We start from the raw sequence: 43,377 nt of genomic DNA, 5'->3' as shown, positions 1-43,377 counted from the left end.
AGGACTATGGTGACTGAAGGGGCAACCCGCATGAACATTCCTATCCTGGAAAATATATTCATTATGCGCTTAAACCCGCTCCACTTTTGCAGAACGGGTTTCACTTTATTAACTTTTAAGTAGTACTCTAAACTATTTACTTATACTCAGCCAGAATATCTTTTACATCCTCGGGAGCAACGCGTCCGAACACCTTTTCACCCACGGTAACTACCGGAGCCAAACCACAGGCGCCAACACAACGTAAGCTGCTTACAGAGAATTTGCCGTCGGGTGTGGTTTCTCCCACTTTCACATCCAACAGGCGCTTAAATTCGTCCAGTACTTTTTCGGCACCACGAACATAACAAGCCGTTCCCATACATATAGAAATAGGATGCTCTCCCATAGGTATCATGGTAAAGAAAGAGTAAAAAGTAACCACCCCATACACATGCGCGATATTCACTTTCAGTTCATCGGCAACAATCTCCTGCACTTCGGCAGGTAAATACCCAAATATCTCCTGGGCAGCGTGCAGCACATTAATCAATTCGCCTTTATCGTATTCAAACTTTTTGCAAACGTCCTTTAATTCCTGAACTTTGCTATCAGCTAATTTTATTTCTGCCATAATCCCTAACGTTAATCGTTATTAATTTCAACTTTCTTTTTCTTATCAAAATAGTGCGTATGCAGTAACTTATGCGACAATTCGCCACAAGGCTTGCCTAAATATTCATCGTAAAGCTTAACGATAAACGGATTCTCGTGTGATTTACGGATGGCCTTACCTTCATCTTCGCGATAAATAGCAGCAGCTCTTTTCTTTAAGATGCTGGTATCACCGTGGTGATAAGGCTGGCCTCCGCCACCGATACATCCGCCAGGACATGCCATAATTTCAATGGCATGGAATTCTGATTTGCCAGCCTGAACATCTTCCAATAACTTACGAGCATTCCCGAGTCCATGGGCGATTCCAATTTTAATAGTTAGTCCGTCGAAGTCCACCTCAGCGGAACGGATACCATCGAAACCACGCAGGGCATCAAACTCTACTTTCTCCAGTTTCTTTTCGGTATGAACCTCGTAAGCTGTGCGAACAGCAGCTTCGATTACGCCACCTGTGTTGGCAAATATCACCCCCGCTCCTGTTGACTCACCCATTGGATTATCAAACTCTTCATCGCTCAGATCACCGAAATTAAGGTTCGCTCCTTTTATCATCATCGCCAACTCACGTGTTGAGATAGACAGGTCAACATCAGGATTTCCATCAACGGCAAATTCAGGACGGCCCGACTCATATTTCTTGGCCAAACAAGGCATTACGGAAACCACGACCATATCTTCGCGTTTGATGCCCATCTGCTCTGCCAAATAACTTTTGGCAATGGCACCGAACATCTGCTGAGGCGATTTAGCTGTTGAAGGCACATCCAGCATATCGGGGAAATTACTTTCGAAGAAATTAACCCAACCCGGACAACATGAAGTCAGGATAGGAAGTTTTACATCCTTGTCTCCCGCTAAATGCTTTTGCAAACGATCAAGCAACTCTGTACCTTCTTCCATAATGGTAAGATCGGCGGCAAAGTCGGTATCAAATACTTTATCAAAACCTAATTTTTTTAGGGCAGAGGTCATTTTCCCGGTCACCAAAGAACCCGGCTCCATGCCAAATTCTTCGCCCAACGCAGCCCGAACAGCAGGTGCAGTTTGAACCACCACTGTTTTTGCCGGGTTCACCAACGCAGCAATCACCTTGCGTGTGTTATCCACCTCGGAAAGCGCCCCGGTAGGACACACAGCAACACACTGTCCACAGTACGTGCAGGTCGATTTCTCCAGATCCATTTCAAAGGCAGGTGCCACAACCGACTCAAACCCGCGGTTAATAGCCGAAAGGCAACCCACGGTTTGTACCTCATTACACATCATTTCGCATCTGCGGCACATTATACATTTGTCCACGTCGCGAATAATGGCGGGTGATTTGTCTTCCTTGTAATGTGATTGCTCTCCTTCAAAAGGAATTTCACGAATACCCAAATCCTGGGCCATGGTTTGCAAATCACACTTACCATTTTTAACACAGGTCAAACACTCTGCAGGGTGATCGGACAGGATCAGCTCCATGACGGTTCGGCGGGCATTTACCACTCTTAACGAGTGCGTATTGATTTTCATGCCTTCGGCACATTCCGTTTTACAAGCTGGCGCCAGGTTTCTTCTTCCTTCAACCTCGACCACACAAATGCGACACCCTCCGGGGTTGTTCTCAACATTTAAATCGTGGAGTTTCATGTGGCATAAAGTAGGAACATCTACCCCTACCGATTTTGCCGCCTCCAACAAAGTTGTACCCTTTTCTACTACTACAGGTTTGTTATCTATATTTAATTTTACAATATCCATTGTTTTATCATCTTTTAGCGTTACTGGATGCTGATCGCATTAAACTTACATTTCTCCATACAGGCACCACACTTGATACAAACTGTCACATCGATAACGTGTGGCTGTTTTTTATCTCCCGTAATTGCGTCCACCGGACATACACGGGAACACAAGGTGCATCCCACGCAAGCGTCGGCACTAATCACATACTCCATTAAGTCTTTACACTGACCGGCAGGGCATTTTCCATCTTTAACATGGGCCAAATACTCATGGCCAAAATTATCCATGGTCGAAAGCACCGGGTTTGGTGAAGTCTGTCCCAATCCACAAAGCGAAGTATCCTTGATGACATTACCTAAGTTTCGCAGCGTTGCCAGATCTTCTTCTGTTGCATTCCCTTTGGTAATTTTATCCAGCATTTCGTACAATCGCTTGTTACCGATTCTGCACGGGGCACATTTACCACACGATTCCTCAACAGTAAAATCAAGATAGAACTTAGCCACAGAAACCATACAATCGTCCTCGTCCATCACAATCATACCCCCAGAACCCATCATAGAACCCGAAGCCAGCAAATTATCGTAATCAATAGGAATATCCAGGTGTTTCTCTGTTAAACATCCTCCGGAAGGTCCTCCTGTTTGTACCGATTTAAATTTCTTACCATCCTTGATACCTCCGCCGATATCAAAAATAACCTCGCGTAAGGTAATGCCCATCGGCACCTCAATCAAACCAACATTGTTGATTTTTCCTGCCAGGGCAAATACTTTGGTTCCTTTACTCTTTTCGGTTCCGATGGATGAAAACCACTCCGCGCCGTTATTGATGATTACAGGGATATTGGCAAAGGTTTCTACATTATTCACATTAGTTGGTTTTCCCTTATAACCACTAACGGATGGGAATGGTGGTTTTACCGTCGGTTCACCTCGTAAACCTTCCATGGAATGAATCAATGAGGTTTCTTCTCCACAAACGAATGCACCTGCACCATAACGAAGCTCAACATCAAAATCGAACCCTGTCCCAAAGATATCTTTACCTAAAACACCCAGGTTACGAGCCTGCTCAATGGCAATTTTTAAACGCTCAATAGCCAACGGATACTCGGCACGAATATATATTAAACCGTTGCTTCCACCGATACAGTATCCGCAAATGGCCATTGCCTCCAATACCGAGTGAGGGTCTCCCTCCAAAATTGAACGATCCATAAACGCACCAGGGTCACCCTCATCGGCATTACAAACCACGTATTTCTCGTCCCCTTCGACATTGTGAGTAATTTCCCACTTTAATCCGGTTGGGAAACCGCCGCCACCGCGACCTCTTAATCCAGCGTCTTTAATTATTTGGATGGCTTCCTGTGGCGTCATTTCTGTTAACACCTTACCCAGTGCCCCATACCCCTCACGAGCAACATACTCATCAATGTTTTCCGGGTTGATAAAACCACAGTTGCGCAGGGCTATACGGATTTGCTTTTTATAGAAATCCATATGCTTGGCATCGGAAACATGCGTTTTCGTTTCCGGGTCTGTGAACAACAACCGTTCGACCTTACGACCTTTCACCAAATGCTCTGAAATTATTTCGCCTGCATCCTCTGGTTTAACTTGAACATAAAAAGTGTTATCGGGAATCATTTTAACGATAGGTCCTTTTTCGCAAAAGCCGAAGCAACCTGTACGTACCACCTGAATTTCGTTTTCCATGCTGTTATCGGCAACAGCTTGCTTAAGATTTTCTACAATCTCTTCACCTTGCGAAGCACGACACCCCGTACCTCCGCAAACTAAAATGTGATTTTTATACTTGGCCATAGCTCAAATTTACTTTACGTTATCTTCTTCGTTCGGAGTGGTATAAGCAGCAGGAATAATGCCATCCACCAACTCTCCACCAATGATATGCTTGGTGATAATTTCTTTTGCTTTTTTTTCATCTACATTTCCGTACACCACTGGTTGGGTACCTGGCACATGCACTTCGATGGTAGGCTCGGAATGACAATATCCCATGCAACCGGTTTGAGTTACTACTGCATCAATAGCACGGTTATCCAACTCTTCGATCAGACAATTCATGGTTTCTTTGGCTCCTGAAGCGATACCACAGGTTGCCATGGAAACCTTGATTTGAACCATTTTTTCGGGACGATCGCTTTTTTCGCGCAAAGTAATCTTCTCCTGAAGATTTTCCCGCATCTTTTTAAGATCGTCTAAGGTTTTTACTTTTGCCATTTTTCTCTTTATTATAGTTTGTATATTGTTTTTTCTTGTCCGCGAATTACGCGAATTTCACTCCTTAGATTATAGACTCAATTCTAACTAAAATATTTCAGGCATTCCACCTGGGTTTCCTACGTACATGATATCCCATATCGTTACCTAAGTTATAATAGTTCAAGCTTCCAGTCTGGTTGTATTTTTCCGGTCTCCCTTCTTCAATCTTCCCATTCAACACCCAATGACTATTGACCACGGACTATTAACTGTTTAAAACTCAACCCCTATTTCGGTAAGGTTTTCTTTAATCATTTCTCTCATAAATTTCACCACATCCGGGTCGGTAACGGGAACTCCTTCCAGTACTTTTTTCACTTCTCTACTATCAAAAATAAAGTCTTCATCATCGCGTTGATGAAAATAAAGAAAATCCACGTTTGGATTTCCGGAAACTATCAGACTTATTGTTCCTGCCAAATCGCCCAATGGTGGTCTATCAATATGGGAATGAACAAAGGATGCCATAATCTGTGTTCCTTTATCAAGCTCCGATTCAATAGTTAAATCACCCTCCGACAGTTGGGCATTTTGCTGTAACAACGGTATTCCCAAACCGACTTTCCGGGTTTTGCGCGATGTAAAAAAAGGATCTAAGGCCTTTTTGATTGTTTTATCATCCATACCGCACCCATCGTCCTTGATCTTCAATATCAGCAGGTCTTCGGCTGAATCCTCCAGAATAGTTAACTCCACCAAAGAAGCGCCGGCTCGTACCGAGTTTCCGATAATATCGAGTATGTGCATAGATATGTCTCGCATATTTTTTCAATATTTAAGCACTGATAAACTATAATTATTGGAATTTACCATGCAATTCCACTTTTTACTTCATCCAAGAATTACGCTAACCAGAGGTATTTAGAACAGCTTTGCTGTTCTAAATTTCCAGAGAAAACCAATCTGCGTTAATTCGTTTAATCTGTGGACAACCTATCGTTTTTAATAATTCCAACTACTTTTCTGCCGGCTTCACCTTTTAAAGCCATTTTAATTTCGCTAAACGATGGTTTTTCCAACAACATGCTAGTATAACTACTTCCTATCTGATTTAGCATATGGGCATCGGAACTACCAATAACAGAATAATTCTTAACCCAGGGATGCTTTAGTTCAAATTCCTTCATCTTCACGTTGGCGCTTACCTCAATTCCCGAGACAGGGATATCAGGCAATAAAAACCCCAACTGACTGGTCACGCTAAACCGGGTTTTATCCGCATGCGCCGGAATAAACAAACCTTCCATCTCGTTTACCTTGGCTGCCACTTCATCCATGGAAACATCCAAAGCGACTATCAGCAATTTTTCTTCCACTCCGAGAATATTATTGTCACGGTCTACCCAAACCTGATCCCCGAATAATTCCGGTTTATTTTTTACCCTGGGTAAATGTTCGTCCAGATATACCTGAAACTCGTTTAGCTTTTCATTATTTTCAAAGAACACAAGGCAATGCACTTCTTCTTTTGTATTTATTTCGGCACCGCACAAAACCGTAATCCCGAATTCGCCTCCTAGCTGTTTGACCACCTCGCTTTGTCGGGTACTGTTATGATCGGCAATGCCTATGACATCCATCTTCTCCTCTTTCGCTCTTTTTATGATGGCATTGGGACTCATCTCCAGTTCCGCACATGGCGAAAGCACAGTATGAATATGTAAATCTACCCGATAGCGATTCATTGTATTGATTTTGAGATAAGAGATTTTGAGATAAGAGACACGATGTAACTTGTCAATTACCTTTAATCTATACTCTATTTCTTCAACAGCTGATAAAGTTCGCCCGACATTTCAAAGGTTTCCAGGTCTGTTCCCAAAATTGGGATCCCTTCTGCGTTGCTTTGATCAATAGCGGCCTTCTCCGGCTTACATCCCTTTACTAAAATTACAGCTGCCACTTCTTTTAAAGAAGCGATGGCCATGATATTTTTATGGGTTTGCAAGGTTATCCACACCTGTTTTTCATCTACATTTCCCATTACGTCACTCAACAAATCGGAAGTATAACCTCCAACTACTTCGTTGTTGATTCCTTGTTCTCCACAAAAAACTTTTAAGTTGAGTTTCTCAACCAAATCACATACCTTCATTTTTTGCTCCTATTTTTTTACAGTCCTTATCTAATCTGTCCTTTCCCCATGTTCTTTCGATGATCCGGATAGCATGTTCGCTACTTAATTTTTTGCTTTTCTCCATCATTCTCTGCAGGAATACACAATTGGAGAGGTTGGCTTTTTTTTGTACAATATCTTCGGCCAATGCCTGACAGCTGGGTGAACCACAAGCTCCACAATCGATTCCGGGCAGATAGCACATTAAGTTTCGGATACGTTCCATCTTCTTCAATGCTTCCTGAAAATCCTGATCTAACGACATGGCAGGAAGTGGGTCTATTTTACTTATAAATAAATCCTTGTCCTGAATAATTTCTTTATGTTCTTTCCAATCTACGTCACCCGAATCACTCTCCAGTTGTTTGGCCCTTCGTTTCATTCTATCAACCGTCATAAACCGGTTTCCATGCAGCAACACCCCCCCTGCACAGCCCTGGTCACAAGCCCTTAGTTCCAGGTAATCAACCGTAGGAATTTCATCGTTCTCCAACCGCTCTAAAAACTCTATTACATTATGAATTTCATCCACTGCCAAACACCTACCCTTCATATTATCAGCCTCACCCCGGGTCAAACTCCACTGTATGGCCTTGCTCGACAAATGCGGAAGCACCGGTAATTCGGGCTCTGTAGCCTTGTTGTTTTTTATTTTTGCGTAAAGTTTATTGTAAAGATATCGCATGTTAATCACGCCGTTGATCATAGCTCCCTGATCGTCCCCAAACCCTTTTATAGCGGCAATCTTGGCTGCACACGGGGTGACATAAAAAATACCAATCTGCTTATCCGGGATGCCTTCGTTTTGTAACATTTTCCGGTAAAAGGAGGCTGAAGCATCTACCGGCGGTTTTACCGAGGCAATATTATCAATAAGAGAAGGAAATTTCACTTGAATTAAACGAACCACTGAAGGGCAAAAAGTTGATATTAAAGGCTTCTCATCATTTACCTTCATTTGGTCGTCCATCAGTTCGTTGAGGACATCTACCATAAATTCAGCCTGAAAGACATGGGTAAAACCAAGTTCTTTCATCACACTAAAAATTTCTTCTTCGGAAATCGAGGTAGGAAACTGACCTGTAAAAACTGCAGGAACCAAAGCTACACGACATTCATAGTCGAAGATATTATCTAAATCATCTTGTTCCACATATATGGCATCCACGGGGCAAGCTCTTAAGCACTCGCCACAGTCGACGCAACGTTTTTTAAGGATTAAAGCTTTTCCGTCGTTTATTCGAATAGCGTCGGTCGGACACACGTTCATGCAATGTGTGCAACCATAACAAATATCTTTGTCAACCTTTAAGGCGTGATATATTTGCAGCTTTTTCATTCCGCTTATAAACGTTTCTACAAATAGGTTTTTATTTCCACTTTAGTTCCTTTTTCAACTTCACTAGTTACATTTAACTCGTCTACGTTTTTCTTTATATTTGGCAATCCCATCCCGGCTCCGAATCCCATCTCTCTTACTTTTGATGACGCTGTGGAATAGCCTTCCTGCATCGCCAACTCAATGTCCGGAATTCCGGGCCCATTGTCGTCAAGCACAATACTTATATGTTCCGAAGTTATATTTACCTTTATCACGCCTTTATAGGCATGGGCTACAATATTCACTTCTGCCTCGTATAAAGCAACCACTGTACGTTTAACCACTTTTGGATTGACATTTAACTGCTTCAGCGTTTTTTTAACCGCACTGGAAGCATTGCCAGCCTTGGTAAAATTACCTCCTTCTACTTCATAAATAAATTCCATGGCTTTTTAATAAACAGGTGACAGTCCGGCAGTAAATAGCTTACCCACCGCGTTATACATGGAATACTTACATTGCAATAAAACTAAGTCCTCCTCTTGAGCCAGCGCCAACATCTCGGGCGACACCTGCTTGTTACGAACAAACACAATACAATTTACATCAGCCATTTCAACGGTTCGGATGGTTTGCATGTTGGCCAAGCCCGTAATCAATACCATTTTATCGGTATCTAAAGTAAGTACATCGCTCATTAGGTCGCTGGCAAAACCGTAATTTATTTCGGTATCTATGTAGCAATCTCCACATACTACCTTCGCGTCCAGAATATCAACAATTTCTTTTATTTTCATTCAGAAGAAACTTAAGTAACACCGGAAATTTCTTTAATTATTTTAATTAAAGAAATATTTCTAGAATTCACTGCAAAATACGATGTATCCACTAAAAAAAAAAAGTAGTTGATCACCAAAACAGCAATACATAATAAGTCTAAATAAGCTGCAGACAGGGAGATACACCTTTATGTAATCCGGACAAAGTCATTAAATCAACATTTAAACCCAACTAAATGCATGCTAACAAAATGGTTTTTTTTACCATTTTGGCACAAGCCATTAACTTGATTAATATCGTTATTCATAATTTTAGACCTAATGGCTTAAATTAAAAGGGTTTGCGGCTAGGTTATCCCTTCGTTTTCTACACCCGCCAAGTTGTTGTATGTGCATGTTATTTTTGAGCATGCTTTTTCCCGGAAGGACCCTACCGTTCTCAGTCCTATTATTCAGCCCTTCGGAGTTGAAACCCGAACCTTTTACTGGTTACATCTTTTATGGCTGTGCGGGTTCTTCAGGCGTATCTGGGGTAATATTCACAATAACCAGGTTAAATATACTCCACCGAAACTTCCTTAAGAAACTTCTCCTCCAACAGTGATGCTATTTGCTTGACAACAGTACGTCTTATTTCCAGCTCAACTGGTAAATTAGGATCCTGATGAGCAACATTGATTCGTGTACCGTTGATAATATGGATCTTATCACTTTCTAAAAACAACTTGACGATTTGGTGGGCCGGGCCCTTACCCGTTGCATCATCTTTCTTTTCGGAATCTTTTAAAATCCTCGCTACTTTTCCCAAGGTCAGGATACCTTCGGTCACCAAATCAATCCCTTCCATTTGGGCCGCCGGGGGAAGATCAGGGTCAGACATTTCGAGGCTGGCAGAAAATTTGAGGCCTAATTCTCGCGCTATGATTTCTGCTGTAGTTCCGCCACTTACTATTTTTTTACCACCAAACTTCTGCACCATCAATGCAAAATCCACATCCTTCTTTTCTTCGAATGGAGGTCCGGTAACAAACAATAGTTTCCTAGGCTCCCGCAGGTAAATAATTCCGCAGGAAGTATCATCCAACGGGCTGCCCCCGTCATTCAGGGAGGCCATGTTAACTATTTTCCGCGATAGCTTGGCCGAAGAAATGTAAGGTGTGTTTTTCACACTCTTCACCACATATTTTTCGGCTTCTTCCCTTCCCCAACCAAAGGGCAAAGTTTTGGTTCCCATGCCGGATTGCACTATTCCATCCGACCAAAAGAAGATTCGATCTTCCTTACGTGCTCTAAAATGGCAGGTATACAGTATTTTTCCTTTGTGTTGCTTACTTTCTAAGGTTATTTCACTCCAACCTGGATCAAAAGGGCGGTGTGTGCGCATGATCAAGCAACGAGGGTTATCATAATCCACAATGGTAGTGCTACCTTCATCATCAATATCGATAATAGTAAAGGTAGAGTAGCTCACTTTTCGAACACTACACACGGGGAGTGTATTCATAATAATTTCTGCAGTTTTTTGAACCTCCTTGTGCTCAACGGTAAAGTTTACCGCCATGGATGCCGTCAAGGTTGCCAAGACATTAGCTTTGACACCACTTCCCATACCATCAGACAATACTACAATAGTTCTGCCATCCTCCTTGATTCTGCGTGAGATAAACACATCGCCACAGATAAACTCTCCATGATGGTTGTTTTGCTTACAATCTATATCTAAAAAAAAATCTGGTTCATTAACTTTCATTGCTCTCACCTACTTTTTGTGCTTCGATAATTGAATTTAACACCTTTTCAGTTTTTGATGCACTCTCGCCCAGCAAAAATGCGATCTGCTGCACGGTTTGCAGGTTATCACGAATGACGGAACGTGCACGATTGATGATTTCTTCTCTGCGAACCTCCGGTGCTGTCAGGTCGCGAATAATACCCCCAACAATTTGGTGCTTCTTGATGGTAAAAACTGAAACGTTCAAGATGGCCTCTTCAACAGTAGTATCCCTGTTAATGATCTCCTGTCCGGTTTGCAGAACCGTATTAAAAAGTTTCCCGAAAGGCAATAAGGTATTTATATCGGCTCCCCTTAACCCCGGAATAACTTCGTTCAGTTGCCTTGCATCCTCGCCCATCATGTTTACAAAACTTGAATTAGCCTCGATGATATTTAGGTTCGTATCCACCATCACAATTCCCGCTCTAATTTTATTAAGCATGGCGGTTATCGTGTCTGCAGCCTGACGCGCTGCCACCTCTTCTTTGCGTGCCTTTTCTTCACTTTCTTTTAAAGCTTCCTTGGTATTCTTCAGGTTTTCGTTGGCAGCATGAACCTTGTTAATATAGGTATGTAACGTTTTAATTGAATAAGAGTAGCACATCTCAAAATTGGTAAGTCCCTGGCAATACGCCACTGCAAACTCTTTACAACTGGGATAACCACATGCGCCACAATTCAACTGTTCCTCGATATTGCTTTTGCCCATATCGTGCAAAACCCGTTGGATTTCATTTTCTGATGGTTGGGGCAGCCTTCTATCCGTAACTTTAAAATTTCTGCTGAGATCCACATCCTTAAACTCGGCTATATCTTTTTCCCACTGATCGCAGTCAATCACTTTCAAGCGTTTTTCGACATAGCCAATGATGTTGGCCTGGCGCATAAACTTTTTCCCGACAGGTGACATCCCGGGTCCCATAGAACAGCCCTCACAATAGTATAAGTCAAGGTTTTGATTTAAACTGTTATCTTCAGAAAACTCTCTTAACGACTGCAGAAAATTGTTTCTGCCATCTGCCGATATCAAACTGCTATTGAGCAAATCTTGCTGCATATCAACCGCTTGCCAAAGACCATGATTTATTGGATACAGTCCGCCTTTTCTACCTACGGGAGGGTCAAAGTCACTGAATTCGACCGAAGCCTCACTTATACCTGAACTCTTAAACATGGCCCTCAGCTCCTGGAAGGTGATCACCGCATCCAGCTTTCCGTCTGTTTTTGCAAATGCCTTAGCATCGTCCTTGGCCGAAACGCAGGCTGTGACGTACACTACATGAATATCATGACCATACCTTTTCCGCATTACCTTGGACATGGCAATAAAAGGAGGCACAACAGGTGCCAGGTTCTCTACCAGGTTGGGGCGATATTTTTCCACAAACGATCTAACCGGAGGGCAATGGGTTGTCAAATAGTATTTACCGTGAAAATCCTGGAGCAATTTCTTGTACTGCTGTGCCACCAGGTCGACACCGAAAGCCACTTCACCAACCAATTGAAATCCCAATTCCCGGATCATGCCCACAAATTTCCTGTAGTCGGAAATATCATTAAACTCGCCCGATATGGCCGGATCGCAAATAGCTGCCACCTTAGCTCCATTGTTAAAAAGGTGGTTTACTTTATCTATCTCATTGCGAAAACTAATGGCATTTTGCGCACATACTGTCACACAATTACCACAACCAATACATTTGTTGACTATAATATTGGCAGAATTATCGGCTATTTTAATCGCCTTGGCCGGGCACGCCCTGATACATGTAAAACTCAAGTTACATTTTTCCTTATCTACTTCGATTAATTGCGACATCTCCGTACTCTTTTAAATATTAAAATACTTCCCCAATATATTGTACACTTTATCTGGATCCATGTTACCATACAACTCGTCATCAATTTTTAAAATAGGCCCTTTTTCACAGTTCCCCGTACACAGCTCTCCCCTAAAAAACACAGACTCTTCGAGTTTATGTTCCGCCAAAAACTTCTTAACTATGGCTAGTATATCCTTATTTCCCCTTGCAAAGCATGAGCTCCCCAGGCATATTGTAATTGAATGTTCGTTTTGCATATATCAAGGATTTTTAAACTCCGACTTTAAATATCGAAATTTATTTTGTGAATACTGCTACTTTTTACAACATACCCCAAGAACGAATCCCCGGGGTATATGATTTAGTTGATTATAAATGTGATAAATACTAATATCTGTTTCGTTGCGTGTAGCTCGTGTGTAACAACTCATGCGATTTATGTCCCAAAGGTTCTTTCAGGAATTCATCATACAACTTGAGCACTTCTGGATTCTCATGGGATTTACGAATAGGCTTACCGGCATCCTCTCTGTAAATGGCTTCACTCCTTTTCTGACGGATTTTCAAATTGGTAGGTATTGGCTGCCCTCCACCTCCCAGGCAGCCTCCAGGACAGGCCATTACCTCAATAAAATGATAATCTGCTTCGCCTTTCACTACTTTATCCATTACTTTTTTAGCATTGGCCAATCCATGCGCCACACAGGTTTTCAATTCTGCACCTTCCAGGAATTTCCACTTGGGCAATGTATCTTCGATTTTAATTGTAGCTTCTTTCACTTCTTCCATTCCCCTGACTGGTGTAATATTTAATCCATCAAATGGCACTTCTCTACCAGTAACCACCTCATAAGCAGTTCGCAATGCGGCTTCCATCACTCCTCCAGAAGCGCCAAAAATGACAGCTGCTCCCGAAGAAGCACCCATAAACGAATCATACTCTTCATTTTCAAGGGCTTCAAAATCTATCCCTGCCTGTTGAATCATCTTGGCCAACTCGCGGGTCGTAAGTACCAAATCGACATCTTTATAACCGCTCGAATGCATTTCAGGGCGGTTGGCTTCATATTTTTTCGCCGTACATGGCATCACCGAAACAGAAACCATATCTTCGGGTTCAATATTCATTTTTTGTGCATAGTAGGTCTTCGCCAATGCACCAAACATTTGTTGTGGTGATTTGGCTGTTGACACGTTAGGCAACATATCCGGATACATATGCTCGATGTATTTTATCCATCCGGGCGAGCAGGAAGTCGTCATAGGCAAATGTACATTCGGATTTTTATCCACCAGCGCACCTTTTAAGCGTTGCAACAACTCATTACCTTCCTCAATAATGGTCAGGTCGGCGGAGAAATCGGTATCCAGAACTGAATCGAAACCTAAACGGCGCAGTGCGGCAACCATCTTACCGGTAACTATGTTACCCGGTTCCATACCTAAGGCTTCGCCCAAAGCAACTCGCACAGCAGGAGCAGTTTGAACCACCAAATGCTTTTTAGGATTATTGATGGCTGTCCACACTTCATCAATATAACTGCGCTCAATCAATGCTCCTGTCGGACAACGGTTTACACATTGACCACAGTTGGTACAAACCACCTCGTACATGGGCCTTTCAAAAAAGGAAGAAACTTTCATATGCTCACCTTTATAGGCAACCGTAAGTGCACCAATATCTTGCAATTGGTCGCAGGTTCTGATACATCGTTGGCAACGAATACATTTAGAGTCATCTTTTGTAATGGAAGGAGAAAAATAGTCAATGGTATGTTCCTTTAATGGAACTAAATCGATTAAACGATCTTCTCCGATAAGATATTCTGACGATAAATGTTGTAGTTCACATACGCCGTTTTTATAACATCGAGTGCATTCTGCTCTATGTTCCGAAACTAATAAGTCAATGACATTCTTTCTGGCATTTCGTACTTTCAGACTATTAGTCAGAATTTCCATCCCTTCCGATACGGGCGTTGCACATGATGGCAACAACCTGTCGGCCCCTACTTGTTCCACTACACATACTCTGCAATTACCAGCCACGCACAAGTCTTCATGATAACAAAGCGTAGGTATTTTAATCTTTAACTCCTTGGCGGCCTCAAGCAAGGTAGTACCTGAATTCACGCTTACCTCGATATGATCTATTGTAAGATTAACTTTGCTCATTCTTTAATATTTTTAATGCTTAGTAAATCATTTCTTCTTTAAAATTCTCCACGATAGAAGCGAAAGAGTTAGCTACGGACTGTCCTAATCCACACTTAGCGGTAACCCTCATATTTTCCGCCAACACCAATAATTTTTCCAGGTAATCCGAAGATCGCTCTCCTTTTTTAACCGCCTCTATTCCCAGTAAAAGTTGTTGTGTTCCTACTCTGCAAGGAGTACATTGCCCACAACTTTCTTCCACAAAAAAATCGAGATAGTTATGCAATACGTTGTACATGCTTCGCGATGAGTTAAATATCATCATTGAACCGCCGGTGGGCAGCGATACTCCGGTAAGCTTACCTTGGTAGCCAATTTTGGTGGTATTGAATTTTTTTCGCGGCACGCAAAAACCGGACGCTCCCCCCACCTGAACCGCTTTGGCATCTCCATCTCCGAAATCTTCCACAAATTTTTGCACGGACATACCAAACTCGAGCTCATAAATCCCCGGGATTGGCGTATCCCCAGACACGGAAAACACTTTAGAGCCCCTGGAATCCTGAACTCCCAGATCCTTAAACTTCTCGGATCCATATTTAAATATGGAATAGGTATGCGCCAGGGTTTCCACATTGTTGATAACGGTAGGCAATTCTCTATATCCCGAATTGGTTGGATAAGGCGGTTTATTTCTGGGTTCACCTCGAAATCCTTCCATGCTTTCAAACAATGCGCTTTCTTCTCCACAGATATAAGCTCCACTGCCTAAAAATATTTTCACTCTAAAATCAAAACCAACCTTATTCATCATCATATTAAATTCGTCAATGACTTCATTTAACGAATCCACTAAAAATTTATACTCGCCCCGCAGGTATATAAATCCTTGGTGTGCACCAATAATTTTGGCACAAACCGCCATTCCAATCAATACTTTGTCGGGTACTTGCGTCAAAATTTCTCTGTCCTTGAAAGTCCCGGGCTCTCCTTCGTCCGCATTGCAAATTACGTATTTCATGTCACCTTTAGCTTCGGAAGCAAGCTTCCATTTTAAGCCTGTAGGATATCCTGCTCCCCCTCTTCCTTTAAGTCCGGAAATAATTAAATCGTTTATTATGTCTTGTGTTGGTCTTGCCAATGTTTTCTTAAGAATTTGCTCTCCGTCTTGTTCATCCTTAAAAATAAGGTCCAACCTTTTTAAATTTTTCTCTGCCATAGCTCGTTAATTTACCTGAATTGAAGAACTCTCTATTAAATCATCCTGCTTTAAGGATAGTATTATATCCCTTACCTTATCGGGTGTGAGGTCGGTATAAGGCGTATCGTTAATAAGCATGGCCGGCCCCTTATGGCATTGCCCCAAACAATTGGTTTCTAAAAGCGTAAACTTACCGTCATGCGTCGTCTCTCCCAACTTTATTTTTAGTTGCTTCTCCAATTCTTGTATTATGAGGTTTTTTCCGTGCATCATACAAGTAATAGTTTTGCAGATGCGGATAACATATTCCCCCATAGGTTTCGTGTTCAGGAAAGAATAAAACGAGGCGGTTCCAAACACTCGCGCTGCGGATATGTCCAACTCCCTGGCCACTTCTACCATAGCCTCTTCCGACAGGAATTTTTTCTTTTCGACCACTCCTTGCAGAATGGGTAATAAACTTTCGTGATATCGGCCGTACTTGTCAGCCAGACTTTTCACAAGATTTGTCATTTCGGTCATAAGCTGTTTATTTAAGGGTATTATAAAAAGTCATTAGGGAAATTTTTCTTTATTAAGGTACTAACAATACCTATGCTTTTAACTGACATATATCATGTTTTACACCTGTCAAGCATCATTAAAGCCTGATTATCAATGCATATTTAATCTAAATAAATGAAATTGGCAATCTGTTATAATTTGCTTGTTGTAAATGTTTAAATGCCTTATTTTTGCGATAAAGAACTAGGGCATGATGAACAAGCAGCTTCAACGGAAAATAGCTGAAGGGGAACACCAACAACAGGATTTTAAATATGCTATCAACGATTCCAAAAAGATAGCACGTTCCTTAGCTGCCTTTGCCAACACCGATGGAGGAAGTCTTCTTTTGGGCGTTAAGGATAACGGGAAGGTAATTGGTGTTTCGTCAGAAGAAGAGTTTTATATGATTGAAGCCGCAGCTCAGATGTACTGCAAACCACCAGTGGATTTCGAAACCATAGAATGGAAAAGTGAAGGTAAAACCGTGCTGGAAATTAAGATTCCAAAAAGCGGCAACAAACCCCACAAAGCACCCAGCAAGGAAGGCAAATACATGGTTTACGTGAGGGTTGATGACCAAAATCTGTTGGCCAATAAAATACTTTTGGAATATTGGAAAGCGCAACAAAAGAACAGCAATCAATTGCTCCGATTCAATAAGCCCGAAAAATTCTTGTTAGAATATCTTTCAAATCACGATTCAATAACCTTTACCCGATTCTATAAACTGGCCAATATACCCAGGTTTAAAGCTGAAAGAATATTGGTGAGCCTCTTATGTATGAATATTATTGATATCCATATTACAGAGAAACAAGTATTTTATACACTATCGGAGAATCCGGATGTGCATCACACTCTTGGGAATTTAGGGTAAAAAGTATACCGCGAATTAAACGCGTTGAACTAATTATTTTCTATCCCGTACAACAGGTACTTCTCCCGTAGTTTAGAATACTCTTCCAAGTCCGGTTTCCAACTACGTTTAATCTCTTCCTCCGATAAACCTGCCCGAATATCTTTGATTAACTGATCATCTCCTGCCAATAAATTAAACCAGCGCTTATTCAATCCAAAACGCTCATCTTGCCCAAATTGTTTGTAGAAAGAGATAAAATAGGACAAGGTAAAGCGATGTGTTAGAGGTTCCCGCCTAAGGTCAATTCCATAACACTTTTTATCCTGTTGTTTGGGATGTTTCGACATACCATCGATACTTCTAGGTGTGAAAGTGAATTCGCCTGCAGTACTATCCGGATAACCGATCACCTGAAACGGGAAATAAGTGCCTCTTCCTACGCTGACATTACTGGCTTCAAAAAAACACAGTGAAGGGTATAAGCGAATTGATGTGTAATTGGGCAAGTTAGGTGAAGGCTTCACGGGTAAATCGTAAGGAGTAGAATGATTCCAGTTTTTCACTTTAACAACATGTAAGTCACACTTTAGACCCTCCGTTAACCAGCCCTCTCCATTAATCATTTGTGCCAACTCTCCTACTGTTAAACCATGAACCACAGGTAAGGGATGCATTCCGACAAAAGATTTATAATCCGGTTTAAGAATAGGCCCATCAAAATAATCGCCATTTGGGTTCGGCCGGTCCAGTACCAGTATTTTGGTTGCTGTTTCTGCACATGCCTCCATCATATAATGCATGGAGCTGATATAGGTATAAAATCTGACACCTACATCCTGGATATCAAAAACAATAATATCCACATCCGCCAGGTGTTCCTTGCCAGGTTTTTTATTTTTTCCGTACAAAGAAACAATGGGAAGACCCGTTTTTGAATCGGTATCGCTTTTTACACGTTCGCCAGCATCGTGCTTCCCTCTAAAACCATGTTCCGGTGCAAAAATTTTAATCACATTGATCCGTTTGCTTAGCAGCGTATCTAATAAATGCGTTCCTTCCACCAAAGAGGAATGGTTTACCAATAGTCCTACCTTTTTATCCATTAGCAAAGGGAGATATTCATCGAAACAGTTGGCAGCAGGAATTATTACACGTTGCGTGGAATTATAACCTTGTGAGGAACAGGAAAAGCAAGTGGAGAAAATCAAAAAATATATTACAATTCGGATAGCAAACATGGGTATTACAATTAGATGAATGAAGCGTGAACGATTGGAAGCTAAAAGACCCCCCTCCCCCACGTCTCCGACGCTGTATTCCATTTAACTACAGGGCCAATGGGAAGAACTATTTTCAGCGCACTTACAATTGACCCGTATAAAACGATATTGACTTTTGACACAATCCCTACTTTTCGTCGATAGTCAAACGCAGCCCTTCGATTATCCCCAGGAACAAAGGTTTGTCTGTTGACAACCAAGAATGGGGCTAACACATTTTTTGTCTTGTCATTCGTTACGAAAAATCTGTGTTAGCCTGTTAAATCGGCGGACCAAAACTACGCCTGTGGTGTAGAGCCAAAGTTCATTGGAATGTTACCACCGGGATGCCCTTCGTCAATATTCTTGATGGGTCCGTGCATGGCTTCATACCGTTTGATATTATCTTGCAAAGCCATCATTAACCTTTTGGCGTGTTCCGGTGTTACCACTACTCTCGACTTCACTTGTGCCTTTGGTAAACCTGGCATAACCCGAATAAAATCCATCACAAATTCCGAAGGTGAATGAGTTATTACTGCCAGGTTTGAATAAATACCTTGACCCACCTCTTCGTTTAATTCAATATTAAGCTGATTCTTGTTTTTTTTATCTTCCATCTTAATTTTATTATAAATCGACCTTAAACCCGCAATATGCATTAGAAAATCTATTACACATTGAAATTGTTTCAAAACATGACACTCCGCTGCTTCACTTCAACTCACCATAACGATGCTACGCCTCGTTTCAGTAAAGCCTTGTTTTATTGCACTTTCAATGTTCACGACGAAGTTCTAATGCATAATCCCGGTTAAATTATATAATTTATTTACAACGGCATAAAAAAAGGGAAGCATTAAAATACTTCCCCTTTATTTATATGTAGTACATTAAACTATTCTTGCTCTTCCTCCACAACCTGATTTTCTACCAAACGATCATACTCATCTTTAGAACCCACTACCAGGTTCTTAAGCGCTCTTTGACCTGTTCCTGCAGGAATTAGGTGACCACAGATTACATTCTCCTTCAATCCTTCTAATTGATCAACCTTACCAGAGATAGCAGCTTCGTTAAGAACCTTGGTTGTTTCCTGGAAGGAAGCAGCCGACATAAAGCTCTTAGTTTGAAGTGCAGCTCTCGTGATACCTTGAAGAATCTGACTAGAAGTTGCAGGAATTGCATCTCTCGATTCAACCAACTTAAGGTCTTTACGTTTCAACTGGGAATTTTCGTCCCTTAAACGACGAGCAGTAACGATTTGTCCGGAACGTAAACTTTCAGAATCACCTGCTTCAACGACAACTTTCTTGGCAAAAATACTGTCGTTCTCGTGCATAAACTCTAATTTGTCCACGATCTGTTTCTCCAGGAATTTAGTATCACCCGGATCATCGATGTTTACCTTACGCATCATCTGACGAACGATAATTTCAAAGTGCTTATCGTTAATCTTCACACCCTGTAGTCGGTACACATCCTGAACCTCGTTTACAATATACTCCTGAACCGCTGTTGGTCCCATAATATGAAGAATATCGGAAGGTGTGGTTGCGCCATCCGACAATGGGATACCTGCACGTACATAATCGTTTTCCTGTACCAGGATCTGCTTAGAAAGCGGCACCAAATATTTCTTTACCTGACCGTTTTTAGAAGTAACCGTAATCTCGCGATTACCACGCTTAATCTTTCCGAATGTTACCTCACCGTCAATCTCGGAAACAACAGCAGGGTTAGATGGGTTACGCGCTTCGAAAAGCTCTGTTACCCTTGGTAGACCCCCTGTAATATCACCTGCTTTACCAACCGCTCTAGGTATCTTCGAAACAATCTCTCCAACCTTAACCTTTTGCCCTTCTTCAACAGAAATGTGAGCCCCTACCGGAAGGTTAAATGTTTTAAGAATTTCACCAGAATCGTCAACGATCTTTAAGGCAGGGTTTTTGGTCTTATCTCTGGTTTCAATGATTACCTTTTCCTTAAACCCTGTTTGCTCATCCGACTCTTCCTTGTAAGTTATACCGTCAAGCATGTTGTCGAAGCTCACCGAACCGGACTTTTCAGATATGATAACCGCATTATATGGGTCCCATTCACAAATCAGATCACCAGACTTAACTTCTGTTCCGTTCTTGATAAATAATTTAGAACCATAAGAAATTGGCTGGTTTGCCAATGCAATACCGGTATTTTTATCAATGATACGCAATTCGGCGAGTCGGCCGATTACTATATCCACATGTTTTCCTTCTTCGTCTTTTGTAGGTACGGTACGCAATTCTTCAATCTCTACTATACCATCATACTTGGCAACAATTCTGCTTTCGGTAGAAATATTACCTGCGGTACCCCCTACGTGGAACGTACGCAATGTAAGCTGTGTACCCGGCTCACCGATCGACTGTGCCGCAATAACCCCAACAGCTTCCCCGATATGAACAAAGTTACCGGTAGCCAGGTTACGTCCGTAACACTTAGCGCATACCCCAACTTTAGATTCACAAGTAAGTACCGAGCGTATTTCAACTCTCTCCAGTGGAGAATCGTTTAAGATTTTAGCTTTTACTTCGTCAATCTCCTCACCTGACTTAACAATCAACTCACCTGTTGTAGGGTGGTAAACATCATGCACGGAAATACGACCTAAGATACGCTCATAAAGCGTTGCCACAATATCCTCATTGTTCTTCACATCAGTAGCGGAAAGACCTCTCAGCGTTCCACAATCATCTTCGGTGATAATAACATCTTGCGATACATCCACCAAACGACGTGTCAAATAACCTGCATCGGCTGTTTTAAGTGCCGTATCCGCAAGACCTTTACGGGCACCGTGCGTAGAGATAAAGTACTCAAGTACCGATAGACCTTCTTTAAAGTTCGAAAGAATCGGGTTTTCAATGATCTGACCACCCGTAGCCCCGGATTTTTGAGGCTTGGCCATCAGTCCCCTCATTCCGGATAGCTGACGAATCTGCTCTTTAGAACCCCTCGCACCGGAATCAAGCATCATATAAACCGAGTTGAACCCCTGTTGGTCGGAACTCAATTGTTTCATTAAAGTGTTGGTCAAACGGGCATTTACGTGTGTCCAGATATCAATAATCTGATTGTAACGTTCGTTATTGGTGATGAAACCCATGTTATAGTTATTCAACACTTCCTCTACTTCTGCATAACCCTCCTTCACCATTTTATTTTTGGCTTCAGGTATGATTACATCGCCAAGGTTAAACGACAATCCGCCTTCGAATGCCATTCTATAACCTAAATTTTTGATATCGTCCAGGAACGCTGCCGTACGGGGAGTACCACAAACTTTCTGCACTTTGCCGATGATATCGCGTAATGCTTTTTTAGTCAATACATCATTAATGAAACCGGCTTCTCTCGGAGCAAATTCATTAAATAAAATACGACCCACCGTAGATTCTATAATTTTTTGTTCAGGTACACCATCTTTGTTCAGATCGTAACCTTTCACTTTAACAATCGCGTGTAAGTCAACCTTTCCTTCGTTATAGGCGATTTTAACTTCTTCTAAATCATAAAAAGTTAAGCCTTCTCCTTTAGCTCCCTCACGAGCTTTGGTCATATAGTACAGACCCAAAACCATATCCTGAGAAGGTACGGTAACAGGTGCACCGTTAGCAGGGTTAAGAATATTCTGCGAACCCAACATCAACATTTGTGCTTCCAGTATAGCAGCATTACCCAGTGGTAAGTGAACCGCCATCTGGTCACCATCAAAGTCGGCGTTAAATGCCGAACATGCCAATGGATGTAATTGGATGGCTTTACCTTCGATCAACTTAGGTTGGAATGCCTGGATACCCAATCGGTGAAGCGTAGGGGCACGGTTTAGCATTACCGGATGTCCTTTTAACACGTTCTCCAGAATATCCCAGACTACCGGGTCTTTTCTATCAACGATTTTTTTAGCGGACTTCACCGTTTTAACTATACCCCGCTCAATTAATTTTCTAATGACGAAAGGCTTATATAGCTCTGCGGCCATTCCTTTGGGAATACCACATTCGTGCATCTTCAATTCAGGGCCAACAACAATAACCGAACGAGCCGAATAATCTACCCTCTTTCCTAACAGGTTTTGACGGAAACGCCCCTGCTTACCTTTTAAACTGTCGCTTAAAGATTTTAATGGACGGTTAGCATCTGTTTTAACCGCATTGGCTTTACGCGAGTTATCGAATAAGGAATCAACAGACTCTTGAAGCATACGTTTTTCATTACGCAAAATTACTTCCGGAGCTTTGATTTCGATCAATCTCTTTAACCGGTTATTTCTGATAATAACCCTACGATAAAGGTCATTAAGATCAGAAGTAGCAAATCTACCACCGTCTAGTGGCACCAAAGGCCGCAGTTCCGGCGGGATAACAGGCACAACCTTTACGATCATCCACTCCGGGCGGTTTCTGCCAACAGACTCGCGGAACGACTCCACCACCTGAAGACGCTTTAACGCCTCGTTTTTACGTTGCTGCGAAGTTTCCGTGTTTGCTTTGTGTCTTAAATCGTATGACAGACTATCTAAATCAAGTCGGGCTAAAATCATGTGAAGCGCATCTGCCCCCATCTTAGCAATAAACTTATTAGGATCGTCATCCTCCAGATATTGGTTTTCCTTAGGTAGTGTATCCAGAATATCCAGATACTCTTCTTCCGTTAAGAAATCCATATACTTAATTCCATCCTCTTCCTTAATACCGGCTTGTATTACTACATAGCGCTCGTAGTAAACGATAGAATCTAATTTTTTTGTTGGTAATCCTAATAAGTAACCTATTTTATTAGGTAGTGATTTAAAGTACCAGATATGTGCCACAGGAACAACCAATGAGATATGTCCCATTCTCTCGCGACGCACTTTTTTTTCTGTAACCTCTACACCACAGCGGTCACAGACGATACCCCGGTACCTGATTCTTTTATACTTACCACAGTGACACTCATAATCCTTCACAGGGCCGAAAATCCTTTCGCAGAATAATCCGTCACGTTCCGGTTTATAAGTTCTATAGTTGATGGTCTCCGGTTTAAGAACCTCACCGCTTGATCTTTCTAAGATTTCTTCCGGTGAAGCTAACCCGATAGAGATTTTTGTAAAACTGCTCTTTACTTTCTGATCTCTTCTGAATGCCATATGTCGACTTCTATTAAATTTAAAACAAATAAGGCAATCATTGAATAATGCCAGGCACTACCCAATGATAAAAAAGGCTTTAATCTAGATTTACACTTAAACCAAGACCTCTAAGCTCATGTAACAACACATTAAGTGATTCCGGAATGCCGGGTTGTGGAAGGGCATCTCCTTTAACGATAGATTCATATGCTTTAGCACGTCCCATCACGTCATCCGACTTAACAGTCAGGATTTCTTGCAGGATATTGGCCGCACCAAAGGCCTCCAATGCCCAAACCTCCATCTCTCCAAAGCGCTGCCCTCCAAACTGGGCCTTACCTCCTAATGGTTGCTGTGTAATCAGCGAGTAAGGACCTATTGAACGTGCATGCATCTTATCTTCTACCATGTGGCCTAACTTCAGCATGTAAATCACACCTACCGTTGCCGGTTGGTGGAATCTGTTACCGGTACCTCCATCGTATAGATAACTCTTACCATACGCCGGCACATTAGCTTTATTAGTCCACTCATCCATATCCTCGAACTTAGCTCCATCGAAAATCGGTGTGGCAAACTTAACACCTAATTCTTTTCCGGCCCAACCAAGCACCGTTTCGTAAATCTGTCCCAGGTTCATCCTTGATGGTACACCAAGCGGGTTAAGCACAATATCTACCGGTGTTCCGTCTTCAAGGAAAGGCATATCCTCCACACGTACAATCCTGGATACAATACCTTTGTTACCGTGACGACCTGCCATCTTATCACCTACTGTGATTTTACGCTTTTTGGCGATATATACTTTGGCCAATTGAACAATTCCTGCAGGGAGCTCGTCGCCGATAGTCAAGTTATATTTCTGACGTTTCTCTTTGGCTTCGTATTCCTGGAACTTCAACAGATAATTATGAATTAATTTTTGGATGACTTCATTCTTATCCTTATCTGTGGTCCATTTGTTAGGGTCGATGTTATGGTAATCGATATCGCTTAAAATCTTTTGGGTAAACTTAGTACCCTTAGATACGATATCAACACCAAAGTAATCCTGAACACCTTGCGAAGTTTTTCCGTTCACCACAGAGAATAGCTTGTCCACCAAGCGGTTTCTCAAATCAGCTACTGAACGGTCGAATTCTTCATCAATCTTAGCGATCAAAGGTTTATCCGATGATCTGGCTTTTCTATCCTTAATGATACGGGAGAAAAGTTTTTTGTTGATAACCACACCTTTTAATGAAGGAGAAGCTTTTAATGATGCATCTTTAACATCGCCTGCTTTCTCCCCAAAGATAGCACGCAATAACTTTTCCTCCGGTGTTGGGTCACTTTCACCTTTAGGCGTAATCTTACCAATCAAGATATCACCAGGCTCAACATGTGCGCCAACCCTAATCAATCCGTTTTCATCCAGATCCTTAGTAGCCTCTTCACTTACGTTCGGAATATCGGAAGTTAATTCTTCCAATCCACGTTTCGTGTCACGAACTTCTAAGGAATACTCATCAATATGTACGGAGGTAAATACGTCTTCACGTACCACACGCTCAGAGATTACAATAGCATCCTCAAAATTATAACCTTTCCAAGGCATAAACGCCACTTTAAGGTTACGACCAAGCGCCAGCTCCCCTTTTTCCGTGGAATATCCCTGCGTCAAAATCTGACCTGCAGTTACGCGTTGTCCCGTAACCACCATTGGTTTCAGATCGATACAAGTATTTTGGTTTGTTTTCTGGAACTTAGGTATCTTATAACGTTTCGTTTCAGAATCAAAACTTACAAATTTTTCGCTCTCGGTAAGATCGTAACGGATCACAATTTCCTCGGCATCGCAGAACTCGATAACACCATCTTTTTCTGCCACTATATTAGTTCTGGAATCACTAATAAGTTTACCTTCCAACCCGGTACCTACAATAGGCGCTTCCGGACGCAATAACGGTACGGCCTGACGCATCATGTTAGATCCCATCAATGCACGGTTCGCATCATCGTGTTCCAAGAAAGGAATTAACGAAGCCGCCACTGAAGCAATCTGGTTAGGGGCCACGTCCATTAGGTGAATTTCCTCCGGTGTTGACAGTGGATAATCCGCTTCTAAACGCGCCTTAATCTTATTGTTCACAAAATTACCTGTTTCATCCAAAGGCGCATTGGCTTGCGCAATTATCAACTCTTCTTCTTCTTCGGCACTTAGGTATTGAACACCGTTGGCAGACAAATCAACCTGACCATCTTTAACCTTACGGTAAGGTGTCTCGATAAATCCTAAATCGTTGATTTTTGCGAATACACACAATGAAGAAATCAAACCAATGTTTGGTCCTTCCGGAGTTTCAATCGGACATAAACGGCCATAGTGCGTATAGTGAACGTCACGAACCTCGAAACCTGCTCTTTCACGCGACAGACCGCCTGGCCCTAAGGCCGACATCCGGCGTTTATGCGTAATCTCGGCCAACGGATTGGTTTGATCCATAAACTGAGACAAAGCATTTGTACCAAAGAAACTATTAATAACCGAAGATAATGTTTTACTGTTGATCAGTTCAATCGGTGTAAAAACTTCATTATCCCTTACGTTCATTCTTTCACGAATGGTACGGGCCATACGTGCCAACCCAACACCAAACTGGTTGGCTAACTGCTCACCTACAGTCCGTACACGACGGTTACTTAGGTGGTCAATATCATCAACTTCGGTTTTGGAGTTAATAAGTTCAATCAAATATTTGATGATTTGAATAATATCAGGCTTGGTCAATACCTTTGTATCCATATCGGTATCCTGTCCCAGCTTTTTATTCAAACGGTAACGTCCTACTTCCCCTAAATCGTATCGTTTATCGGAAAAGAACAGCTTATCAATTACGTCGCGGGCTGTAGCCTCATCTGGCGGCTCGGCGTTACGTAACTGGCGATAGATGTGCAACACAGCTTCTTTTTCGGAGTTACAAGGATCCTTTTGAAGTGTGTTATATATAATGGCGAAGTCAGAAAGGTTCTGATTTTCTTTATGTAGCAATATTGTTTTGGCACCTGAATCAACAATTTCTTCAATGTGCTCATTCTCGATGATTGTTTCGCGATCGATGATAACCTCATTACGTTCGATTGAAACCACCTCACCTGTATCCTCGTCCACGAAATCTTCGATCCATGTTTTAAGGACACGAGCAGCAAGCTTACGCCCTACTACTTTTTTCAATCCTGATTTTGAAACCTTTACTTCGTCGGCAAGATCGAAAATCTCTAATATTTCTTTATCACTTTCGTAACCGATTGCCCGAAGCAAGGTGGTTACCGGTAATTTTTTCTTCCTGTCGATGTACGCATACATCACACTGTTGATATCCGTGGCAAATTCTATCCACGAACCTTTAAAAGGAATAATTCGTGCAGAATATAACTTCGTACCATTAGCATGCGTACTCTGACCGAAGAATACACCCGGAGAACGGTGCAGCTGCGAAACAACAACCCTCTCCGCACCATTGATAATAAAGCTGCCCTTATCTGTCATATATGGCACAGTGCCCAGGTAAACATCTTGTACAACCGTATCAAAATCCTCGTGTTCAGGGTCGGTACAATATAATTTTAGTTTAGCCTTTAAAGGTACACTATAGGTAAGTCCGCGCTCGGTACACTCTTGAATCGAGTATCTGGCCGGATCTATACCGAAATCAAGAAACTCTAGTACAAAATTGTTTCTTGTGTCCGTGATAGGGAAGTTTTCTTCAAAAACATGAAATAAACCTTCTGTTTTTCTTTCTTCAGGAGTTGCTCCCTGTTGAAAGAACTCACGGAACGATTTTAATTGTACTTCTAAAAAATCGGGATACTGCAGTTGATTTTTAATAGAAGCAAAGCTAATCCTTTCGCTTGTGGTATTTGGAGTCATCTATCAACAAAAATTAATTGAACTTATAACATAAATGCATAAAAAGGCCTAGGAACTTATCACCGATAAGTCCCTAAACCGTTCCCTGTAAAAGGTAGTAATAATTACTTAAGTTCAACTTCTGCTCCAGCCTCTGTTAATTGAGTTTTAAGTGCTTCAGCTTCTTCTTTAGTTACTTTTTCTTTCAATGGTGCAGGAGCTTTGTCAACTAATTCTTTAGCTTCTTTAAGACCAACGCCAGTCATCTCTTTCACTAACTTAACGATGGCTAGTTTAGATCCACCAGCTGCTTTAAGAATTACGTCAAATTCTGTTTGCTCTTCAGCTGCGGCCTCTTCGCCACCAGCTGCAGGTCCAGCAACAGCAACAGCTGCAGCAGCAGGCTCAATACCATATTCTTCTTTAAGGATCTCTGCAAGTTCGTTAACGTCTTTCACTGTTAGGTTAACCAATTCCTCTGCAAGCTTCTTTAAATCTGCCATTTTTTCTATTATTAAAATATTGTTTTTTACTTTTTAATTACTCTCTTTCTGCTAGTGTCTGTAGAACACCGTGTATTGTAGAACCCCCTGACTGTAGCGCAGAAATAACATTCTTAGCAGGTGATTGTAATAATGCAATGATATCGCCGATAAGTTCGTCCTTAGACTTAATGCTAACCAGAGCGTCCAGCTGATTTTCACCAACATAAACCGACTCCTCTACATAAGCACTTTTTAATACAGGCTTTTTGTTCTTTTTGCTAAACTCTTTTATTAATTTAGCCGGCACATTACCCGTATTAGAAAAGAATACCGCAGTAGATCCTTTCAACGTTTCATATAGTTCGTCATACTCACCTTCCGACTCCTTAAGCGCTTTCATGAATAAGGTGTTTTTCACCATCATCATTTTCACTTCTTTGCTATAACAAAGTCTACGAAGGTCGCTTGTTTTACCCGAATTCAGATTGCCGGCATCCACCACATAAAAATGACTGTAGTCGGCAATATTTTGTGCGAGTTCTTTAACAAGTAAGCTTTTATCTTCCTTTTTCATGATTCCTTTCTTTTCTGTTAATTAAACATTTAGGCTTCAACCGTTTTGGCTTCAATCCTAATACCCGGACTCATGGTACTTGAAAGACTAATGCTTTTAATATAAGTACCTTTTGCTGAAGAAGGCTTAAGTTTATTAATTACGTTAATAAATTCTCTTGCGTTTTCAACAATTTTGCTCTCATCAAAGGATACTTTACCGATTGAAGCGTGAATGATACCGTATTTATCTACTTTAAAGTCGATTTTACCGGCTTTCACTTCATTTACCGCTTTCCCGATTTCCATTGTAACCGTACCACTTTTAGGGTTTGGCATAAGACCGCGAGGACCTAAAACACGTCCTAATTGTCCTACTTTCGCCATCACACTAGGCATAGTAATAATTACATCAATATCGGTCCATCCGCCTTTGATTTTTTCCACGTATTCATCCAATCCGACGTAATCGGCTCCTGCACTTTTCGCTTCCTCCTCTTTATCAGGGGTACACAAAACAAGTACACGAACTTCTTTACCAGTACCGTGTGGCAGAGTACAAATACCTCTCACCATCTGGTTCGCCTTTCTAGGATCAACACCTAACCGTACGTCAACATCTACCGAAGCATCAAATTTTGTGTTAGTAACTTCTTTCACCAATTTGGCTGCATCCTCAAGCGAATATTGCTTTCCGGCTTCGATTTTATCTAACGCTAACTTTTTATTTTTTGTTAGTTTTGTCATATCTCCAAAATGGTATTAATTAGTTATCACCAGGGAATTCACCGCTAACGGTAATACCCATACTTCTGGCAGTTCCGGCCACCATCTTCATGCCGGAGCTCACTGTAAAACAATTCAAATCAGCCATTTTATCTTCAGCGATCGCTTTAACCTGGTCCCACGATACTGAACCTACCTTTTTACGGTTTGGCTCAGCAGAACCACTTTTAAGCTTAGCAGCATCTAAAAGTTGAACAGCTGCCGGTGGTGTTTTGATCACAAAGTCGAAAGACTTATCTGAGTACACCGATATAACAACTGGTAAAACTTTACCTGCTTTTTCCTGAGTTCTGGCGTTGAATTGCTTACAAAACTCCATAATATTCACACCTTTAGCACCCAATGCAGGCCCCACAGGTGGTGAAGGGTTTGCCGCTCCACCTTTTATCTGTAATTTGATAAAAGTTTCTACTTCTTTAGCCATGTAGCAATTCGTATTAAAATTAATATATATAAGAAATCGGTCTCTTTGTTCTTGCAGTGATAAAAGACGAGTCTTTTATGGAAGCTTAAACATACAAGGGAAAGTGACCTATTGTTCTTTTTCTACTTGAAGGAAACTCAACTCCAAAGGTGTCTTTCTACCAAAGATCTTTACCATCACCTGAAGTTTTCTTTTCTCTTCGTTCACTTCTTCTATAACACCGTTAAATCCGTTAAACGGCCCGTCAATTACTTTAACTGTTTCACCTACAAAGTACGGTACGTTGAGTTCCTCATTTTCCGCATCGGACAGCTCGTCCACCTTACCTAAAATTCGATTTACTTCTGAAGTACGTAAAGGTACTGCACTGTTATCCCTGTCGCCTAAAAATCCGATGACATTGGGGATACTTTTTAAAATGTGCGGCACTTCTCCAACAAGAGCTGCTTCTATCATCACATATCCCGGAAAATAATTCCGTTCCTTGCTGATTTTTTTCCCGTTACGTATTTGATAAACCTTTTCTTGCGGTATCAGAACCTGGGCGATATAATCTTGTAAATTCAGACGTTCAATTTCGCTTTCAACGTACTCTTTTACCTTTTTCTCCTTACCACCGATGGCTCTAAGCACATACCATTTTTTTTCTAGGTTACTCATCTGCACAAAATCTTAGTATAGTTGCTTGTAAATCCAATCTAGTGTCTTCTCAAATGAAAAATCCATTCCATAAACAATTGTGGCAATAATTGCAGTTGCAACCATTACTACCAAAGCACTATTTTGCAATTCGGACCAAGTAGGCCATGACGTTTTATTTACTAATTCGTTTTGAACGTCTTTAAAGTAATTAACAATCTTGCTCACTAGTTTATCTCTTTAATATCTATCAAAGTTTTAAATCTCCGACAGGTTCCTGTGTACACTGATGTTTGAAACACCTTGATTCTTTTCACTAATTTGCCGGATAACCACCGATTTAACGATTTTCATCCGGCTTTGCACGGGATAAGAGACTCGAACTCCTGACACCTGGTTTTGGAGACCAGTGCTCTACCAACTGAGCTAATCCCGTGTTTAAAAATGGAAGGGAAAAACCCTTCCATTGAACTTTATGCTGTTTGTTGATTACTCAACAATTTCAGTTACCTGACCTGCACCTACTGTTCTACCACCTTCTCGGATAGCAAAACGTAGACCTTGATCGATAGCTACCGGGTAAATCAGCTCAACGTTAATAGTTACGTTATCGCCAGGCATTACCATTTCGGTACCTTCCGGAAGTGTAATCTCACCGGTTACATCAAGCGTACGAAGGTAGAACTGAGGACGGTATTTGTTGTGGAAAGGAGTGTGACGACCACCTTCTTCTTTCTTCAATACATAAACCTCGGCTTTAAATTTGGTATGTGGTGTAATTAGTCCCGGAGCACCAAGAACCATACCTCTTTTTACTTCGTTTTTGTCGATACCACGTAACAACAAACCTACGTTATCACCAGCTTGTCCGTCGTCAAGAATCTTACGGAACATCTCAACTCCTGTACATACAGTTTTCTTACCTGCAGCACCAAGACCTATAATTTGCATTTCGTCACCGGTATGGATTGTACCTGTTTCGATACGACCTGTAGCAACAGTACCACGACCTGTAATAGAAAATACGTCTTCGATAGGCATCAAGAAAGGCTTATCAACATCACGCGGAGGAATTGGAATCCAAGTATCCACGGCATCCATAAGCTCCATGATTTTTTCAACCCACTGTGGTTCTCCGTTCAATGCTCCAAGAGCAGATCCCTGAATAACCGGCGTGTTGTCACCATCAAACTCATAGAAGTCTAACAGTTCACGGATTTCCATCTCAACAAGCTCTAAAAGCTCCTCGTCGTCAACCATATCCACTTTGTTCATGAAAACTACCAATTTTGGTACGTTTACCTGACGTGCTAATAGGATATGCTCGCGAGTTTGAGGCATAGGACCATCCGTAGAAGCTACTACGATGATGGCACCATCCATCTGTGCAGCACCTGTTACCATGTTTTTCACGTAATCGGCGTGACCCGGACAGTCAACGTGTGCATAGTGACGATTTGCCGTTGCATACTCAACGTGCGCACTGTTAATTGTAATACCCCTTTCTTTCTCTTCAGGAGCATTGTCAATTTGATCAAAATCCTTTGCTTCAGAAAAACCTTTATCTGCCAATACTTTTGTGATTGCAGCAGTTAAAGTAGTTTTACCGTGGTCAACGTGACCAATTGTACCGATGTTCACGTGAGGCTTTGACCTGTCATAATGTTCTTTAGCCATAACTCGAATAATTAGACAATTAGATATTAACTTATAATTTTTTAAAATTCCGAACCAGAATAGAGCCAATGATGGGATTTGAACCCATGACCTCTTCCTTACCAAGGAAACGCTCTACCCCTGAGCTACATCGGCAAATGAGCGGGAGACGGGATTCAAACCCGCGACCCTTAGCTTGGAAGGCTAATGCTCTATCAGCTGAGCTACTCCCGCTTTTTTTGATTCGGGGCTACAAAGGTAATGATTTATTAATCAAAAACTTCGCAAAACCCCGGATAATTTTCAATATTTTCCGGTTCTTGTGGGGAGAGCAGGATTCGAACCTACGAAGACGAAAGTCAGCGGAGTTACAGTCCGCCCCAGTTGGCCACTTTGGTATCTCCCCAAATAACCTTTTCTTTAAAAGGTCGTATATTTACATTCAATAGGCTGATCACTTTTCAACAACCAGCCTATCTTTAGCTTATTTAGGTATTTTATTTACGTTCTTAAAACGGTGTGCAAATGTATAATATATTTTTCAAACACCACAGAAATATTTGTTTTTTTTTACACTCTCCACAACAAATATTCACCCACTCTTATTAACACACTGTTCAACAATTGCTTAAGTCAGTAAAAAAACTTGCAACTGTTGGATCACATACCTTTATTTCACTTTCTCTTTTTTCTTTATCAATTGCTTTCGAAGCGCTTCGCAGCAAAGATCAATTGCTTCTTCAAAAGTCTTTGTTTGTTTTTTGGCAAACAACTCTGTACCGGGCACCTTCAAGCCAATTTCTGCCACCTTGTTTTCAGTTGTTTCTGATTTGTCGAGCTTCAATATCACTTCTGCATCGATTATCCTATCGAAAAATACATCCAACTTGTTTACCTTTTGCTCGATAAATCCCTTCAACTTATCAGCAGCATCAAATTTTACTGATTGAATTGTTACGTTCATATGAAATCCTCCTTTTATTAAGACCGCGGATGGGCCTGATTATATATATCGGTTATTTTCTCGAAACTGTTGTGCGTGTATACTTCCGTCGCATTCAAGTTCGAGTGTCCTAAAAGTTCCTTTATGGCATTTAAATCCGCTCCGGCATTCAGCAATGAAGTTGCAAAAGAATGCCGTAAAACGTGTGGACTTTTTTTATGGAGTGTAGTGACCAAGCTCAAATATTTATTCACAACCCGATAGACTAATTTATGGTATACTTTTTCACCTTTTCCTGTAAGGAAAAAAGCACCTGCTTTGTTCATTCCAAATTCCCGGTTCCTCACTTCAACATATTCGCTAACCAAAACAACAAGCTCTTTATACATGGGGATTAATCGATCTTTATTGAATTTTCCGTTCACGCGAACAACGCCTTCCTTCAAATCAAAATTACGATCGCTTAAATTCACCAGTTCAGACAAACGCATACCCGAACCATAAAACAATTCTAGAATCATTTTATCGCGCACGCCTTCATAGTCATTTGCAAAGGGAATATCATCCAACAAATGATTCATTTCAGAATCACGAACAAAAACCGGTAATCGCTTGGGAATTTTCGGAGTGACTACTCCATCAACGGGGCTGGCCTCAACAAGTCCCTCTCTCATTTGAAATTTGAAAAAGGACTTTAAGGCCGTAACTTTTCTGCTTACACTCTTGGGGGCCATTCCGTCTTTTACCAACTTCACCACCCAACTGCGCACGAACTTAGTAGATATCCCACTTAATTCGTGCCTGTTATTATCTTTGCAGAAAGACAAAAACTGTTCGAGATCGCAGCGATAAGACTTAAGCGTATACTGCGAACTGCGCTTCTCGAACTCTAAATATTTTAAAAACGATTGAATTGAAATCATCCAAGGTCACATCTAACTTTACCGTTAAAACGAATATACAAAAATTACCGTAAAATGACCTAATTATTTTACTATTCCTCGTTTTGTTGCAATTGCTGAACGTAAATTGCTTTTTTCACTTCCTCTCTTCTCTCAACTGAAGGTTTTGTAAAAGCCTGACGCGAACGCAACTCGCGCATAGCACCGGTCTTTTCGAATTTTCTTTTGAATTTCTTCAATGCTCTCTCGATATTCTCACCTTCTTTAATTGGAATAACAATCATAATTTTCTCCTTTTATTTTTTACTTGCGTACAAATTCATTTACTAACCCTCAAACAATCAATCGATTCCAAAGACTTTTTTGGCAATACCTCAATTATTTGCGGGTACAAAGAAACTAAAGTTTATTCATTGCAGCAAATAATTGGATAATATTTTTGTATGTCACCCAAAATAAGTCCACAGTTTGCAATCAGCTTTCTGCAGTCATTAGACATAATCGTACACAGCGTATTACAATCCGATTGCTAGTAGCTTGACAAGAAAAAAAAAAGGACAGCACCCTTAGGCTCTATTTTTTCCATACCAGGTAATGTTTTATCCTTTCCCAATCTTTTTGATTGATCGATTTAAGTTTTAGAATATCTTCTTCATTGGGCAGTTTCTTTTTACGATATAAATTCTTCAGATCTTTTGCCTGTTGATAGCTGAAATAACCGTGCTTACTAATTTCCTCTACTTTTAGCCCGTGAGGATTTATTTTCTTTATCAATCCGGTATCCACAGAAACATTTTCCTTTAAGCTACAATACAGCTCATCTGAAATTCCATATACATCATTTAATTGCGACTTTTGATAAAACCCTCCCAGTGAATTACGGAAATTAACAATTCGTGCCGATAATTTGCTTCCTATTCCCCTCATCAGTTTCAACCGGGTTGTGTCGGCCGAATTTAGCTCGATGTACAATTTTACATGCTCCTCTGACTCCAAGGTTGTCACCGGCGTTGGCTCACTATTTTTTTTCAACCAGCGCAACAGGTATTCTTCGGGATACTTTTCGACTTTATCCAATGGAAGGGATTTTGTGATTCTATTGTTTTGCAGATGATCGAGAATTTCTTTCCTGATTATATCAGAGTCAATCATCCTTTCCCAAAAAATCTCATCTTGATTGTTGAAATTGATCCATGCCATTTTTTCCGATGCGTCTACCCGCTCCTTTTCAACCGCATCATTCCGAACAATTTCTACCTCATCGGGTAATAATATAAATTCCCATAACTTGAAATAAGTGGAGGAATCCATCCCGTAAACTTTCAATAAGTCGTTCTTACTTGTGAAATTTCCCACTTTATTCCTAAAACCAATAACCGATTTGCTTTGGTAGCTGCTTAAACCCAGCGCCAACAATTCTTCCGTAGATACCAAATTAGGGTTAAACAGGAAAAGCGAATCTGATTTTTCGGCATACTTACCGGCCACTAGTTCATTATTTAGTGCCTTTACCTGTTCCACAAAATCTTTATCAAATTCCTTGGAAACAAAATACCAGGCCCAATATGGCATCGTAAAACGTATGATAAGAACGATCAGAATTAAGGAGAGCAGGACAATGATGCCCCTTTGTTCGCTACGAGTATATAAAAAGAAGCCCTCCCACATAAGAATAAACGTTAAGTTCGATAGATCAATTTAACGTTTTTCTTAGCAAAAGAAAAATATTTATTCAATAATATTATTTATACCAATAGTAAAGCACTAAATTTCAGCGCCATGAATAATAAGTTGCCCAATATCACCTTAACAATCCAAGATTGTTCATAAACACCAAAGCGACAGCAACAGGAGCCAACACTTTAACAATAATCATAAATACATTCAACACTGCTACTTTTCCGCCATGCGCCTCAAGCTCTTCCTTCACTTGATCTTTCCCTAAGAACCATCCTATAAATATGGATATTAATATTCCCCCAAGCGGTAAGAGAAGATTCGAGGAGGTCCACTCAAAAGCATTGAACAATTTGGGATAGATCACGCAGAAAACCCCCAGGATTATCATTAAGAAAGCGCCCAGAATAGTCGCCGGTTTTCGGGACAACCTCAGTTCATCGGTAAAATAAGCCACTACAACTTCGAGTAAGGAAACGGATGAAGTAAGGGCTGCAATCAACAACAGCACAAAAAAGGCTGCTGAGAAAAAATACCCGCCAGCCATTTGATTAAAAATATTGGGCAAGGTAACAAATACTAATCCCGGGCCCGCGTCGGGCTGAATGCCAAACGCAAAGACTGCGGGAAAAATAGCGACACCTGCCAAAACGGCAATCAAAGTATCTACCAATGATACCGATACCGCGGTATGAAGCAAGTTCTCTTTCTTCTGCACGTAACTTCCATAGGTTGCTATAGCGCCCATTCCAATACTTAGAGAAAAGAAAGCCTGGCCTAATGCCTCCAAAACCACATTACCTGTTATCTTAGTAAAATCGGGTTGAAAGAGAAACGCTAACCCATCCCCGGCTCCTTTGAGCGAAGAGGATTTTATGCATAGAATTACGATGATCAAAAGCAAGACAGGCATTAATATTTTAGCATATCTTTCTATTCCTTTTTTAACACCTCCCATAACAATACCTGCGGTTAACAACATAAACACCACCAGGTAAAAAACAGGGCGCCACAGCGAAGTTGAAAAGCCCTGGAACAAAGCAGAAAGCTGACCGGGAGTTTTATCGGCTAGTTGATTTCCAAATGCCAAAACAGTATACTCAACTGTCCAGCCGGCCACAACCGAGTAAAAAGAGAGAATTAGAAAGGCCGCTGCCACGCCCATTACACCCACGATCCGAAAAAATCTCACATTGGGACTTAAGACTTTCAAAGCCCCAAAAATGCTTTTTTGCGACCGACGACCAATGATTAACTCGGACAACATTACAGGTATGCCTATAGCTACAATAAAAAACAGGTAAATCAGAAAGAATGCCCCACCACCGTTTTCACCCAAAACATAGGGAAAACGCCAGATATTTCCCAAGCCTACAGCAGAGCCTGCAGCTGCTGCTATTACACCGAACTTACCACTAAAGCTGTCCCGATTGTCCATAATTTTTTTAAACAGGTAAATAAGAAATTAGCGATTGAATAAATCCAGAAGCCCTAGGTTTTTCATAAAAACCAATGCAATGGCTATGGGCGCAAATATTTTTAATATAACTATTAATACACCTACCACTTTCACCTTACCCCCATGTTCTTCCAGCTCTTCTTTTGTTTGTTGCTTGCCAATAATCCATCCTACAAATACTGAAATTAGTATTCCACTAATTGGCAACATGAAATTGGAAGTAACATAATCGAAGGAATCAAATAAAACAGGGTATATTACACAAAACACACCTAAGCCAGTTACCAATGCAGCTGCAAGCCACGTTGCTTTTTTTCTATTTAAATGGATTTCTTCGGTAATATATGCCACAACAACTTCTAACAAAGAAACCGATGAAGTTAAAGCGGCAATCAGCAACAAGATAAAAAACGCGACGGCAAAAACGTAACCTCCGAACATTTGGTTAAAGATATTTGGCAATGTCACAAATACCAATCCCGGTCCTGCATCGGGTTCGATGCCGAAAGCAAATACGGCAGGAAAAATGGCGACGCCTGCCAACACAGCAATCAGTGTATCCGCAATAGAAACAGAAATTGCGGTATTTAATAGATTCTCTTTCTTTTGGATATATGAACCATAAGTGGCTATAATACCCATACCTATACTTAACGAAAAGAATGCCTGTCCAAGGGCTTCAAGTACCACATTGCCATTGATTTTTGAAAAATCCGGCTGAAAGAGGAAAGATAAGCCCTCGACTGCCCCATCCAACAGAACCGCATTAACGCAGAGCACCAGAATAATCACAAATAAAATCGGCATCAGTACCTTTGTATATTTTTCAATCCCGTTTTTTACACCCCCAATAACAATACCGGCTGTCATGGCCATAAATACCACCAAGTACAAAATGGGCCGCCCAACAGAGCTTGAAAAATCCGAGAACATATCTGTCAGTTGCTCCGGGGTTTTATCCACCAGCTGGTTAGCTGCAGCCAAGATAGTATATTCAACCGTCCAGCCGGCCACAACTGCATAAAATGATAGAATTAGAAAAGCTGCGGAAACCCCCATTACACCCACCACTTTAAAGAACTTAAGTTTGGGCGCCAAAACCTTAAACGCTCCGAACACACTGCGCTGCGCCTTTCGTCCAATTAAAAGCTCCGAAAGCATAACCGGAACTCCAATAGCTATAATAAAAAACAGATAGATTAAAAGAAAAGCTCCCCCTCCATTCTCACCTAACACATAAGGGAAACGCCATATATTCCCCAATCCTATGGCAGAACCTGCTGCCGCTGCAATTACACCAAACTTGTTGCTAAAGCTATCTCTTTTTTGAGTCATTATTTTTGACTTTTAGATAATGGACATGACCTGGCAGCCTGCAAGCTGCGTAAATAGACTAAACCGGAATGAAAGAGTCCACTCCGTTTAAATATACAATCCTTAATCAATCCGTTTTTTTTAATAAGGGCATAAAAAAACTAAAAAAGTATATAAAAACAAAGCCCCCACCGAAATGATGAGGGCTTTTGACCTAAATAAGGCTTATATACTTAAAGTACATCAACGCAGTTAAGGTCGTTGAATGCAACTTTTAATCTTTCAATCAAAGAAACCTGTCCTTCGCGCAACCATTTACGCGGGTCGTAATATTTCTTGTTAGGCTTATCGTCACCTTCCGGGTTACCGATTTGACTTTGCAAGTAATCGTGGTTCTGAGCTTCGAACTTACGAATACCGTCCCAAGTAGCCCACTGCGTATCCGTATCGATGTTCATTTTGATAACACCATAACCGATAGCCTCACGGATTTCCTCCAAAGAAGAACCTGATCCACCGTGGAAAACGAAGTTTACCGGGTTCGTAGCTAAACCGTGCTTCTTTTCGATGAATTTTTGAGAGTTATCAAGTATTTTTGGAGTCAGCACAACGTTTCCTGGCTTATACACACCATGCACGTTACCAAAAGAGGCTGCAATGGTGAAGTTAGAGCCAACCTGGCTTAATACCTCATATGCTTGGTTCACTTCTTCTGGCTGAGTATAAAGTAGCGCATTATCCACCTCAGAGTTATCAACACCGTCTTCCTCTCCACCGGTGATACCTAACTCAATCTCGATAGTCATACCGATTTTGTTCATTCTTTCGAAATATTGCTTACAAAGCTCCAGGTTTTCTTCTAGAGGCTCTTCAGAAAGGTCAAGCATATGGGAGCTAAAAAGAGGCTTTCCAGTTTCTTCGAAATGCTTTTCGCCAGCATCTAAAAGACCGTCGATCCAAGGAAGTAATTTTTTAGCCGCATGGTCTGTGTGCAGAACAACAGGTACACCATAAGCCTCGGCAACCATATGAACGTGCTTAGCAGCTGATACAGCTCCCAAAATTTGTCCTTGTTGTCCTTCAAGACCAATACCCTTGCCTGCATAAAATGCAGCACCTCCGTTTGACAACTGGATGATTACAGGAGAATTTACAACTTTTGCAGCTTCTAAGACCCCGTTGATAGAATCAGTACCAACAACGTTTACCGCAGGTAGCGCAAACCCATTCTCTTTAGCAACTTTGAATAATTTGCTTACGTCATCACCAGTTACAACACCTGGCTTTACAACATCCAAAACTCTTTGTTTCATTATGTCTATTATTTAAAATTTAGAGACCTTCCTGCCATAGTTAACAGGCAGAAATTTATATAAAATATACTATTTCAAATTTATTGCGCAAAAGTACAAAATAAAACGAACTTTTACTCGTAAAACCTTGTTGGATTGCATTAAAAATGATAATTGTTAGGTTTTTCAACTATAAATGAGCTTTGACAAGCCAAAACCCAATTTTGCATTGGCCTGCTTAAATTAGAACGGATATCCGATAGCAAAATTAAAAGCAGCATCATCCCAGGAATACGGCCTGGTACCCACAAGCCATCTTTTTCCACTAGACTCAACCGGATCACGTAACTTAACCCCCATATCCACCCTGAAAATAAAGTATTTTAAATCGAAGCGCAAACCTAACCCTGTACCAACGGCCAGTTTCTCACCAAAATTTTTAAACGTAAACAATCCTCCTTCGGGACTAATGTCCTTTCGGATGGTATAAATATTCCCGATATCCAAAAAGAATGCACCTTCCAGCATCCAAAATAAATTAAAGCGATATTCAGCATTCATCTCGAGCTTGATATCCCCTGTTTGGTTGTAGTAATTAGCATCCTCTGAATCATAAGAACCAGGCCCTAATCCGCGCACAGGCCAGGCACGAATACTGTTGGCACCTCCGGAGAAGTATCTTTTTTCAAAAGGTAATACATTTAAATTACCATAAGGATAACCCACGCCCAAATAAAACCGGTATGCCATACTGTTAATCCGGTTCATATAGTGATGGTAACGGATATCAATGTCGCTTTGAAGATACTGCGCATACCTTACTCCCAGCACCTCAAAATAATCACCGTCCTCATCCTGTACTTGGGTATCCAAGGCATTTGATACGAGATTAAGAATATTTCCCGCTTCTTCAATATTCCAGTTAATATACCAAAAATCAGTGCGCGTATTTACCTTTTGCTCATTATAAACCAAAGAATAAGAAGTACTGGATATTAAGTGATTCTCATATGAATATTTTAAATAGGTATTGCTGATTATAGAATCGAACTCTGCATTTACAGCAGGTATACCTATATAATTAATACTCAAAGGTGCCAGTGTATGTGCGGTATTCTTGTTCGACTTCCAAAGATAACTTATTTTCCCCGTAGCAATCGTCCTGGTATAGTCGGGGCGGCGTTGATGATTGTACGCTACCGACAATGATGTTTTAGGATTATATCTTTTACGGAACCGTTGGATTTTAAATGGCATCCAAAATTTTGGAAAAACAATCTTGGTTTCGCCGCCTATTTCCAGTGTACTGAAAGGATCCTCCTGTCTATCAAACTGGTTTTGAATGGAAGCCCCGAAACTAAAGCTGAATTCCTCGGCTCCCCTAAACAGGTTTTTATGCTGGTATTTCAGGTTTCCTCCGGCCCCCAGGTTACCGGACGAGTTTATTCCCTCTATATCGATGGAATACGACTGGTACTTGGCAGGCACCAGTTGAATATAACAATCGAGCCATTTATCGTCAGTTCGGGCGGTGTCGGGTGCGGTTGCCCTTTCGAACCGGATATTGACAAAACGATAAAGCTTTAAGCTGGATAGCAATGTTTGGGTTCGGTCCACCAATTCGGCACTGAACAATTGTCCGGGTTCTATATAGGTGGAATTATACAGGACATTAGGATCTACCTTAACTTTATCGATATATAAAAAATAACAATCGTTAATCAACAAAGTATCGAATTTAGAGAAATAGGCATCCTTTTGGGCCAGTGCCTTATGGGTATCGTATCCCATCCTGTAATACACGTTTTTGATACGAAATGTTGGGTGCACAAAGGTAGTATCCTTATCTCTGCCCAGTTCTTTTCTGGCATTTTTCACAATCACCGAGTCGTTGACCATAAACGATCCCAAAGTACTATCGGCCTTAAAATAAATAAACTCCTTGGAGAAATTGTAATAGCCTTTGTTTCTGAGACTGCGGGTAATTCGTTCCCTTTCGGCATCGTGTAACGCCACTTCAAAAGGCTTGCCTTTTTTAAGCAGGCTACGTTTCTTTTCTTCCAAAACCAGCTTGCCTATTATTGTATCTTCTGCCTTAAAAGCTATATTGCCTAGCTTAAATTGCCTACCCTTATCAATATCATATATTACCTTTACCTTTTTTTTAGACGCATACACCAAACTATCTCGTACTTTAGCATGAAAATAGCCTTTATTTTTCAGGAAAACCCCAAGTTGATCAGCGGTTTGGCTTGCCAGCAGCCCATCGTACAAAACAGGCGCTTCCCCAATTCGGCGTAACCATTTATTGATTTTTTTAGCGGTATCTTTTCCCGCCAAATTATACAAGCCCAAATGAAATTTCAATGTGCCAAAAATCCTTACATTCCCGCGCTGTTTTACAAAAGGCATAAACCTTTCCTTGGAAATATCCCGCGGATTATTCTTGATTACAACTTTTTTAAGCAGATACTCGTTTCCGGGAACGTTTTTTACAGAACTACACGAAGCTGCAAATATTGCCAATAAAAGGATTATATAGTATAATAACTGCTTCAATTCGTTTATAAGCTTTCGTATAAAAGTAATTTTACCTGTAGACTAATCTAGCAAAATTTGATCCGTTTGGGTGATTTTTACGCAAAAGTATCTAATTACATTGGAATAAAGTAAATTTGCACCCAACTATATTAAAAAAATGATCAGTCAAAACAAAATTAAACTCGTCAATTCCCTAAATAAAAAAAAATACAGGGATATAAATCAACTGTTTATCGCCGAAGGAGAAAAACTGGTAATGGATCTAATCCAAGGGCAAGTTCAAGTTTTCGAACTATTTGTGCGAGAAGGTTGGACAGGTATAACACAATTGCCACCAGAAATAAATTGTACCGAAACAACAGAACAATATCTTAAAAAGATTACGCAGCTCAAAACCCCTCCACCGATTATTGCCATTTGCAAGATACCTCAAACCGAAATAAACAGCTATACCTGGAAGGATAAACTGACAATTGCGTTGGATGACATACAGGACCCGGGAAACCTGGGAACCATTATACGTTTGGCCGACTGGTTTGGCATTGAAAACATAGTTTGCTCGCAGAATACCGCAGATGCCTATAATCCAAAGGTAGTGCAAGCTACAATGGGAGCTGTTGCCCGCGTTCAGGTTTACTATACCAACCTGGAAGAATTTTTAGAAAAACAGCTTAAAAACCATATACCTGTATATGGTACCTTTTTAGATGGCGAGAATATTTACCAACAAGATTTATCTGAAAACGGAATTATCGTTATGGGTAACGAAGGAAAAGGAATTTCTTCCGCTATAGAATCGTTAGTCAGCAAAAAATTACTTATTCCTACCTTTTCGAAAAACAAGGACCAATCCGAATCCTTGAATGTTTCGACGGCTACGGGGATTATTCTTTCGGAGTTTAGAAGAAGATAATGTGTTCATCAGTCAATAGTGCATTGGCAATAGCATTAAACCCTGACAAAGAAAATCATCATATCGGTGTTTAACCCGCCATATGCATTAGAAATCCTGTTACGCAATTAAACCACTTCAAAACAAGCCATTTCACTAACTCGCTTCAACGCACCAGAGCGGTGCTCCCGAAAGTAATCAACGATTTTATTTAGCAAGAATACATTACACTATTTAAATCTAAAGTCAAGTTTGTAGTT

Annotated in this window: 37 protein-coding genes and 4 tRNA genes; 2 read left to right on the top strand and 39 right to left on the bottom strand. The window is 41.0% G+C overall.

Annotated features, from left to right (window positions below; genetic code table 11):
• Positions 1 to 136 precede the first annotated feature (136 nt).
• The 16 genes from ACT29I_RS23060 to nuoE form a co-directional block, all read right to left on the bottom strand.
• Positions 137 to 613, bottom strand: a complete 477-nt coding sequence (locus ACT29I_RS23060; protein WP_430934498.1) for an NADH-quinone oxidoreductase subunit NuoE family protein — start codon at positions 611 to 613, stop codon at positions 137 to 139.
• A gap of 11 nt (positions 614 to 624) precedes the next feature.
• Positions 625 to 2,400: an NADH-dependent [FeFe] hydrogenase, group A6 gene (locus ACT29I_RS23055; protein WP_430934499.1), complete on the bottom strand. Its 1,776-nt coding sequence runs from the start codon at positions 2,398 to 2,400 to the stop codon at positions 625 to 627.
• A 20-nt stretch (positions 2,401 to 2,420) separates the two neighbouring features.
• Positions 2,421 to 4,214, bottom strand: a complete 1,794-nt coding sequence (locus ACT29I_RS23050) for an NADH-ubiquinone oxidoreductase-F iron-sulfur binding region domain-containing protein (protein ID WP_430934500.1) — start codon at positions 4,212 to 4,214, stop codon at positions 2,421 to 2,423.
• A 9-nt stretch (positions 4,215 to 4,223) separates the two neighbouring features.
• A complete protein-coding gene (locus ACT29I_RS23045; protein WP_430934501.1) occupies positions 4,224 to 4,634 on the bottom strand; it encodes a (2Fe-2S) ferredoxin domain-containing protein in 411 nt (136 codons plus the stop codon).
• A gap of 255 nt (positions 4,635 to 4,889) precedes the next feature.
• Entirely contained in the window at positions 4,890 to 5,438 is a 549-nt protein-coding gene (locus tag ACT29I_RS23040) for an ATP-binding protein (RefSeq protein ID WP_430934502.1), read from the bottom strand.
• A 155-nt stretch (positions 5,439 to 5,593) separates the two neighbouring features.
• Positions 5,594 to 6,361 carry a PHP domain-containing protein gene (locus ACT29I_RS23035; RefSeq protein WP_444794524.1) on the bottom strand — a complete coding sequence of 256 codons (768 nt, stop codon included), beginning with the start codon at positions 6,359 to 6,361 and terminating at the stop codon, positions 5,594 to 5,596.
• 74 nt (positions 6,362 to 6,435) lie between these two features.
• On the bottom strand, positions 6,436 to 6,771 hold the full coding sequence (locus tag ACT29I_RS23030; RefSeq protein WP_430934504.1) for a DRTGG domain-containing protein: 336 nt from the start codon (positions 6,769 to 6,771) through the stop codon (positions 6,436 to 6,438).
• Positions 6,758 to 8,131: a [Fe-Fe] hydrogenase large subunit C-terminal domain-containing protein gene (locus ACT29I_RS23025; protein WP_430934505.1), complete on the bottom strand. Its 1,374-nt coding sequence runs from the start codon at positions 8,129 to 8,131 to the stop codon at positions 6,758 to 6,760. Before ACT29I_RS23025 ends, ACT29I_RS23030 begins: the two co-directional genes overlap by 14 nt.
• Before the next feature lie 17 nt (positions 8,132 to 8,148).
• Entirely contained in the window at positions 8,149 to 8,559 is a 411-nt protein-coding gene (locus ACT29I_RS23020) for an ATP-binding protein (protein WP_430934506.1), read from the bottom strand.
• A 6-nt stretch (positions 8,560 to 8,565) separates the two neighbouring features.
• The gene (locus ACT29I_RS23015; protein ID WP_430934507.1) at positions 8,566 to 8,910 is read right to left on the bottom strand and encodes a DRTGG domain-containing protein; all 345 of its coding nucleotides are present in this window, start codon (positions 8,908 to 8,910) and stop codon (positions 8,566 to 8,568) included.
• A 535-nt stretch (positions 8,911 to 9,445) separates the two neighbouring features.
• The gene (locus ACT29I_RS23010) at positions 9,446 to 10,642 is read right to left on the bottom strand and encodes a SpoIIE family protein phosphatase (protein WP_430934508.1); all 1,197 of its coding nucleotides are present in this window, start codon (positions 10,640 to 10,642) and stop codon (positions 9,446 to 9,448) included.
• Positions 10,632 to 12,485, bottom strand: coding sequence for a [Fe-Fe] hydrogenase large subunit C-terminal domain-containing protein (locus tag ACT29I_RS23005; RefSeq protein ID WP_430934509.1), 1,854 nt, complete (start codon positions 12,483 to 12,485; stop codon positions 10,632 to 10,634). The genes ACT29I_RS23010 and ACT29I_RS23005 overlap by 11 nt, the downstream gene beginning before the upstream one ends.
• Before the next feature lie 12 nt (positions 12,486 to 12,497).
• Positions 12,498 to 12,746: an NAD(P)H-dependent oxidoreductase subunit E gene (locus ACT29I_RS23000; protein WP_430934510.1), complete on the bottom strand. Its 249-nt coding sequence runs from the start codon at positions 12,744 to 12,746 to the stop codon at positions 12,498 to 12,500.
• A gap of 130 nt (positions 12,747 to 12,876) precedes the next feature.
• Positions 12,877 to 14,664: an NADH-dependent [FeFe] hydrogenase, group A6 gene (locus ACT29I_RS22995; protein WP_444794523.1), complete on the bottom strand. Its 1,788-nt coding sequence runs from the start codon at positions 14,662 to 14,664 to the stop codon at positions 12,877 to 12,879.
• Between the two features lie 19 nt (positions 14,665 to 14,683).
• On the bottom strand, positions 14,684 to 15,865 hold the full coding sequence (locus ACT29I_RS22990; RefSeq protein ID WP_430934512.1) for an NADH-ubiquinone oxidoreductase-F iron-sulfur binding region domain-containing protein: 1,182 nt from the start codon (positions 15,863 to 15,865) through the stop codon (positions 14,684 to 14,686).
• Positions 15,866 to 15,871: 6 nt separating this feature from the next.
• Positions 15,872 to 16,369 (bottom strand): NADH-quinone oxidoreductase subunit NuoE, encoded by a 498-nt coding sequence (gene nuoE / locus ACT29I_RS22985; RefSeq protein ID WP_430934513.1) that lies wholly within the window; start codon positions 16,367 to 16,369, stop codon positions 15,872 to 15,874.
• A gap of 232 nt (positions 16,370 to 16,601) precedes the next feature.
• Here nuoE and ACT29I_RS22980 point away from each other — a divergent pair, with 232 nt between their 5' ends.
• Positions 16,602 to 17,270, top strand: coding sequence for an AlbA family DNA-binding domain-containing protein (locus ACT29I_RS22980; protein ID WP_430934514.1), 669 nt, complete (start codon positions 16,602 to 16,604; stop codon positions 17,268 to 17,270).
• 29 nt (positions 17,271 to 17,299) lie between these two features.
• Here the strand turns inward: ACT29I_RS22980 and ACT29I_RS22975 are convergent, their stop codons facing one another.
• The 23 genes from ACT29I_RS22975 to tamL form a co-directional block, all read right to left on the bottom strand.
• Positions 17,300 to 18,355, bottom strand: a complete 1,056-nt coding sequence (locus ACT29I_RS22975; RefSeq protein WP_444794522.1) for an exo-beta-N-acetylmuramidase NamZ family protein — start codon at positions 18,353 to 18,355, stop codon at positions 17,300 to 17,302.
• A gap of 455 nt (positions 18,356 to 18,810) precedes the next feature.
• Positions 18,811 to 19,131 carry a DUF3467 domain-containing protein gene (locus tag ACT29I_RS22970; protein WP_430934516.1) on the bottom strand — a complete coding sequence of 107 codons (321 nt, stop codon included), beginning with the start codon at positions 19,129 to 19,131 and terminating at the stop codon, positions 18,811 to 18,813.
• A gap of 278 nt (positions 19,132 to 19,409) precedes the next feature.
• On the bottom strand, positions 19,410 to 23,684 hold the full coding sequence (gene rpoC, locus ACT29I_RS22965; protein WP_430934517.1) for a DNA-directed RNA polymerase subunit beta': 4,275 nt from the start codon (positions 23,682 to 23,684) through the stop codon (positions 19,410 to 19,412).
• A 79-nt stretch (positions 23,685 to 23,763) separates the two neighbouring features.
• The gene (rpoB, locus tag ACT29I_RS22960; RefSeq protein ID WP_430934518.1) at positions 23,764 to 27,576 is read right to left on the bottom strand and encodes a DNA-directed RNA polymerase subunit beta; all 3,813 of its coding nucleotides are present in this window, start codon (positions 27,574 to 27,576) and stop codon (positions 23,764 to 23,766) included.
• Between the two features lie 104 nt (positions 27,577 to 27,680).
• Positions 27,681 to 28,058, bottom strand: a complete 378-nt coding sequence (rplL, locus tag ACT29I_RS22955; protein ID WP_430934519.1) for a 50S ribosomal protein L7/L12 — start codon at positions 28,056 to 28,058, stop codon at positions 27,681 to 27,683.
• Positions 28,059 to 28,095: 37 nt separating this feature from the next.
• Positions 28,096 to 28,614, bottom strand: a complete 519-nt coding sequence (gene rplJ / locus ACT29I_RS22950; protein ID WP_430934520.1) for a 50S ribosomal protein L10 — start codon at positions 28,612 to 28,614, stop codon at positions 28,096 to 28,098.
• Between the two features lie 29 nt (positions 28,615 to 28,643).
• The gene (rplA, locus tag ACT29I_RS22945) at positions 28,644 to 29,339 is read right to left on the bottom strand and encodes a 50S ribosomal protein L1 (protein ID WP_430934521.1); all 696 of its coding nucleotides are present in this window, start codon (positions 29,337 to 29,339) and stop codon (positions 28,644 to 28,646) included.
• 19 nt (positions 29,340 to 29,358) lie between these two features.
• Complete coding sequence (gene rplK, locus ACT29I_RS22940) at positions 29,359 to 29,802, bottom strand: 50S ribosomal protein L11 (protein WP_430934522.1); 444 nt, start codon at positions 29,800 to 29,802, stop codon at positions 29,359 to 29,361.
• Positions 29,803 to 29,910: 108 nt separating this feature from the next.
• A complete protein-coding gene (gene nusG / locus ACT29I_RS22935) occupies positions 29,911 to 30,462 on the bottom strand; it encodes a transcription termination/antitermination protein NusG (protein WP_430934523.1) in 552 nt (183 codons plus the stop codon).
• A gap of 12 nt (positions 30,463 to 30,474) precedes the next feature.
• On the bottom strand, positions 30,475 to 30,669 hold the full coding sequence (secE, locus tag ACT29I_RS22930) for a preprotein translocase subunit SecE (RefSeq protein WP_430934524.1): 195 nt from the start codon (positions 30,667 to 30,669) through the stop codon (positions 30,475 to 30,477).
• 135 nt (positions 30,670 to 30,804) lie between these two features.
• Positions 30,805 to 30,877 (bottom strand) — tRNA-Trp (locus tag ACT29I_RS22925).
• 53 nt (positions 30,878 to 30,930) lie between these two features.
• A complete protein-coding gene (gene tuf, locus ACT29I_RS22920; protein WP_430934525.1) occupies positions 30,931 to 32,118 on the bottom strand; it encodes an elongation factor Tu in 1,188 nt (395 codons plus the stop codon).
• A gap of 63 nt (positions 32,119 to 32,181) precedes the next feature.
• Positions 32,182 to 32,253, bottom strand: a tRNA-Thr gene (locus tag ACT29I_RS22915).
• 5 nt (positions 32,254 to 32,258) lie between these two features.
• Positions 32,259 to 32,331, bottom strand: a tRNA-Gly gene (locus tag ACT29I_RS22910).
• A gap of 89 nt (positions 32,332 to 32,420) precedes the next feature.
• Positions 32,421 to 32,503 (bottom strand) — tRNA-Tyr (locus tag ACT29I_RS22905).
• Between the two features lie 264 nt (positions 32,504 to 32,767).
• Positions 32,768 to 33,061, bottom strand: a complete 294-nt coding sequence (gene hpf, locus ACT29I_RS22900; RefSeq protein WP_430934526.1) for a ribosome hibernation-promoting factor, HPF/YfiA family — start codon at positions 33,059 to 33,061, stop codon at positions 32,768 to 32,770.
• Positions 33,062 to 33,078: 17 nt separating this feature from the next.
• Entirely contained in the window at positions 33,079 to 33,963 is an 885-nt protein-coding gene (locus tag ACT29I_RS22895) for a tyrosine-type recombinase/integrase (protein ID WP_430934527.1), read from the bottom strand.
• Between the two features lie 71 nt (positions 33,964 to 34,034).
• The gene (gene rpsU / locus ACT29I_RS22890; RefSeq protein ID WP_430934528.1) at positions 34,035 to 34,226 is read right to left on the bottom strand and encodes a 30S ribosomal protein S21; all 192 of its coding nucleotides are present in this window, start codon (positions 34,224 to 34,226) and stop codon (positions 34,035 to 34,037) included.
• 289 nt (positions 34,227 to 34,515) lie between these two features.
• On the bottom strand, positions 34,516 to 35,514 hold the full coding sequence (locus tag ACT29I_RS22885; RefSeq protein ID WP_444794521.1) for a ComEA family DNA-binding protein: 999 nt from the start codon (positions 35,512 to 35,514) through the stop codon (positions 34,516 to 34,518).
• A gap of 229 nt (positions 35,515 to 35,743) precedes the next feature.
• Positions 35,744 to 37,057, bottom strand: a complete 1,314-nt coding sequence (locus ACT29I_RS22880; RefSeq protein ID WP_430934530.1) for a sodium-dependent transporter — start codon at positions 37,055 to 37,057, stop codon at positions 35,744 to 35,746.
• Between the two features lie 27 nt (positions 37,058 to 37,084).
• Complete coding sequence (locus ACT29I_RS22875) at positions 37,085 to 38,413, bottom strand: sodium-dependent transporter (RefSeq protein WP_444794520.1); 1,329 nt, start codon at positions 38,411 to 38,413, stop codon at positions 37,085 to 37,087.
• Positions 38,414 to 38,625: 212 nt separating this feature from the next.
• Complete coding sequence (gene fbaA, locus ACT29I_RS22870; protein ID WP_430934532.1) at positions 38,626 to 39,705, bottom strand: class II fructose-bisphosphate aldolase; 1,080 nt, start codon at positions 39,703 to 39,705, stop codon at positions 38,626 to 38,628.
• Between the two features lie 222 nt (positions 39,706 to 39,927).
• Positions 39,928 to 42,243, bottom strand: a complete 2,316-nt coding sequence (tamL, locus tag ACT29I_RS22865) for a translocation and assembly module lipoprotein TamL (RefSeq protein WP_444794519.1) — start codon at positions 42,241 to 42,243, stop codon at positions 39,928 to 39,930.
• A 139-nt stretch (positions 42,244 to 42,382) separates the two neighbouring features.
• Between tamL and ACT29I_RS22860 the strand changes: the two genes are divergently transcribed.
• Positions 42,383 to 43,138 (top strand): TrmH family RNA methyltransferase, encoded by a 756-nt coding sequence (locus ACT29I_RS22860; protein ID WP_444794518.1) that lies wholly within the window; start codon positions 42,383 to 42,385, stop codon positions 43,136 to 43,138.
• Positions 43,139 to 43,377 lie beyond the last annotated feature (239 nt).

The organism is Saccharicrinis sp. GN24d3 (assembly GCF_052400645.1).
Lineage (GTDB): Bacteria > Bacteroidota > Bacteroidia > Bacteroidales > Marinilabiliaceae > Saccharicrinis.
This window is presented reverse-complemented; position numbering and strand designations above follow the sequence as displayed.

Bases quoted from the DNA above. Each gene is read 5' to 3' on its own strand.
- ACT29I_RS23045 (WP_430934501.1), bottom strand. From the start codon at position 4,634: ATGGCAAAAGTAAAAACCTTAGACGATCTTAAAAAGATGCGGGAAAAT.
- rpsU (WP_430934528.1), bottom strand. From the start codon at position 34,226: ATGATTGTTATTCCAATTAAAGAAGGTGAGAATATCGAGAGAGCATTG.
- ACT29I_RS22990 (WP_430934512.1), bottom strand. From the start codon at position 15,865: ATGGCAGAGAAAAATTTAAAAAGGTTGGACCTTATTTTTAAGGATGAA.
- ACT29I_RS23055 (WP_430934499.1), bottom strand. From the start codon at position 2,400: ATGGATATTGTAAAATTAAATATAGATAACAAACCTGTAGTAGTAGAA.
- ACT29I_RS23010 (WP_430934508.1), bottom strand. From the start codon at position 10,642: ATGAAAGTTAATGAACCAGATTTTTTTTTAGATATAGATTGTAAGCAA.
- rplA (WP_430934521.1), bottom strand. From the start codon at position 29,339: ATGACAAAACTAACAAAAAATAAAAAGTTAGCGTTAGATAAAATCGAA.
- rplK (WP_430934522.1), bottom strand. From the start codon at position 29,802: ATGGCTAAAGAAGTAGAAACTTTTATCAAATTACAGATAAAAGGTGGA.
- ACT29I_RS23005 (WP_430934509.1), bottom strand. From the start codon at position 12,485: ATGTCGCAATTAATCGAAGTAGATAAGGAAAAATGTAACTTGAGTTTT.
- nuoE (WP_430934513.1), bottom strand. From the start codon at position 16,369: ATGACCGAAATGACAAATCTTGTGAAAAGTCTGGCTGACAAGTACGGC.
- fbaA (WP_430934532.1), bottom strand. From the start codon at position 39,705: ATGAAACAAAGAGTTTTGGATGTTGTAAAGCCAGGTGTTGTAACTGGT.
- ACT29I_RS23015 (WP_430934507.1), bottom strand. From the start codon at position 8,910: ATGAAAATAAAAGAAATTGTTGATATTCTGGACGCGAAGGTAGTATGT.
- ACT29I_RS22970 (WP_430934516.1), bottom strand. From the start codon at position 19,131: ATGGAAGATAAAAAAAACAAGAATCAGCTTAATATTGAATTAAACGAA.
- rpoC (WP_430934517.1), bottom strand. From the start codon at position 23,684: ATGGCATTCAGAAGAGATCAGAAAGTAAAGAGCAGTTTTACAAAAATC.
- ACT29I_RS23000 (WP_430934510.1), bottom strand. From the start codon at position 12,746: ATGCAAAACGAACATTCAATTACAATATGCCTGGGGAGCTCATGCTTT.
- ACT29I_RS23030 (WP_430934504.1), bottom strand. From the start codon at position 6,771: ATGAAGGTATGTGATTTGGTTGAGAAACTCAACTTAAAAGTTTTTTGT.
- ACT29I_RS22995 (WP_444794523.1), bottom strand. From the start codon at position 14,664: ATGAGCAAAGTTAATCTTACAATAGATCATATCGAGGTAAGCGTGAAT.
- ACT29I_RS22885 (WP_444794521.1), bottom strand. From the start codon at position 35,514: ATGCCATATTGGGCCTGGTATTTTGTTTCCAAGGAATTTGATAAAGAT.
- rplJ (WP_430934520.1), bottom strand. From the start codon at position 28,614: ATGAAAAAGGAAGATAAAAGCTTACTTGTTAAAGAACTCGCACAAAAT.
- ACT29I_RS23035 (WP_444794524.1), bottom strand. From the start codon at position 6,361: ATGAATCGCTATCGGGTAGATTTACATATTCATACTGTGCTTTCGCCA.
- tuf (WP_430934525.1), bottom strand. From the start codon at position 32,118: ATGGCTAAAGAACATTATGACAGGTCAAAGCCTCACGTGAACATCGGT.
- ACT29I_RS23025 (WP_430934505.1), bottom strand. From the start codon at position 8,131: ATGAAAAAGCTGCAAATATATCACGCCTTAAAGGTTGACAAAGATATT.
- ACT29I_RS22880 (WP_430934530.1), bottom strand. From the start codon at position 37,057: ATGGACAATCGGGACAGCTTTAGTGGTAAGTTCGGTGTAATAGCAGCA.
- ACT29I_RS22875 (WP_444794520.1), bottom strand. From the start codon at position 38,413: ATGACTCAAAAAAGAGATAGCTTTAGCAACAAGTTTGGTGTAATTGCA.
- ACT29I_RS22975 (WP_444794522.1), bottom strand. From the start codon at position 18,355: ATGGATAAAAAGGTAGGACTATTGGTAAACCATTCCTCTTTGGTGGAA.
- nusG (WP_430934523.1), bottom strand. From the start codon at position 30,462: ATGAGTAACCTAGAAAAAAAATGGTATGTGCTTAGAGCCATCGGTGGT.
- ACT29I_RS22860 (WP_444794518.1), top strand. From the start codon at position 42,383: ATGATCAGTCAAAACAAAATTAAACTCGTCAATTCCCTAAATAAAAAA.
- ACT29I_RS23060 (WP_430934498.1), bottom strand. From the start codon at position 613: ATGGCAGAAATAAAATTAGCTGATAGCAAAGTTCAGGAATTAAAGGAC.
- ACT29I_RS23020 (WP_430934506.1), bottom strand. From the start codon at position 8,559: ATGGAATTTATTTATGAAGTAGAAGGAGGTAATTTTACCAAGGCTGGC.
- rplL (WP_430934519.1), bottom strand. From the start codon at position 28,058: ATGGCAGATTTAAAGAAGCTTGCAGAGGAATTGGTTAACCTAACAGTG.
- hpf (WP_430934526.1), bottom strand. From the start codon at position 33,061: ATGAACGTAACAATTCAATCAGTAAAATTTGATGCTGCTGATAAGTTG.
- ACT29I_RS23040 (WP_430934502.1), bottom strand. From the start codon at position 5,438: ATGCGAGACATATCTATGCACATACTCGATATTATCGGAAACTCGGTA.
- ACT29I_RS22895 (WP_430934527.1), bottom strand. From the start codon at position 33,963: ATGATTTCAATTCAATCGTTTTTAAAATATTTAGAGTTCGAGAAGCGC.
- ACT29I_RS22980 (WP_430934514.1), top strand. From the start codon at position 16,602: ATGATGAACAAGCAGCTTCAACGGAAAATAGCTGAAGGGGAACACCAA.
- ACT29I_RS23050 (WP_430934500.1), bottom strand. From the start codon at position 4,214: ATGGCCAAGTATAAAAATCACATTTTAGTTTGCGGAGGTACGGGGTGT.
- rpoB (WP_430934518.1), bottom strand. From the start codon at position 27,576: ATGACTCCAAATACCACAAGCGAAAGGATTAGCTTTGCTTCTATTAAA.